This is a genomic window from Planococcus koreensis (assembly GCF_004761975.1).
GTDB lineage: Bacteria > Bacillota > Bacilli > Bacillales_A > Planococcaceae > Planococcus > Planococcus koreensis.
In genome coordinates this window covers 1-51,852 of sequence record NZ_RQII01000055.1, presented here as the reverse complement: position 1 = coordinate 51,852, position 51,852 = coordinate 1, and the positions used below count along the sequence as shown (strand labels likewise).

Annotated in this window: 50 protein-coding genes and 1 other annotated feature; of the genes, 40 read left to right on the top strand and 10 right to left on the bottom strand. The window is 48.3% G+C overall.

The features are described 5' to 3' along the window. From ribH to EGV91_RS13325, 9 genes are all read left to right on the top strand, one after another. A partial coding sequence (ribH, locus tag EGV91_RS13360; protein ID WP_135504521.1) for a 6,7-dimethyl-8-ribityllumazine synthase occupies positions 1–273 on the top strand: 273 nt, incomplete at its 5' end. Positions 274–498: 225 nt separating this feature from the next. Next, positions 499–690 (top strand): histidine phosphatase family protein, encoded by a 192-nt coding sequence (locus EGV91_RS17415; RefSeq protein ID WP_241666191.1) that lies wholly within the window; start codon positions 499–501, stop codon positions 688–690. Beyond that, complete coding sequence (locus EGV91_RS13355) at positions 624–1,037, top strand: histidine phosphatase family protein (protein WP_241666190.1); 414 nt, start codon at positions 624–626, stop codon at positions 1,035–1,037. Before EGV91_RS17415 ends, EGV91_RS13355 begins: the two co-directional genes overlap by 67 nt. 69 nt (positions 1,038–1,106) lie before the next feature. Further along, positions 1,107–2,930, top strand: a complete 1,824-nt coding sequence (locus EGV91_RS13350; protein WP_135504520.1) for an LTA synthase family protein — start codon at positions 1,107–1,109, stop codon at positions 2,928–2,930. 67 nt (positions 2,931–2,997) lie between these two features. Further along, positions 2,998–4,011 (top strand): GTPase, encoded by a 1,014-nt coding sequence (locus EGV91_RS13345; protein ID WP_135504518.1) that lies wholly within the window; start codon positions 2,998–3,000, stop codon positions 4,009–4,011. A 99-nt stretch (positions 4,012–4,110) separates the two neighbouring features. Then, positions 4,111–4,791, top strand: coding sequence for a response regulator transcription factor (locus EGV91_RS13340; protein ID WP_135504516.1), 681 nt, complete (start codon positions 4,111–4,113; stop codon positions 4,789–4,791). Further along, positions 4,781–6,181 (top strand): sensor histidine kinase, encoded by a 1,401-nt coding sequence (locus tag EGV91_RS13335; protein WP_135504526.1) that lies wholly within the window; start codon positions 4,781–4,783, stop codon positions 6,179–6,181. The genes EGV91_RS13340 and EGV91_RS13335 overlap by 11 nt, the downstream gene beginning before the upstream one ends. A gap of 112 nt (positions 6,182–6,293) precedes the next feature. Then, positions 6,294–7,169 carry a peptidylprolyl isomerase gene (locus EGV91_RS13330; RefSeq protein WP_135504514.1) on the top strand — a complete coding sequence of 292 codons (876 nt, stop codon included), beginning with the start codon at positions 6,294–6,296 and terminating at the stop codon, positions 7,167–7,169. A gap of 1 nt (position 7,170) precedes the next feature. Beyond that, positions 7,171–8,358 carry a S1C family serine protease gene (locus tag EGV91_RS13325; RefSeq protein ID WP_135504512.1) on the top strand — a complete coding sequence of 396 codons (1,188 nt, stop codon included), beginning with the start codon at positions 7,171–7,173 and terminating at the stop codon, positions 8,356–8,358. 64 nt (positions 8,359–8,422) lie between these two features. Here the strand turns inward: EGV91_RS13325 and EGV91_RS13320 are convergent, their stop codons facing one another. The 3 genes from EGV91_RS13320 to EGV91_RS13310 form a co-directional block, all read right to left on the bottom strand. Then, on the bottom strand, positions 8,423–8,653 hold the full coding sequence (locus EGV91_RS13320; protein ID WP_135504511.1) for a hypothetical protein: 231 nt from the start codon (positions 8,651–8,653) through the stop codon (positions 8,423–8,425). A gap of 138 nt (positions 8,654–8,791) precedes the next feature. After that, the gene (locus EGV91_RS13315; RefSeq protein WP_135504509.1) at positions 8,792–8,998 is read right to left on the bottom strand and encodes a hypothetical protein; all 207 of its coding nucleotides are present in this window, start codon (positions 8,996–8,998) and stop codon (positions 8,792–8,794) included. Positions 8,999–9,053: 55 nt separating this feature from the next. After that, positions 9,054–9,758 carry a type 1 glutamine amidotransferase domain-containing protein gene (locus EGV91_RS13310; protein ID WP_135504507.1) on the bottom strand — a complete coding sequence of 235 codons (705 nt, stop codon included), beginning with the start codon at positions 9,756–9,758 and terminating at the stop codon, positions 9,054–9,056. A gap of 226 nt (positions 9,759–9,984) precedes the next feature. Between EGV91_RS13310 and EGV91_RS13305 the strand changes: the two genes are divergently transcribed. Next, positions 9,985–10,221, top strand: a complete 237-nt coding sequence (locus EGV91_RS13305) for a hypothetical protein (RefSeq protein WP_135504505.1) — start codon at positions 9,985–9,987, stop codon at positions 10,219–10,221. Positions 10,222–10,320: 99 nt separating this feature from the next. Beyond that, positions 10,321–11,028, top strand: a complete 708-nt coding sequence (locus EGV91_RS13300; RefSeq protein ID WP_158290618.1) for a YqjF family protein — start codon at positions 10,321–10,323, stop codon at positions 11,026–11,028. 30 nt (positions 11,029–11,058) lie between these two features. On the opposite strand, the gene EGV91_RS13295 is transcribed toward EGV91_RS13300, so the two are convergent. The 3 genes from EGV91_RS13295 to EGV91_RS13285 all read right to left on the bottom strand — a co-directional run bounded on the left by EGV91_RS13295 (position 11,059) and on the right by EGV91_RS13285 (position 15,024). Next, positions 11,059–11,934: an SDR family oxidoreductase gene (locus tag EGV91_RS13295; protein WP_135504502.1), complete on the bottom strand. Its 876-nt coding sequence runs from the start codon at positions 11,932–11,934 to the stop codon at positions 11,059–11,061. Positions 11,935–12,023: 89 nt separating this feature from the next. Then, the gene (locus tag EGV91_RS13290) at positions 12,024–14,609 is read right to left on the bottom strand and encodes a YfhO family protein (protein ID WP_135504500.1); all 2,586 of its coding nucleotides are present in this window, start codon (positions 14,607–14,609) and stop codon (positions 12,024–12,026) included. A gap of 19 nt (positions 14,610–14,628) precedes the next feature. Next, entirely contained in the window at positions 14,629–15,024 is a 396-nt protein-coding gene (locus tag EGV91_RS13285; RefSeq protein WP_135504498.1) for a GtrA family protein, read from the bottom strand. Positions 15,025–15,561: 537 nt separating this feature from the next. Here EGV91_RS13285 and EGV91_RS13280 point away from each other — a divergent pair. The 12 genes from EGV91_RS13280 (at position 15,562) to EGV91_RS13225 (ending at position 29,002) form a co-directional block, all read left to right on the top strand. Continuing rightward, entirely contained in the window at positions 15,562–16,179 is a 618-nt protein-coding gene (locus tag EGV91_RS13280) for a TerD family protein (RefSeq protein ID WP_135504497.1), read from the top strand. Between the two features lie 14 nt (positions 16,180–16,193). After that, positions 16,194–16,823, top strand: coding sequence for a TerD family protein (locus EGV91_RS13275; RefSeq protein WP_158290617.1), 630 nt, complete (start codon positions 16,194–16,196; stop codon positions 16,821–16,823). A 56-nt stretch (positions 16,824–16,879) separates the two neighbouring features. Next, entirely contained in the window at positions 16,880–18,025 is a 1,146-nt protein-coding gene (locus EGV91_RS13270) for an HpcH/HpaI aldolase/citrate lyase family protein (RefSeq protein WP_135504495.1), read from the top strand. Continuing rightward, the gene (locus EGV91_RS13265; RefSeq protein ID WP_135504493.1) at positions 17,958–19,331 is read left to right on the top strand and encodes a phosphoribosyltransferase domain-containing protein; all 1,374 of its coding nucleotides are present in this window, start codon (positions 17,958–17,960) and stop codon (positions 19,329–19,331) included. Before EGV91_RS13270 ends, EGV91_RS13265 begins: the two co-directional genes overlap by 68 nt. Then, entirely contained in the window at positions 19,331–20,440 is a 1,110-nt protein-coding gene (locus EGV91_RS13260; RefSeq protein WP_135504492.1) for a cysteine protease StiP family protein, read from the top strand. Before EGV91_RS13265 ends, EGV91_RS13260 begins: the two co-directional genes overlap by 1 nt. Beyond that, positions 20,437–21,252 (top strand): hypothetical protein, encoded by an 816-nt coding sequence (locus EGV91_RS13255; RefSeq protein WP_135504490.1) that lies wholly within the window; start codon positions 20,437–20,439, stop codon positions 21,250–21,252. Before EGV91_RS13260 ends, EGV91_RS13255 begins: the two co-directional genes overlap by 4 nt. Positions 21,253–21,270: 18 nt before the next feature. Beyond that, complete coding sequence (locus EGV91_RS13250; protein ID WP_135504489.1) at positions 21,271–22,884, top strand: YceG family protein; 1,614 nt, start codon at positions 21,271–21,273, stop codon at positions 22,882–22,884. Between the two features lie 21 nt (positions 22,885–22,905). Next, the gene (locus tag EGV91_RS13245) at positions 22,906–23,988 is read left to right on the top strand and encodes a toxic anion resistance protein (protein WP_135504487.1); all 1,083 of its coding nucleotides are present in this window, start codon (positions 22,906–22,908) and stop codon (positions 23,986–23,988) included. 18 nt (positions 23,989–24,006) lie between these two features. Next, the gene (locus EGV91_RS13240; RefSeq protein ID WP_135504485.1) at positions 24,007–24,585 is read left to right on the top strand and encodes a TerD family protein; all 579 of its coding nucleotides are present in this window, start codon (positions 24,007–24,009) and stop codon (positions 24,583–24,585) included. A 211-nt stretch (positions 24,586–24,796) separates the two neighbouring features. After that, a complete protein-coding gene (locus EGV91_RS13235; protein ID WP_241666189.1) occupies positions 24,797–25,963 on the top strand; it encodes a M20 metallopeptidase family protein in 1,167 nt (388 codons plus the stop codon). 171 nt (positions 25,964–26,134) lie between these two features. Next, positions 26,135–27,664: an AbgT family transporter gene (locus tag EGV91_RS13230; RefSeq protein ID WP_135504482.1), complete on the top strand. Its 1,530-nt coding sequence runs from the start codon at positions 26,135–26,137 to the stop codon at positions 27,662–27,664. A 42-nt stretch (positions 27,665–27,706) separates the two neighbouring features. Continuing rightward, positions 27,707–29,002, top strand: a complete 1,296-nt coding sequence (locus EGV91_RS13225; protein WP_135504481.1) for an amidohydrolase — start codon at positions 27,707–27,709, stop codon at positions 29,000–29,002. Positions 29,003–29,063: 61 nt separating this feature from the next. Here the strand turns inward: EGV91_RS13225 and EGV91_RS13220 are convergent, their stop codons facing one another. Together EGV91_RS13220 and EGV91_RS13215 are read right to left on the bottom strand one after the other, a co-directional pair. Continuing rightward, a complete protein-coding gene (locus tag EGV91_RS13220) occupies positions 29,064–30,326 on the bottom strand; it encodes a TRAP transporter large permease (RefSeq protein ID WP_135504479.1) in 1,263 nt (420 codons plus the stop codon). After that, on the bottom strand, positions 30,314–30,811 hold the full coding sequence (locus tag EGV91_RS13215; RefSeq protein ID WP_135504477.1) for a TRAP transporter small permease: 498 nt from the start codon (positions 30,809–30,811) through the stop codon (positions 30,314–30,316). Before EGV91_RS13215 ends, EGV91_RS13220 begins: the two co-directional genes overlap by 13 nt. Before the next feature lie 583 nt (positions 30,812–31,394). Here EGV91_RS13215 and EGV91_RS13210 point away from each other — a divergent pair. From EGV91_RS13210 to EGV91_RS13140, 15 genes are all read left to right on the top strand, one after another. After that, on the top strand, positions 31,395–32,423 hold the full coding sequence (locus EGV91_RS13210) for a DctP family TRAP transporter solute-binding subunit (RefSeq protein WP_135504475.1): 1,029 nt from the start codon (positions 31,395–31,397) through the stop codon (positions 32,421–32,423). Between the two features lie 108 nt (positions 32,424–32,531). Further along, positions 32,532–32,912, top strand: a complete 381-nt coding sequence (gene pcaC / locus EGV91_RS13205) for a 4-carboxymuconolactone decarboxylase (protein ID WP_206662877.1) — start codon at positions 32,532–32,534, stop codon at positions 32,910–32,912. 616 nt (positions 32,913–33,528) lie between these two features. Beyond that, positions 33,529–34,455, top strand: coding sequence for a hydroxymethylglutaryl-CoA lyase (locus EGV91_RS13200; protein WP_135504471.1), 927 nt, complete (start codon positions 33,529–33,531; stop codon positions 34,453–34,455). A gap of 24 nt (positions 34,456–34,479) precedes the next feature. After that, positions 34,480–35,277: an enoyl-CoA hydratase/isomerase family protein gene (locus EGV91_RS13195; protein ID WP_241666188.1), complete on the top strand. Its 798-nt coding sequence runs from the start codon at positions 34,480–34,482 to the stop codon at positions 35,275–35,277. 5 nt (positions 35,278–35,282) lie between these two features. Next, on the top strand, positions 35,283–36,650 hold the full coding sequence (locus EGV91_RS13190) for an MmgE/PrpD family protein (protein WP_135504469.1): 1,368 nt from the start codon (positions 35,283–35,285) through the stop codon (positions 36,648–36,650). A gap of 17 nt (positions 36,651–36,667) precedes the next feature. Beyond that, entirely contained in the window at positions 36,668–37,168 is a 501-nt protein-coding gene (locus tag EGV91_RS13185; protein WP_135504467.1) for a PaaI family thioesterase, read from the top strand. Positions 37,169–37,188: 20 nt separating this feature from the next. Beyond that, positions 37,189–38,031: a fumarate hydratase gene (locus EGV91_RS13180; protein ID WP_135504465.1), complete on the top strand. Its 843-nt coding sequence runs from the start codon at positions 37,189–37,191 to the stop codon at positions 38,029–38,031. Between the two features lie 12 nt (positions 38,032–38,043). Next, entirely contained in the window at positions 38,044–38,598 is a 555-nt protein-coding gene (locus tag EGV91_RS13175) for a Fe-S-containing hydro-lyase (protein WP_135504463.1), read from the top strand. 13 nt (positions 38,599–38,611) lie between these two features. After that, entirely contained in the window at positions 38,612–39,502 is an 891-nt protein-coding gene (locus EGV91_RS13170; RefSeq protein WP_158290616.1) for an NAD(P)-dependent oxidoreductase, read from the top strand. A gap of 136 nt (positions 39,503–39,638) precedes the next feature. Then, the gene (locus EGV91_RS13165) at positions 39,639–40,304 is read left to right on the top strand and encodes a GntR family transcriptional regulator (protein ID WP_135504459.1); all 666 of its coding nucleotides are present in this window, start codon (positions 39,639–39,641) and stop codon (positions 40,302–40,304) included. A gap of 51 nt (positions 40,305–40,355) precedes the next feature. Further along, positions 40,356–41,420, top strand: coding sequence for a tartrate dehydrogenase (locus tag EGV91_RS13160; RefSeq protein ID WP_135504457.1), 1,065 nt, complete (start codon positions 40,356–40,358; stop codon positions 41,418–41,420). Between the two features lie 236 nt (positions 41,421–41,656). Beyond that, positions 41,657–42,349, top strand: coding sequence for a class I SAM-dependent methyltransferase (locus EGV91_RS13155; protein ID WP_241666187.1), 693 nt, complete (start codon positions 41,657–41,659; stop codon positions 42,347–42,349). 28 nt (positions 42,350–42,377) lie between these two features. Further along, a complete protein-coding gene (locus EGV91_RS13150) occupies positions 42,378–43,799 on the top strand; it encodes an SLC13 family permease (RefSeq protein ID WP_135504455.1) in 1,422 nt (473 codons plus the stop codon). Between the two features lie 37 nt (positions 43,800–43,836). Next, the gene (locus tag EGV91_RS13145; protein ID WP_135504453.1) at positions 43,837–45,018 is read left to right on the top strand and encodes a CaiB/BaiF CoA transferase family protein; all 1,182 of its coding nucleotides are present in this window, start codon (positions 43,837–43,839) and stop codon (positions 45,016–45,018) included. Between the two features lie 24 nt (positions 45,019–45,042). Beyond that, positions 45,043–46,218, top strand: a complete 1,176-nt coding sequence (locus EGV91_RS13140; RefSeq protein WP_135504451.1) for an acyl-CoA dehydrogenase family protein — start codon at positions 45,043–45,045, stop codon at positions 46,216–46,218. 64 nt (positions 46,219–46,282) lie between these two features. Here EGV91_RS13140 and EGV91_RS13135 read toward each other — a convergent pair whose 3' ends face one another. Then, positions 46,283–47,716, bottom strand: a complete 1,434-nt coding sequence (locus EGV91_RS13135; RefSeq protein ID WP_135504449.1) for a M20 family metallopeptidase — start codon at positions 47,714–47,716, stop codon at positions 46,283–46,285. Positions 47,717–47,951: 235 nt separating this feature from the next. Then, positions 47,952–48,177 (top strand) — a binding site (T-box leader). A gap of 95 nt (positions 48,178–48,272) precedes the next feature. Here EGV91_RS13135 and EGV91_RS13125 point away from each other — a divergent pair. Both EGV91_RS13125 and serA read left to right on the top strand, forming a co-directional pair. Next, complete coding sequence (locus EGV91_RS13125; RefSeq protein WP_135504445.1) at positions 48,273–49,436, top strand: pyridoxal-phosphate-dependent aminotransferase family protein; 1,164 nt, start codon at positions 48,273–48,275, stop codon at positions 49,434–49,436. Beyond that, positions 49,433–51,019: a phosphoglycerate dehydrogenase gene (serA, locus tag EGV91_RS13120; protein WP_135504443.1), complete on the top strand. Its 1,587-nt coding sequence runs from the start codon at positions 49,433–49,435 to the stop codon at positions 51,017–51,019. The genes EGV91_RS13125 and serA overlap by 4 nt, the downstream gene beginning before the upstream one ends. Positions 51,020–51,109: 90 nt before the next feature. Here serA and EGV91_RS13115 read toward each other — a convergent pair. Beyond that, the coding region (locus EGV91_RS13115; RefSeq protein WP_135504442.1) for an HAD family hydrolase at positions 51,110–51,852 on the bottom strand (743 nt) is incomplete at its 5' end.

Below are 51,852 nucleotides of genomic sequence, written 5' to 3'. Positions count from 1 at the left end.
AAAAAAATGGCGGTCAGCGGCAACTACGACGCAGTCATCACACTCGGCACCGTGATCCGAGGGGCGACACCGCATTTCGATTACGTCTGCAGTGAAGTCGCAAAAGGCGTCTCGCGGGCTAGCGACCAATCGGATATTCCGGTCATATTTGGCGTCTTGACAACAGATTCGATCGAACAGGCGATTGAGCGTGCAGGGACGAAAGCTGGCAATAAAGGCTGGGAGTCTGCTGCTGGAGCCATTGAAATGGCGAATTTGATGAAAAAACTATAATCGTTTACTCCAGGCCAATTGCCTGGAGTTTTTTTTGCTTAAAAATCGGATAAAAAGGGAATAACATAAGAACCTAGATATGAGCGGAAACTGGCATCCATGCCTTCCATCGCTTTGGCGAAAAATGGCGGTTCAACCGGAAGGCGAAAAAAGACGAATCTCCCAAAAAGCCTTATAATGAAATGAATATGGCAGAATTTGTGAAGGCGCTAAGGGGGATTTTAGATGAAGGGTTCGGAGAAAACGTTTTACCTGATTCGGCATTGCCAGGCGGAAGGACAGCATCCGCAGGCAGAATTGACGGTGGAAGGGCGCGCGCAGGCAGACAGGCTTGCCCGTTTTTTGCTCAAGTGGAAATTTCTTATATCGTTTCGAGCCCTTATGTGCGGGCAATCGAATCAATTGAACCAACTCTAAAACAGAAGGGGCTTGAGTTGAATACCGACATCCGCCTATCGGAGCGTGTTTTGGGCCTCGGCAATCTGCCTGACTGGCTCGACCATCTGGAGCGGTCATTCAATAATATGGAATTGAAATTGGCGGGCGGCGAATCCGGGAGTGAAGCAGCTGAGCGGGGAATTGCGGCAGTATCTGCGGTGCCGCATCAAAGTATTGTCGTGACGTATGGCAATCTTTTGGCCTTATTGCTCAATCATTGGGATCCGGGCTTTGGGTTTGCTGAGTGGCGGAATTTATCGAATCCTGATATTTTTAAAATTACGCACGACGGGCAATCCGCCATCGTGGAAAGGGTCTGGAACTGAGGCTGTCGAGTGCAACGGAGTGGCAACATTCCGTCAGCGCAGCCGTCTTTAAAGAGGAGGTGGATTACGATGAGAACAAAAGCTATGCCTTATATTGCAATTTTCCTGTTATTATTTCTTAAAGTTATGGCGTTCCGCATCGTAATCTTCGATGCGAAATCCATATTCCATATCGCGTTCGTCGAATTTCCAGTTTGGGCGTTTCTGCTGGCTGTTGCGCTGCTGTTATTCAAGAAACGGGTTTGGCTCACTGCCGGCATTTTCAATCTGCTGGTCTCAGGGGTCTTTTTTGCCGTCGTATTGTACAGCCGCTATTATTCCACAATCCCTTCCTATTATGATTTGCGGCAGACCACCCAGTCGGGCACGGTCGGCACGACCATTTTGCTATTGATCAATCCACTGGATTTTCTTTTCTTCCTGGACGCCGTAATATTAATCGTATTGGCGCGCCGCTGGGGCAAGCTGCCAAAACTCAATTCATTGAAATATGCAGCAGCTGGGCTTGCTGCAATCAGTGTTTTTACAACCGTCTACGCTATCAAGCAACCAATCATTGATATCTCCTTTTTTGCGAAAGAAAATGGCTATGCCCAATCCCAGCTTGTCCAGATGTATAACCACCTTAACGAAAAAGCCCACGCTTCCGGCACTGAAACAAAGTTATCGGCAAAAGAGCTGGAAGCGTTAAAAGGCAATGAATATGTGCCAGTAAACAATCACGCTTCGTTCGGGTTGGCTGAAGGCCGCCACCTGTTCATGATCCAAGTGGAATCGATGCAAAATTTCACTGTCAATAAATCGATCAATGGCCAGGAGATAACACCCAATCTCAATAAACTCATTGAAGAAAGCGCCTATTTCTCGAATGTCTTCCAGCAAATTGGTGCCGGCACAACTTCGGACGCCGAATGGATGGGCAATACCGGTCTTTATGCGGAAGGGATGGCGCCTACCGTCAATGACTTGAACGGCAAGGAAGTGCCTTCGCTTTCACGGACCCTGAAAAAAGAAGGCTATGGTTCTGCTACTTATCACGCAGATGATGTGACATTTTGGAACCGCGACGTGCTGTATCCGGCACTCGGATTCGATGAAGTATTCACAGTCGAAGAGATTCCGGACAAAGACCAAGTGGGCTACGGCCCTTCGGATGAAGTGCTGATGGATTTTGCGCTCGACGAACTGCCGCGGCAGCTGGATACTTATGAACGGGTCTACTCGAATATTGTTATGATGACAAGCCATACACCATTCATCTTGCCGGCAGAAATGCAGCATCTGGAGCTGCCGGCGGAATATGAAGGGACACACGTCGGCCATTATCTCCAATCGATCCGCTACGCTGATGAGCAGATTGGCAAGTTCGTAGAAGAACTGAAAGATCAGGGACTTTATGATGAATCGTTGATTGTCATTTACGGCGACCATTCCGGCATCCATGGATCGCCGCTGTCAGAAGAAGATGCGCTGCTGCTGAAAGATTTCCTTGGCCATCCGTATACGATGAAAGAACGCCTGACAGTGCCGCTTGTGATGGCAGGAGACGGTTTGTTCGAAGGAGAAGAATTCAGCCGTCTTGGCGGACAAGTGGATATTATGCCGACTACGCTCGCCTTGCTCGGTGTGGAGCATGCAACTCCGATGATGGGCCATAATCTGTTCGAGTATGAAAAAAACCTGCTGGCGATGCGTTATTACATGCCGGGCGGATCATTCGTCCAGTCTGAACAATTGTACAAAGCGCCGGGAGCGAAATTGCCAGATGAATTGCGGGATATGAAAACCATGGAAAAACGCGCGAAAAACAGTGCGACTAAAAAGCATATCCGCAATGCGCAGGAAATTTTGAAATATGGCGATGCCTTGCTGAAACCATACATCGACAAGTAACGGTATGCGTAAATCGCATCATTGCTTATACTATTCATAAAGAAGATTTATCAAGGGGGATTAGACGATGGCAAAGAGTTTTGAAGAAGAAGTAAGCCGTGTGATGGATTCAATGTTTGAAAACGAGATGAAAAAAGTCAACGACATGCTTGAGCAGGAGCTGCTGATTTCGTTGATTGGCGAAGTCAATGCCGGCAAATCTTCGACGGTCAATAAAATCATCGGCAAAGATATTGCAAGCACCAATCCAATGCCAGGGGAAACCGTGAGCGTCGACCCGTATAATTTGGAAGGCTTGGAGAATATCAAGTTCATGGATACACCTGGGTTGAACGACCCGAATGACGAAAATCCTAAAAAGACCTTGGAATTTGTCCAGCAATCGGATGTCGTGCTGTTTTTCCTGAATGCAGCAGGGACTGTTTTTTCGGAAAGCGAGAAGGAAAAGTTTGCGGGAATTGAAAAGCATAACAAGGACATCCTGATCGTCTTGAACAAAATAGACGCGGCAGAAGACATTCCGTCCATCATCGAATTTGTCAAAAACCATACGGGCGGCAAATATAAGGTGATTCCAATTTCATCGAAAACAGGAGAGAATCTGGAAACTTTGAAGAAGGAAATCCTTTTTTTGCTCGAAAAGAAAGGTAAAGACCTGCTCTTCGCTAAAAGCATGAAAGAGAAATCAGCCGCTGCGAACCGCTGGATCATCGGTGCTGGCGTTTCGGCCGGCGTCATCGGAGCTTCCCCGATTCCCGGTTCGGACATCATTCCGCTGACCTCGCTGCAAGTCGGCTTGATCATCAAGCTTTCGAAGCTGTACGATAAACCGCTCAGCAAAAAAGCGGCGAAAGACATGATTGTCATCACGGCGACCCAGACAATTGGCCATACACTTTACCGCCAGGCATTGAAATTCATCCCGGGCGCCGGGTCTGTTATCGGCGGCACCGTAGCATCCGCAATGACCCTGGCATTGGGTTATGGCGTAAGATATGCCTACGAGAACAATATTGCCATCGATTACGACATGATCGGCGATTTGTTCGAGAAATACAAAGCGCGCGAGAAAAAGGCGTAGACGCAAAAACCGCTCTTTTACATAGGGCGGTTTTTCTATGTACTTGCGTCTTTTGCCCGCCTGCTTTACTTTAAAAGAAACAGATGCCGGAGGTACAGGATGAAAATATTAGTGGTGGAAGACAATCCGAGCGTTAGTTCCATGTTGGAATTGTTTTTTCAAAAAGAAGCGATTGCCGGTGATTTTGCAGCGGACGGCCTGGAAGGGTTCGCAAAATACAGACAAGGCGATTATGATTTATTGATATTGGACTGGATGCTGCCAGGGATGGACGGAATTGCGTTATGCCGGAAAATCCGGGAACTCGGAGATTCGGTGCCAATCATCATGCTGACAGCCAAAGACAGTGAATCGGACCAAGTCATCGGGTTCGAGATGGGCGCAGATGATTACGTGACAAAACCTTTCAGCCCGCTGACGCTTATGGCGCGCATCAAAGCGGTCATGCGGCGTTCACAAAAAGCGGAAGCGCCGAAAGAAACAGTCCGCACGGAGCATTTTGCGGTCAATAAAGAAACGCGGGAAGTGCAGAAAGACGGGGAACCGGTACAGAATTTGACGCCGAAAGAGTTCGAACTGCTGCTGTTCTTCATGCAGCACCCAAAACAGGTATTCAGCCGCGAACAGCTTCTGGAGCAAGTGTGGGGCTACCAATATTACGGAGACGAACGGACCGTTGATGTGCACATTAAGCGTCTGCGCAAAAAAATAGCAGGCGGGGAACAATTTTTCCATACCGTCTGGGGAGTTGGCTATAAATTTGAAGAATATGCGGATTAATTATTTTTACCAATTGATTGCGAGCCATTTGAGCATCCTGCTCATTGCATTCTTTATATTGAGTTTATTGTTCGTCAATTACGTGGAAGATTTTGCTTACGAAGACAAGGCGGCAGAACTGGAAAGCTATGGCGTCAAGATTTTGCAGGAGCTGGAAGCGCCGCGGCCGGGCACCAATCTTCAGTCCTACGTGTCCATTCTGGAAGCTCAAAACATTAATTTTATCGTCTTCGACCAGCAAAGCCGCATTTTGTACCCGGTTTCCGGGGCATTTCCGCCTGTTGAATTGACGACGGAGGAATGGGACGTCATTGAGCGTGGAGAAACACTTGTCGTCAACCGGGATGTTGAACGATTTGAGAATACCGTAACTTTTGTGGCGATGCCATATGCCGACAATGGCCAATTGGCCGGCGGAGTGCTCCTTGCCTCGCCTGTCAGCGGCACGAGCGAAATGATTGCCGAACTCAATAAGTCGCTGTTAACGACAATACTCATCGCATTGGCAGTGGCATTGCTGCTCAGTCTGCTATTGTCGAAACTGCATGTCAGCCGTTTGAAACGCATGCAGGAAGCTGCGGGAATGATCAGCGAAGGAAATTACGCAGTCAATTTGCCGGAATCCGATTTTGATGAATTCGGCGATTTGTCGAAGGATTTCAACCAGATGGCCAAAAGGCTGCAGCAGTCGAATGAAGAAATTGAAGGATTGGAAAACAGAAGGCGCCAGTTCATGGCGGACGTCTCGCACGAAATGCGTACGCCGTTGACGACCATTGCCGGTGTCATTGAAGGGCTGCGCAATAATATGATTGCGGAAGAGCAGCGTGAAAAAGGCATCCGGTTGGTCAGCGATGAAACGAAACGCCTCATCCGCCTCGTCAATGAAAACCTGGATTATGAAAAAATCCGTTCAAACCAAGTGACGCTAACGAAAGAAGAGATTGAGGCAGAAGAATTGCTTGAAATTATTCAGGAGCAGCTGGAGATGCAAGCGGCTGAAAAAGGAAATCGCATCGAAATAGCCTCAGAACCCGGACAGGTGATTTACGGAGACATGGACCGGCTGATCCAGGTTTTGACGAACATTGTGAAAAACAGCATTCAGTTTACAGCGGATGGGCTGATTTCCTTGCGGGCATACAGCGAGCCGGGCGGTATGGCGATCGAAGTGAAAGACACGGGCGAAGGGATTGATGTCCAAGAAATCGATTTGATTTGGCGCCGCTTCTACAAAGCGGATTTATCGCGCGGGAGCGGCCAATTCGGTCTTGGTCTATCGATCGTTAAGCAATTGGTGACATTGCACGGCGGGGACATCCGTGTGCAAAGCGAGAAAGGCAAAGGTACGATTTTCCTGATCCAACTGCCGCATAAAGAGACAGTTTGAGCCAGTCGGCCAAACTGTCTTTTTATTTCCCTAATTGTTACAGCTTTGGTCATAGTTTATTCATAATTGCTTGTTACGATGTTAGTAATCAGATAGAAAGAGGGCTTGCGAAATGAAAAAAGCGATATACATTGCAATTGGAGTAATAGCTGCATCAGCGATATTCTTGCTGATGAGTTTTGGACAAAACAATGGAGTGGCAAGTGTTAATGGCAAAGAAATCAGCAAAGATGAGCTGTACGCTCAAATGCTGAAAACAAACGGAACTGAAACGCTCGATTTGATGATTTCAGAGGAAATTGTCCGGCAGGAAGCTGAAAAAGAGGATATCACGGTTTCAGACGAAGAAATTGAGGCTGAAATTGCGGTCTACGAAGAGCAATACGGCGGTGCTGAGGAACTGGATTCGGCGTTAGCCGCAAGCGGAATGACAGTTGAATCCCTAAAGGAAGAAGTCCAGACCTATGTGAAGATCGAGAAACTGATCGGCCCAGGCATTGAAATTACGGATGAGCAAATTCAAACTTATTTTGATGAAAACAAGGAGTCACTGGGGCAAAGCGAACAAGTGGAAGCGAGCCACATCCTGACCGCGACAAAAGAAGAGGCGGAAGAAGTGCAAGCCAAGCTTGCTGAAGGCGGAGACTTCGCCGAATTGGCAAAAGAGTATTCGACGGATACAGCAAGTGCAGAGAATGGCGGAGAGCTTGGGGCATTCGGAGCTGGTGAAATGGCCCCTGCTTTCGAGGAAGCGGCATTTGCCATGAAAGTGGACGACATCAGCAAGCCGGTCGAAACGGAATTCGGTTTCCACATTATCAAAGTGACCGGCAAGACAGAAGCTGCTGCAGCTACACTTGAAAACAGCAAAGAAGAAATTAAAGAGCTATTGTTCGAAGAGCAATTGAACAGTGAATACACAACGTGGCTTTCTAAAAAACAGGCGTCTTATGACATTGAAAACACACTGTCAGAAGGAGGAAATTAATATGGGTTATTACAATTCAAGTGAACCGAAGAAAAAACGGACAGGTTACTTTGCTTCCAGCTTTATGGGATTGATTGCAGGAGCGCTTCTGATGGGCGTCGTTCTGCCGGAATTCACGGATGTTGATCCGGCCGCAGACAACGGCGCAACCATTGCTGAAACAGCAAGCGGCGTACAAGGAAGCACGAATATCGTCACTACTGATATTACAGAGACGGTTGAAAAAACTTCAGGAGCTGTCGTAGGAGTAACGAATTTGCAGACCGCACAGCAAAGTCCGTTCATGCCGACAGCCGAGTCGGGCGCACAGGAGGCTGGAGCGGGATCAGGCGTAATTTATAAAAAAACCGGGGATTGGGCATATGTCGTCACCAATAACCACGTCGTCGAAGGTGCGGAAAAAGTGAAGGTGACACTTGCTGACGAAACGGAACTGGATGCGGAAGTGCTGGGCACGGACGTGTGGACGGACCTTGCTGTGCTGAAAGTGCCTTCTGAACAAATTACGACTGTCATCGAGTTCGGTGACTCGTCTGTCCTTAAGGCAGGCGAGCCGGCAATCGCTATCGGCAATCCGCTGGGCCTTCAATTTTCGGGATCGGTGACGACGGGCGTCATTTCTGGAACCGAACGGCTCGTGCCAATCGATATCAATGAAGATGGAACAGAGGATTGGCAGGCAGAAGTCCTCCAGACAGACGCAGCCATCAATCCCGGCAATAGCGGTGGTGCGTTGATCAATAGCCAAGGCCAGCTGATCGGCATCAATTCAATGAAAATAGCACAGGATGCGGTCGAAGGCATCGGCCTTGCCATTCCGATCAATTCAGCCATCCCGGTAATCGAGGATTTGGAATCGAAAGGATCGGTGGAACGTCCGTCAATGGGCGTCAGCATTCTGGATCTGTCCGAAGTTCCGCCGCAAGCACGGCAAAGCGAGCTGAAACTTCCTGAAAACGTGAAAGGCGGAATTGTGGTCAATGAAGTCTCGCCAAGTTCTGGAGCGGACAAAGCAGGGCTCCAGCAATTCGATGTCATCGTCGAGATGGACGGCAAGCCTGTAACGTCGATCCAGGAACTTCGCCAGCATCTATACAATGAAACAGAAGTAGGGGATAGATTGAAAGTGAAAGCATACCGCAACGGCGAATTGATGGATTTTGAACTCGAATTGAACGAAAGCCTTTAGCACAAAAAGAGGATGCGCATTTGCATCCTCTTTTTTGTGCATATCTCTTATTCCGCCGCTTTCATCAATCCATTAATCCCCACATATTCGAAGTGATTCCGAAATAGATCAATGCCAATATGGCGATTGAAAAAATAACTACGCCGACTTGTATCGCTTTGTAATTCTTGATTTTCGGCTCTTCCAGGCCTTCCATGTGGTGCATATGGTGATGATGCGGCGGTGGTTCGACCGGCTCGGCAGTGTCTGGGGTGGTTGGCAATTCCTCTTTTTCCAAAGGTTCCTGCTGATTCATATTGCACGCCTCCCTGCGCCACTCTTGTTGATATAATATTAACAGAAAAATCAAATAATTAATAGTATAAAGATTGCTTTTCAACATTGGGAGACTGCTGAAGTCCAAGCAAATAAAAAACTGATTGCTTGGAAGCAATCAGCCGAAAAGTCCCCACATATCGGAACTTATACCAGTAATAATAAGGATCAATACCAATATGACAAAAATGACGATACCAATTTGAATGGGTTTATAGCCCTTGGTCTTCGGTTCTTCGAGCCCTTCTTTTTGTGCGGGGGGTCCTTGCATTTCCGACTTCTTGGCTCTTGCGTATTCTTCTTCTTTTGGATCCTTTTCTGTCATGTGAATTTCCTCCTCTTTTTATAGCAGATTGATTGAAAAACATCAATAATACAGTTCACTTAAAGAATTTTTCTTCTTCCTTTTTTTCAAGGCTTGTCAATTTCTCTGCCAATTCTTTGCCGAACAGCGGAGAAGACTGTGGATCACGTCCGGTTAAAATCTGATCGCTGCCCCATACGGCGTATTGCTCTTTATCAGAAGCCGGTTCATAGTTCGCGATTTTCTTCATTTCATCTTCAAGGCTGAATGGCAGCAGGCCAACTACTTCTTCAGGTTCGAATTTATTTGGATAGCCTGTCACCTTCAAGCCCTCTAAAATTCCACGGCCATCTTTGGTCTTGGTATAGACGAGCGGTGCGGGTCCGTGGCAAACAGCAGAAACGATTCCGCCCGTTTCATAGACAACGTTGATGACGGCATGCAAATCCGGGTCATGCGCTAAGTCGAACATGGCGCCGTGTCCGCCGACAATCATAATGGCATCGTAATCGCTCGCTTTGACGTCAACAATCGGTGTCGTTTTGTCTGCAATGCCGGAGTCGTATAATTCCTTGTATTTGCCTTCAGGGTCATATTCTTTGCTCAAGCTCATCGGGTCAACAACTGGCTTTCCGCCTTTTGGAGAAGCAAGGCCGACTGTATGCCCTTCTTTTTCCAGCGCTAATACTGGAGCGAACAATTCTTCCGCCCACCATCCAGTTACGTAATTATTTTCTTCATCTGCATATCCGCCAGATAGAACGGCTAAAACTTTTGCCATCGTTTATACCTCCTCAGAGTCTTTATATCTATTAGTCTATTTACCCTTTCAGCCTCTCCTGAAACGTTTTAACAAACGCATTAATGGGAGTGTCAAAGAACTTCCGAATAAGGTTTGTTACTTTCGTAGGAAAGAGTTCTACGGATTAACAAAATCTGTTTCACCTCCTATAGTGTGGGTATTCAGATAATAAGAAAGAAGCACTGGAGAGAAAGGGGAATATAAAATGGCTGATGAAAACAAAGAGCGCGACGAAGAAAAGTATACAAAAGAGGAAAAACGGCAAAAACCTCGTTTTAACGCTGGCGGCAACGACTCGGATTACGACGGAGGGCATCCAGGCGGATATGAAGAGGAACAATCGGATGCTGAAGCTGAAGGAAGCGGATCGTTCAATGAAGGCGGCAACGATTCCGATTACGATGGTGGGCATCCAGGCGAAAAATTTCCATCGAAAAAATAACAGCTGCCTGTAGTTAATCAGCAAGAGCGTTTTGAAGGATACTTGCCCCGAAGCTCTTTGATAAAGAGGCTCATTTGAATGTCCAAAGGGGATAGGAAGATGGACAGAAGAAAATGGATCATGTCGCAGCAATTGCAGGATGTGCTGTTTTTGCATTGGGCGGTTCCCGCAGATTGGCTTTGCGGAATGCTGCCTCCTGAATTGGAATTGGATCTGTACGGTGGAAAAGCATGGATAAGCGCTGTGCTGTTCAAGGCACGCGATACGCATATTCGGGGCATGCCTGCGGTGCCGGGAATGCGGACATTTTTGCAGCTTAACGTCAGGACGTATGTCCGGTACGACAATCGGCGCGGCGTCTACTTTTTTTCAATGGATGCAAACAGTCTGGCAGCTGTTCAGACAGCGTCTCTCGGCAGCTTTTTGCCATACCGACAGGCGCGCATCGAAATGGTTAAGCAAGGAACGCGGATCAGGTTCAAGAGCAGGCATAGTGAAGCGCATGGAATTGAAGAAATTGAACTGGTTTACGAACCCCAAGCAGCCATTATTGAACCTGCCCCTTTAGAGATTTGGCTGACAGAGCGCTACAGCCTATGGACTAAACCTGGAAACAGGCTTTACCGCCTGGATATCGGGCATCTACCTTGGCGCCTTCAATATGTTAAAGGAGAAATTACAGAAAATTCTCTTGCTGGTTTTCTGCCCGAACAATTGCATCGACTGCGTCCGGTAACCCATTACAGCTCTTCGATGGAAGTGTTGTTTTATCCGCCGACCATCGAAAAAAACGTAAAAAACCGCTGAAGCCGAAGCTTTAGCGGTTTTCTTTATTGTTTAGGATGTGATAAAGTCGCCACCGTTGACATGGATTGCCTGGCCGGTCACATAAGTTGAATCTTTTGATGCGAAATAGACATAGGCCGGTGCCACTTCTGAAGGCTGTCCGCGGCGTTCCATCGCTGTTTCGCCGCCGTGCTTGCCGACTTTTTCAGCATCGAATGTTGCCGGGATAAGCGGAGTCCAAATCGGCCCTGGTGCCACGGAGTTGACGCGAATGCCTTTGTCTGCAAGGTTTTGGGAAAGCGAGCGTGTAAAGGCGGTGATTGCACCTTTTGTCGATGAATAATCGATGAGTGACGATGAGCCGCGGTAAGCAGTAACCGATGACGTATTGATGATCGAATCGCCTTTTTGCATATGCGGTACCGCTGCTTGGCTCAAGTAAAACATACTGAATATATTCGTTTCGAATGTTTCCATTAATTGATCGGGCGTAATTGCCAGGAAGTCATCCTGCGGAAATTGCTTGCCTGCATTGTTGACTAGAATGTTCAGTCCGCCAAATTCAGCGATGACGTCATCAACGAGCTTTTGGCAATTTTCAGAGTCACCGATGTCCGTTGCTGATTTGAACGCTTTAGCGCCATAAGATTCGATGGCTTTAACTGTATCCTCTGCGTCATCATGCTCATCCAAGTAAGCGATGGCGACATTTGCCCCTTCTTTTGCAAACGCTACTGCTACGGCACGGCCAATTCCGCTGTCGCCGCCGGTAATCAACGCTGTTTTGCCTTTGAGTTTGCCTGAGCCTTTGTAATCTTTATCATCGTAAATCGGTTCTGGAGACATTTCTCTTTCAGAGCCAGGCTGGTGCGACTGTTCCTGCGGTTCAATTTCTTTGTCGATTTTTTCGAATTTATCTTCTGCCATGATGGATTCCTCCTTGGTTCGGTTAGCTATAAAGTCAATATTCCCGCTGCGCCATCCGCTAAACGCTATAACGCGAAGCCATTCCAAAACTACGAACCGGACTGCCTTTTCCTGAAGAAGATATAAAATAGCCCGACAAGCGCTGACAAGAGGCTGACAGCTGAAGCAATGCCAAAATAAGGCGGCCTGTAAGTGAATTCAACTGCGTTCATACCCGTTTTAATGGGCACGGCGACAAATGCATAATTGGCTTTCAGCACCGTTGCAGGTTCACCGTTTACGGATGCTTTCCATCCGCGCTCATAAGGGATGTTAAGCAATAAATACTCATCCTGCTCAACGTTATCGTAATCGAGCGTGACTGTACTGCCGTCGATTTCGATATTTGCCGCATTTGAAGATTTTTGCGCCTGAGCTTCCAGCACTTCGTAAGCTTCCTCAAAAACCTGGAGTTCTGTCAGCCGGTAACTGCCTTGGGGCAGCCGGATTTGGATCGTGTCATCGGCCGGAATGCGGATGGTCAAGTCGTCGACATATGTCCGGTAGATGGAATCGTTCGCTTTGCGGCTTGTTTCATAGCCGTTCACTGTCAGGATGAATCCTTCACTCGCAGCTTCGTTCTCCAAATGGAATGATACGTAAAGGTCGCCTTCAGTAAATGCACCGTCTTTACGCGTCAAATCGATTCCGCCGGTTTCGCCTTGGACTTCCAATAAGCCATTATCGTATACGGCAGCTTGTTCCTGGATTTGATATTGCTGCGTGTGATCCGCCGTCGACAGCGGGGCAGGGCCGCCGTCGCCGTCCAGCACGATTCCGTTCAGCATGGCGTGTTCCCGAACGAGTGGAGAAGATGTTTCGAGCCCTGCTTCGGAATAAGAGTCAGAAGCGGAACGGGCGAAAGGCAGGTTATTGGTGTTTCGGTAGACGACAAAGTTTTCCGAAGCGGTCAGCTCTTCGAAGCCATAGGGAACATTCGGATCGCCTTTTTCCATGATGGTGTATTTGCCTTGCAGCAGGCTGTGAAGATTGGCGCGGTTGCCGAGTGACGCATAACGGCTGACACTTTCACGGCCCATATCGATTTCCAGATCATATAGGTAAAAATACAATAAATTTTTATTCAGAATGCTGGAATATGCGCTAAGCCCACGGAATTCCTGAACAATCGGTGTATTGTTGCGTACGTCTTCCATCCAGTCGATGCGGTATATCGGATCGCTTTCCTGCGCATGGATTTCTTCCAGCAAACTTCTGATCTCGAGAGAATCATAGCCCCCAGTAGTAAGCAGCTCTTCGTTCACATTTTTTATGCGGCCAGTTTCAAGAATCGTATCGGCCTGATAGAAATTTGCAAACACGACAGCGGAAGCTACTATATAGACGGCCAAGATTTTTTTCAGCAGCGGCCGCGGCCAGCGAATGGCCGCCGCGAGCAGCAGTATGGCTGCCGGCAGTGATAGTGAAACAAATACCGCTTGCCATGATCCAGCGTCAAAACCTTGGTCTATGCGAATAGCCAAGTTGTAGGCCAGCAGGGCAAAGGCGGAAGATGCAATGAGCTGGCGCATGGTGAGGCCGCCAATGCGTTCCAAGCCTGCCGCTACTGCGCCGCCGCTCACAAATGCCATGAAATATTCCCAACGGTATTGCGGAGCGGAGAAGCCGTTGAAAAGGCTTGCCGCAATCGGGCTGTAGTGAAGCAGCACACCGATTAATGCGAACAAAGCGAATAAGCGGAACAAGCGGCTCCGATAGAAAGCGGGAATCGTCCAAAATAGCAAAAAAATCGCTGGCAAAACAATGTAGCGGCTGGTGAACAGGATGTTATCCGTCAAATTCACCCACTCGATGGCTTGTTGGAAAGCTGGACGATGATTGTTCAGATAGGCATAGACCGCTGGCACAAAAGATATTGCACTGATGCCAAGCCCGAGAAGGCCAAAAACAAAAAAAGTGCCGATGGCTTTCCTTTTTGGAATTTCCGATTCAGTTAGCGGGAAAAAAAGGCGCACCGTTATGTATATGGCAGTGAGCATCATATTGATGTATGCAAAATAGAAGTTGTCGATCAGCGAAATGGCTATGGCAAATAGGAACCAGCCAGGTTTTTGCTCCCTGAAAACTTTTTCCACACCAAGAATCAGCAGCGGCAGCCATAAATAGGCGTCAGCAAAGAATTCCCAATACACTGTATGGCGAAAATACATGCCCGACAAGCCGTAAAGCGCAGCGCCAGTAAACGCGGAAAGCCTGGAAATGCCCATATAGGCGAACACTCTGGCAGTAATGAACAAAACGAAAGCCAATCGAATGATGCTGATAAAAACAGCGGCATTGGCCCAAAACAGCACATCTGTCGATTCGATGACGTGGAGACTTTCAAGAGCAAACACCACAGCGGCCGTAATCAGAAAAACGATCGATGTGGAAAAATAATAGGAGAGTTCACTGAACGTCCCTGCGCCAAGGCCGAAATCGAATGAATAGAAAAATTCGCCGCTGCTGTATTGTTCATACAAAAGCTTTTTGAACGGCATCATCTGGGAAGCACCGTCATCAATACCAATCATAAAATGGCCGCGCACCCATTGTGAAAGGAAAACCGCGTGTCCGGCAGCTGACAAAACAAGGCAGCTGAAGAACAAAAGGACATTCGGGTATTTCCACTGCATGTTATCACCAGCTTTCAGGTTATTTGGAACGTGGCGGCCCTTTCATGATTCTGCTCGAAACAAGAAACGTAATCGGCACTGTAAACAGAACGGCCGCGAATGGAGCGATGTTGCTGCTTAGATGCATGAATTCCACAAAAACATAAATGAGGACGGTGGAAACGGACATATTGACTACCTGTGTCAACGGGAAATAAAGATATTTTTTAAGCGTCGGCTTTACTTTGTACGTAACGTAAGAGTTTAAGAAGAACGAGACATTTAGAGAAATCAGAAAGCCGAGGACATGTGCCAGCAGATACGGCAGCCCAGCTCCTTTATGGAGCAGCAAATAGATGCTGTAATAAGTGAGGGTGTTGATGACTCCGACAACGACAAAGCGGTTGAATTCCGTATTCAAGCGCTTAAGGTGCATCGTACTCATCCACATTGCTGATAGCTAAAAGGAATTTCATCTGGCACTTTAATCTTTCTTCAAATGATTTGATACTGACTTCTTCGTTATAAGCTGGAACGACTATGGAGATCAATACCACATAAAGGGCTCCTTTCAGGTAAACGTTCGGTAAATTAGGTTGTCTGTAGTTGTTTACCCATCGCATTTTATTAATATGCAATTCTCTTGCTGCATAAACGAAACTTATTTGCCCGATGAACGTATAGAATAATACCGGCTGTTATTCCGGAGCTGCGGCGGTGGGGGCTTTTCAATCTTAGGAAAAATGCGGCACAAGACTTTTTGATGATTTTGTGCAGGAGCAGCTCATTTTGATGTCCCGAAGCGAGGGATAAAAAGGTGCTTCTTTAACTCATCCTATATATACAAGACGCAGAATTGGTAAAACGGTTCCAGCTGCAATTGGGATTGGAAACCCTTAATAATTGAAATTTTCCGGATTTACAAATAGACTTATAAAAGAGTACATAAAAATGAATGGAGAGTGCAAAAAGAATGGCTATTAACCTGGTAAAAGGTCAAAAGATCGATTTAACAAAAGGACGTTCCTCTCTATCAAGCATTATGGTCGGATTGGGCTGGGACCCTGTTGAAACGAAGAAAAGCGGCGGATTTTTGGGCGGCTTGCTTGGTGGAGGCGCAGGAGGCGGTTCAGAAGTGGACTGCGACGCTTCAGTTATCCTATTGGATGAGAACGGCAAACTGAAAGGCAAAGAAAACCTGATCTATTTCGGCAACAAGAAAAGCAAAGATGGCAGCGTTGTCCATTCAGGCGATAACTTGACAGGAGCTGGCGAAGGCGATGACGAAACGATCCAAATCGATTTGAAAAAGATTTCGCCATCAGTCCACCGTCTGGTCTTCGTTGTCAATATCTATAACGCAAAACAGAAGAAACAGGATTTCGGCATGATCCAGAACGCTTTTATCCGTTTAGTGGACAACCAATCCAAAGAAGAACTTATCCATTACAACCTCACTGAGAATTATGCAGGAAAAATGTCATTGATTCCTGGGGAACTTTATCGCCAAGGCTCAGAATGGAAATTTTCCGCTATCGGTGAAGGCACAGTGGATGCAGATATCGGCTCAATCGCAAACAAATACGCTTAAGGAGTGCATGCGCAATGGCAATCAATTTATCAAAAGGTCAAAAAGTAGATTTAACGAAATCAAATCCGGGTCTTACGAATGTAGTTGTCGGATTAGGCTGGGATACGAACAAATATGACGGAGGCCAAGACTTTGACTTGGATTCATCGGTATTTCTTTTAAACGCAGACGGCAAAGCAGCTTCTGAAGCTGACTTTATTTTCTACAACAACACGATTGGCGCCGCCGGTTCAGTAGAGCATACAGGCGACAACAAAACAGGTGAAGGCGACGGGGACGATGAGCAAGTCAAAGTTACCTTGTCGACAATTCCATCAACAATCGAACGCGTGACGTTCGCGATCACGATCCACGATGCGGAAAACCGCGGCCAAAACTTCGGCCAAGTAAGCAATTCTTACGTTCGCATCGTCAACGGCGATTCCAATGAAGAGCTGATCCGCTACGATCTTGGAGAAGACTTCTCAATTGAAACAGCGATTGTCGTTGGGGAACTTTACCGCCATGGTGCTGAATGGAAATTCAATGCAATCGGCAGCGGCTATCAGGGCGCCTTGGCTCACTCGTCAAAGACTTCGGCCTCGACAGCTGATTTGAAAGCAGAAAAGCAAGGAGGCTGTCTCCTTGCTTTTTTTATCCATTAATTCCGCTATTAATTTTAGGTGCTTGCTGTTGCGGCGGGGCCGGGAGGAAAGAAGTTATGAAACATTTTGGCGTATTGAACGATTCTGATTTAAAAACCTTTTTTAAATATACCCCGGCAGAATTCAACCGAGATGCAGAACGGGAAACATTGGGATTGGCTTTGGGAGCTGCGCTGTACACGCCTGGTTCGAGGCAGGATTTCGCCAATAAGATATTATCCGGACAATACAGCCGCGATGCGTTTGCTGGGTTGACGACGTTGATCGTTTGCCTGGAGGATGCTGTTGCAGACTCGCAGCTATTGGAGGCGGAAGAAAATGTCGTTCAGGAGCTGAAGAAGTTGGAAAAAGCGAAGGTGTTTCAGCTAGAGGCTGGACCGGCTCTTTTCCTGCGGATCCGCAATGTGCAGCAACTCGACAAGATGACGGCTTTATGCGGCACCTCCTTAAGCGTTTTGACCGGCATCGTCTTTCCGAAATGCGAACCGGAAAACCTTTTGGCATTCTTTCCAGCGCTTGACCGCGCCAGTGCGGCGGCAGGGCGCAATTTATACGCTCTCCCGCTTCTTGAAACGAAAGAAGTGCTATATTCCGAAACCCGCAGCCAAGCGCTGCAGGAAATCCATGAAATATTATTGGCGGAAGTGGACCGGGTTTTGACGGTCCGAGTCGGTGCCACCGATTTTTCGAGTTTGTACGGGTTGCGCCGTCCCGCAGATCGGACAATTTACGATGTCCACGTAATCAGGGACTGCTTAGCCGATGTACTGAACCGGTTCGGCAGAGCCGAAGACGGTTTTACCGTGTCAGGGCCTGTGTATGAACATTTCTCTGCCGACCGGCAAGGCTGGCTCGCAAGCATTCCAGAGAAGGTGCTATGGGAAGAAGTGCAATTGGATGCCCTTAACGGTTTCAAAGGCAAAACGTGCATCCACCCGTCCCAAATAATGATCGTAAATGCCGGTTATATCGTTTCGCTCGAAACTTATACAGATGCGGCATTGATTCTGTCTGAAAGCGATTCGCATAATGGCGTACTGCAAAGCCCGACCCGCAACAAAATGAACGAAGTAAAACCGCATTTGAGCTGGGCAAAGAAAATTGCTGCCCAGGCGGAAGTCTATGGGGTGCTGAATGAAAACTTTAAACCAATCGATGTCCTCAACCACATTCGAGCAAGTCAATTATCAAAACAATTATAAATTATGGGACTCTCTGGAATTATTGGTGAAAGTGAACCGATCTTTTCAGGGGCTGCCGGTGGAATCGCTTTTTTCGATGGCTCTTCGGGTCAATAAAAAGCGGCAATTCCTATTTGTCAGCAAGCTGATTGCCAAACACTTAGCGGTCAATCCAGCCGTTGCTTTGGGCACCGGTACTTTGCTGGCTTCTTTGCTGATGGAAAAAGAGAATCTCCCTGCCCCGCCGCAGACACAAAAGCTGGCGCACATGATCGGGAAGGGAGTTCCCGATCCGGCTTTGCTGAAAAAAGCATTGGAGTATCGGGTCGCTTTGCCGGAGAAAACGGTTTTTATCGGGATGGCGGAAACGGCTACCGGATTGGGCCATTCTGTTTTCCAGCATTTTGAAGATGCTTTTTATATCCATACAACACGAGAAAACATAAACGAGCTGGTTCCATCTTTTGTTTTCGAAGAAGAACATTCCCACGCGACTTCCCACAGAGTTTATGCTCCAAAAGGAATGCTCGAAGATGCGGAAGCCATCGTACTTATTGATGACGAGATCTCTACGGGCAATACCTTGATCAATCTCATAAAAGCCCTGGATGATCAATTCCCGGGCAAAAAATATACATCCTTGTCGATACTCGATTGGCGAAATGAAAAACAGCGGCAAAATGTCGGCCAGCTTGAAGTGGACCGAAACATCAGCATCGCAGTCCTTGCTTTAATGGATGGAGAATTCGAACTTCGGCACGGTTCATCGCCTGAAGACGGAGAGCTGGAGAATTTATCAGGAACGAGCGGCGCGCAATTGGAAGAAATCGCATTTGTAAAACCATTGCCGCATCAATCGGCTACGGGGCACAGATATATTCCGCTGACTGGCCGCTTCGGCTTGTCCAGCACTGCCCATCTCGAAATCGCCAGTTGGGCAAAACAGGCTACAGCGCTGGCCGGAGAGCTGACAGCAAATGAAAAGCCGCTGGTAATCGGAATCGGAGAGAATATGTATTTGCCGCTCCGCTTTGCTTTGGAACTGGACAGCCACGCACTTGTCCAAACAACTACGCGAAGCCCGATTTTTGCTTCTGATACCAAAGAATATCCGATCAAAGAAAAAGTGAAATTCAGCTTGCCTGATGCTGACGGGGTGAACCAGTTCCTCTATAACGTGCATAAGCTTGATATAACAACGATATATTTGCTGGCTGAGTCTGTCACATTAGAACAAGACTGGCAGCCGCTGATTTCTTATTTAGAGAAAAAAGCGCCTGTCAAATGGATTTCTCTGACGAACAAGAAAGCGGGGGACGGAGCCTGATGATTGAAGCAGGATTGGTCAAAACAAGCTATTCGAAGGAAGATATCACTTTTTTATTGAAAGATGTAACAGATGATTTTACCGAAAGTACACTTGAAGAACGTGAACAAGCGGTTCAAGCGGGAGCGCATTATGCAGAGCGTCTGCCGATTGAATACGTACCGTCCCAGGAATACACAAAACTGTATCATGCTACGGTCGAAAAAACCAAGTCATATTTGGGTTCTCTGGTGGGCCTTGTGGCGCGCCGCATCCATATGAATGCGGGGACAGATGATATTGTATTGGTTTCTCTTGCGCGCGCCGGCAGCCCGATCGGCATTTTAATCCGCCGATACGCTCAGCAGATTTTGGGCATGGATTGGCCGCATTACAGCGTGTCGATTCTGCGGGATAAAGGCATCGATGAAAAAGCGATGGAAGCTATCTGCGGAAAACATCCAGAAAGCCGCATTCAATTCGTTGACGGCTGGACTGGAAAAGGTGCCATCCAAAAAGAACTGACCAAATCAGTTGCGCTTTTGAACGAGAAAAATGGCTGGAGCCTGAAAGATGATATGGCGGTCTTGGCCGATCCCGGCGCATGTGCCGTGTTGTTTGGTACAAGGGAAGATTTCCTGATTCCAAGCGCTTGTTTGAACGCCACAGTGTCCGGGCTCGTGAGCCGAACCATTTTAAATGAAAAATACGTTGGCAAAGATGATTTTCACGGAGCGAAGTTCTATGCCGAACTGCTCCAGGATGACTTATCCAATGATTTCATCAATCAGGTAACTGCTGAATTCAAGGGAACAGCGGATGCGGTGGAAAAAGCCGCCGAAAGTTCTCCAGCAACAGCAGAGCGGACCTGGCAAGGCATGCGTGAAGTGGAAGAAATCGGCGATAAAATGTACAGTGAACGGGATTACCACTTGGTCAAACCAGGCGTCGGCGAAACGACGCGCGTCCTGTTGCGCCGCAGTCCATGGAAAGTGTATGTCCGGGAACTCGATAATCCGGATGTGCAGCATATCTTGATTTTGGCGAAAGAAAAAGGCATCGAAGTCGAAGAAGTGCCAACCTTATTTTATCAGGCAATCGGCTTGATCAGATCGGGGAAAGAATTATGACAATCCTTTTTGCGAGTGATCTGGATCAGACTTTGATTTATTCCCGCCGATCAATGGGGCTTGATGTCTCGGAGGCAGAGTTGCGTGAAGTGGAGCGTTTTGAAGGCAATCCGCAATCGTTTATGACCGAAAAAAGCCAGCAGGCGTTATGGGAACTGTCGGAATCTGCATTTTTCCTGCCGGTGACAACAAGGACGCAAGCGCAATACGAGCGTGTGACTGGCATTTTTAAGGATGGTGATGCGCCTCGTTTCGCGGTTGTTTCAAATGGCGCCGTCATCTTGGAAAATGGGCAGCCGATTAAGGAATGGTCTGAAAAGCTGCGCCAGCAATGCACCAGTGATAAAACGGTCATCGAAGAACTGATGCCGAAAATAGAGCAGCATTTTTCAGAAGATTGGGTACTGCGTGTGCGCCAGGCCGATAATTGGTTTGTTTACCTGATTGTCGACCGCGAACGGTTTCCGGAAGAGAAATTAGGCGAATTCACGAAGATTTTCCGTGAAATCGGTTGGGATATGTCTTTGCAGGGGCGCAAGCTTTACTTCATGCCAGTCAGCATTACGAAAGCAGGCGCTATGGAATATGTAAAAGAACGTGTCAACGCAAGCTTTGTTGCGGCGGCCGGAGATTCGTTATTGGACCATTGCCTTCTCGAAAGTGCGGATTTGGGGCTATTTGCTGCCCACGGGGAAGCAGTGAAGAGCAGCATTGCGATTTCATCCCATATCGAAGTCACTAGACAAAGCGGCATCAGAGCAGGGGAAGAAATTCTTGAACGCATCGCGAAAGTGGTCTTGCAATATAAATAAAGGATGAGGGGGATTCCCATGGTTCAACTGCATCCGGTCCGCGTGAGAACGTGGGATCCGGAAAAACTGGGTGAATGGCTGGCTAAACCGCTGGTTGCGCATCCGGAAACGAAAGTGGAAGGCGAAACCATAACGTATCCACAGCTGCTGGGGCAATTTCTTGGCATGCCGCTGGATACTGATGATTATTTCGCAGCTATTTATGATTTGCTGGAAGGAGCGGATGGTCGGCTGATCCGCCTTTCAGGCAACTTGAATAAGCAGATTTCAGGAGAGCGTCTGCGCAGCCTTCAGGATTTATTCGAAATGAATAATAAGGAAAAGGGGCTGTCCCCTAGCCGCATCGTAGCCTTCCTGGATGGCAAGGGTTTGCTTCCCCGATTGAAGGACGCGGGCTTGAATCGGCGGATCCGCCTCATCATGATTGACGTGTTGAAGGAATTCCAGGAGCAGTCTGGCGGCAGCACGACGATTTCTTCTTTCCGGCGCGTGGCAACCGATCTCGTGAAATGGACGTTCAACCATGTGGAGCCGGAGCTGGATAAATTGGTGCTTGAAAAAGGTTTGCCTGGATTTTTATGGTACGGGGAAACGACAGAAAGCGAAAAATGGTTTATGAAATTCGCCGCGAAATTCGGCTTCCATCTGATTGTCTACGACCCTGAAGGCAAGCAATGGCTGGAAGATGCTCTCGGTGAGAAAGATCTGCCGTCGCATAGTTTCCAGATAACAGCCGATGAGGTGCCGCCTTTTCCGCTGGAACGGCCGGAGAGAGTTGGGACTGTCGCCTTCCGGGCAACGCAGGAAGTGGACCGGCTATTGCATCACGATGATTCAGGACTGTACAAACCTTTCCAATTCAAATCCTATACAACAAAGTCAGTGCGCTTGAAAACGACGATTGATGAAGCTTTTATATTGGCAAAAGAACGGGCGATGGTTCGGCCCTCATTCGCAGTAGAACGTGGAAGCGTCATCATTCCCGTCGTCTTTGCAAAAGTGATGGGCATTGAAAAAGACCGCAAGCGTTTTTGGGACAATATCCATGGCCTGGACGACCGTGATGACACGCTGCTGGTCCGCAGCTTCCCATTCATCGAAGAGCGGAAAGGCAATCAGCAATTCCATTACCGTGCAGCGCTGGGAAAAGACGGCCGCTTGGATCCGGAAAAGATGAAGACCGCCAATTGGTGGAAATACGGGCGTCTGCCGACAGGTTTGCAGACGGCGTTATGCGAAGCCATCGCGCGCCACGTCGAAAAACCGATGCTTTCCCCGCAATCGGGAGAGTCTCTGGAAGACTTGAAGCTGTACCAGTTTTCGCAATCGATGTCGCTGCCAGATCCGGTCATCAAACTGATCCAACAATTCGACTATCCGCAATTCGTCCCGACGCTCTTGTTTTATAATGAAGAAAAAGACGGTGAATTGAGCCGTGCAGATGCCAATGCGATCGCCTTGATCCACACTTTCGGATTGGATGTAATCATCATCAATCCGCAAGCGCATCAAGACATCGAACGGTGGATCGATGCGGATTTGATCGACACGCATTGGCTGGACGACAGAAGCTACGACGAACCATATAGAGAACCGTCCGTGGTGAAAAAGATGTTCAGAAAATGGCTTTAACCATAAAAGGAGGGAAAGTTGATGAACACGATGCCGAATCATATGGAAGAACAAGAACTAGCAATGCAGAACGAAAACGAACTGAAAGTTCAGCTGAAGAAAGACCCGGAAGTCCTGCAATTGGCTGCAAAAATCAATCCGAAAAACCAAATTGAATTATTGGAGTTTGGACGCGAGCCGGCAAATGAAATTTCGGCATTTACGGGCAAAGTCTTGAACACGGTCCAAGCGAACAGCATGGAAGAGTCCAGTGAGCTGCTGAAGCAACTCGGCAAAATCATGGACAAATTCGACAAAAAAGATTTTGTGGAGAAAAAAGGTTTTCTAAGCAAAATGTTCAATAAAGGCAATAAAGTGATCGAACAATTATTCAGCAAGTATCAAACGATGGGAACGGAAATTGATAAAGTCTACGTTGAAATCACGAAATACGAATCCGAAATGAAGAAATCCACTACAACGTTGGAAGAATTGTATGACAAGAACTTCCAGTATTTTATGGAGCTGGAAAAATACATCGCGGCAGGCGATGTAAAAATCGATGAACTGAAGCAGCAATTGCCGGGCGTCCAAGCCAAAGCAGAAAGCGGCAACCAAATGGCGCTGATGGAATTGAATTCATTGCAGAACGCCATCGAATTGCTGGAACAGCGCGTCTATGATCTGGAGATGGCGAAGCAGGTTTCCTACCAGTCAGCACCGCAGATCCGTATGCTGCAGCGCGGCAATACGAAGCTTATCGGAAAGATCAACTCCGCTTTCGTCACGACAATCCCTATTTTCAAAACAGGCTTGATCAATGCGATTGCCGCGAAACGCCAAAGTTTGGTTGCTGAAGGCATGAATGAACTTGACCGCCGAACAAACGAAATGCTGCTGAAAAATGCCAATGATATCTCACGCCAAAGCGTCGATATCGCACGCATGTCAGGCCAGCCGAGCATCAAGATTGAAACGATTGAGCAGACATGGGAGACGATTATGCAAGGCATGAATGAGACCCGTGCAATTGAAGATGAAAACCGTAAAATGCGCGAACAAGGGCGTTTGCGCATCGAAGAATTACAGAAGAAATACGAAGATACCCAGCGCAAAGCTACTTAATCTGAGGAGGAATTCAATATGACATCGATCAATTTGACTAAAGGCCAGAAAATCGATTTAACAAAGACCAATCCAGGATTAACGAAAGTCCTTGTCGGGCTTGGATGGGACACCAATAAATACAGCGGCGGAGGAGACTTCGACTTGGATGCGTCCATTTTCCTTGCAGCGGAAAACGGCAAATCACGTGGACCTGAAGATTTCATCTTCTACAATAACCTGACAGGCGGCAACGGATCAGTCGTCCATACCGGCGATAACTTGACAGGCGAAGGCGACGGCGACGATGAGCAAGTGATTGTGGACTTGCCGAACGTGCCTGCCGATGTCCATAAAGTGGTGTTCACGGTCACAATTCATGACGCGGAAAGCCGCGGACAGAATTTTGGCCAAGTATCAAACGCTTTTATCCGTGTAATGAACGAAAACAGCAACCAGGAAATCCTGCGCTATGACCTTGGTGAAGACTTCTCGATTGAAACAGCTTTAGTTGTCGGTGAACTTTACCGCCACGGCGCAGAGTGGAAATTCAACGCGATCGGCAGCGGTTATCAAGGTGGACTTGCCGCTTTGGTCAGCGATTTCGGATTAAATTAATCAAAGAGTTTTAACTAAAGGCTGTCCCGTAGGTCATAACACATGGCTTCGGGACAGCCTTTTTCAATTGGGTCTTCGGTCGCAGAGATTCGGGTTCCGAAATATAGGGAAGATGATGCAATATTTTATGAATTGGCATTATTCAACATCGCTTTTTCAATTTATGCTATTCTCGAAAAGAGAGTAATGCGATAAGGAAAGGATGAGTTGGATGATGGATATCGAACAGATCAAGGGAATTCGACGGGCTTTGCACCAGAATCCGGAGCTTGGCGGGGAAGAATGGGAGACGTCTAAACGTATTCAGCAAGAGCTTGAAAAGGCAGGGATCCCATTCAAAACCGGATTTGCGAAAACCGGTGTGCTCGGCATCATTGAAGGAGGCGCAGCTGGCGGCACGGTGGCGCTGCGTGCAGATATTGATGCATTGCCGATTTCCGAGAAAACGGCTGTCGACTTTAAATCCAAGACGGCAGGGAAAATGCATGCCTGCGGACACGATGCCCACACAGCCATGCTGCTTGGCACTGCGTTCAAACTGAAAGAAATGCAAGACCAGCTGACGGGGCGCGTGCTGCTGGTGTTTCAGCCGAATGAGGAATCGACGCCAATCGGCGGGGCGCGTCCGATGATGGAAGACGGTGTATTTGATGAGTTTAAGCCGGATGTCATTTTCGGGCAGCATGTGTGGCCGGATTTGCCAGTCGGCCAGATCGGCATACGTGACAAAGAAATGATGGCGGCTTCCGACCGGCTGATTTTTACGATCAAAGGGGCGGGCGGACACGCAAGCATGCCGCATCAAGGCAAAGATGCCATCGTCATCGCCGCGGAATTCATTTCTTCATTGCAGTCGATTGTCAGCCGCAATGTCAATCCACTGGAATCAGCGGTCTTAACACTCGGCACAATCAGCGGCGGCTATCGCTATAATGTCATCGCAGACCGGGTGGAATTGAACGGCACCGTCAGAACGTATAGCAGCAAAGCCAAAGAAACGGTGAAACGGAGAATCGACAGCCTCGTAAAAGGTTTTGCAGAAGCGTTTGAAACGGAAATCGATTATGAATACATTGAAGGCTATGACGCGACGGTCAATACGCCGGAATGGGCAGAGCTGATCCGCGGCCGCGCTGTTGAAACGCTGGGGGCAGAAGCGGTGCCGGCAGTAGATCCTTCTATGGCAGGTGAAGACTTTTCGCGCTTTTTGGCAGAGTATCCGGGAGCTTTCTACTGGCTGGGCTGTGCACGAGAAGGCGAAGAAAAATCGAAGCCGCTCCATGATCCGGAATTTTACTTCAACGAAGATGCCCTGGAAATCGGCATCAATACGATGGTCGATGTGACGGTTAACGCCTTGGAAAAACTGAAAAAATGATGGGCAGCTGGGCTCTGGCCTTTGCCTTTGCTGCTTGCAGAACCAAGCGGAAAAGAATAATTGAAAACAATTTTTATGCAGTTAAATTTAGAAAATGTTGAATAATGGCAGAATTGATGTATATAATATTGTTTAATTGAATAAAAATTCTTTTACTTCGGGAGGCGCAATATGAAGAAAACAGAAAAAAAGGCTGAAAAGACGGGTATTTTTATCCGCTTCTTGAACGCAATCGAAAAAATCGGAAACAAGCTGCCAGACCCATTCATGATCTTCGTGTATTTGGCCGTGGCCGTTATGGTCAGCTCATTTATTTTCAGTTTGTTTGATGCATCTGTTGTGCACCCGGGGACAGGCGAAACGCTTGCCATCCAGAATTTATTGTCCTGGGCTGGATTGGAATACATAATCACGTCGATGCTGACGAACTTCACGGGCTTTGCACCGCTTGGCACGGTCCTTGCCGTGATGCTGGGAATCGGCTTGGCGGAAAAAGTCGGATTATTGGAAATTGCCATTCGTAAAACGATCTTGAAAGCGCCGGCAGCATTGGTTACCTACGCAATCGCTTTTGTGGGGATCATGGGAAATATTGCATCAGATGCTGCACAAATCTTGATTCCGCCTCTTGCCGCGATGGTCTTTTATAAAATCGGACGCCATCCGCTTGCAGGGCTTGCCGTTGGTTTTGCCAGTGCCGGCGCAGGCTTCACCGCAAATTTATTGATTGTCGGAACGGATGCATTGCTTTCGGGTATTTCGACGGAAGCTGCCGCTATTTTGGACGATCAACTTATAGTGACGCCAGCCGATAACTGGTATTTCAATATGGTTTCTGTTTTTGTTTTGACGATTGTAGCAGGTTTGATTACAGAAAAAGTCATCGAACCGAAACTTGGCAAATATGTAGGGGATACGGTCATTGACGTAAGTGCCGAAGAACATCCCAAAGCGAATAAAGGCTTGCGCAATGCGGGGCTTGCTGCATTGGCTTACCTCGCTGTAATCGCGTTGCTCATCTTTTTGCCAGGGTCATCGCTCCGAAACGAAGATGGCGGATTGATTCCTTCGCCATTTCTGACAGGGATTGTGCCGGTGATCTTAGGGCTTTTCGTGGTCCTGGGTGTAGCCTACGGGAAAACTGTTGGAGTCATTAAAAATTCAAAGGATGCCGTCGGGTTTATGGCTGATTCCATTAAAGACATGTCCGGCTTTATCGTCTTGATATTTGCGGCCTCCCAGTTTATCGCCTACTTTACGTGGTCGAATATCGGAACGTGGATTGCGGTCAATGGCGCAGAATTACTGACGCAAATCAATTTCACGGGAATTTACCTCATTATCGGATATATTCTCTTTACCTCGATGCTGAACTTCTTGATTTCTTCCGGTTCTGCCAAATGGGCGCTGGAAGCACCGGTTTTCATACCATTGTTCATGCAGCTGGGCTATCATCCGGCATTTACGCAAATGGCTTACCGCATCGGGGATTCATCCACGAATATTGTGACGCCGCTGAATCCGTATTTTATCGTTGTTCTTTCCTTCATGCGTGAATACGATAAAAAAGCGGGAATGGGGACATTGATTTCATTGATGATTCCATATACGCTGTCGTTCTTGGTTGTATGGATTATCATGTTCCTGATTTTCTTCTATGCCGGCTTCCAATACGGACCAGGCATTACACCATTTTTGTAAGCAAGACGAACTGTAGACAGATGAAAAGGAGTAGATTCCATTATGGAAAAACTGGTTGGCGACGATTTACAGGAAGGCATGATCAAGTGGCGCAGGGATTTGCATAAGCATGCGGAATCGGGCTTTTTGGAAATGCGTACAGCATCGCTTGTGGCACCGTATTTAGAGTCACTCGGCTATGAATTGAAGTGGGCCAAAGACGTTATGAAAGCTGAAGAGCGCATGGGGGTTCCGTCAGAAGAAATTCTGGATGCCCATTATAGCTGGGCTGAACAAAATGGAGCAGATCTCGACTGGCTGCCGAAGTTCAAAGGCGGGATGACGGGAATTGTGGCGACGCTGCAAACCGACAAGCCCGGCCCAGTGCTTGCGTATCGCTTTGATATGGACGCGCTCGATATCCAGGAAGACATGGCAGAAGGGCATATGCCGTTTGAAAACGGCTTTGCTTCATTAAATGCCTCGAAAATGCACGCTTGCGGGCACGACGGGCATACATCGATCGGCCTCGGGTTGGCAAAAGCGTTGATGGACAATAAAGAAAAGTTGGCTGGAACGATCAAATTGATTTTCCAGCCGGCTGAAGAAGGGACGCGGGGCGCGAAGTCGATGGTGGAAGCGGGTGTCGTCGACGATGTGGACTTCTTCATCGCAATGCATCTGGGGACCGGCGTGCCGACAGGCGAATTCATCGCGGGCAATTCCGGTTTCCTGGCTACAACGAAATTGGATGTCGCGTTTAAAGGCGTAGCTTCGCACGCTGGCGGCAAACCGGAAGAAGGGCGCAACGCATTGACCGCTGCATCTTCTGCAGTTCTTGCGCTATACGGCATTCCGCGCCATTCTGCAGGGGCTTCACGCATCAATGTCGGCGTATTGGCTGCAGGTTCCGGCCGCAACATCATTGCGCCGCTGGCTGAGATGAAATTGGAAACGCGCGGTGAAACATCAGAAATCAATGATTACATCCGATCCCAGGCACTGGCTGTCTTGAACGGGGCAGCTGCGATGTACGGTGTTGAAGTGGAAGTGGACATCGTCGGTGAAGCGAAAAGCAGCATGCCGAGCAGCAAGCTGGTCGAAGATCTGGCGGCGATCGCCGAAGAATCTCCTTACTTCACTAAAGTGACAGCCTGGTCGACCGATGCGGCCGGATCTGAAGACGCTACTTATTACATGGAACGTGTGAAAGAGCTCGGCGGTTCGGCGACTTATTGCATCGTCGGCAGTGATTTGGCGGCAGGCCACCACAACGAGCGCTTCGACTTCGATGAAGCATCGATGCCGGCCGCTGTGGATGTACTGCTGCGCTCAGCATGGAATCTGAACAATAAATAAGGCATAAGAAAAAGACAGGGCAGCGGGCCCTGTCTTTTCTTATGTCTTGTAACTGCCGCGGTCACGTCAGGAATAACGAAAGCTGCGGGAAGACGATGACGATGATCAAAACGATAACGAATATCGCGAAAAATGGCACAACGCCCCTGATGACTTCTTCCACTTTCTCGCCGGTTATCCCACTGACAACAAAGAGATTGAGCCCAACCGGAGGGGTTATCATCCCAAGTTCCATATTGACAACCATGATGATTGCGAAATGGATGACATCAATTTCCAATGCAGTGATGATCGGCAAGAGAATCGGCAATGTAATCAAGATGATTGCTGTCGGTTCCAGGAACATGCCTAGGACGAAGAACAGTAAACTGATAATCAGCAAGAATGTCCATTTGTTAAAACCGCTGTCGCTGACCCATTGCGCAAAGCTTTGTGGAATCTGTTCCGTAGTGAGGAAAGTTCCGAGCACAAGTGCAGCTGCGATGATAAGGAAAATCATAGCTGTGGTGTTGATGGATTCGGTCAGAATGTTGCGGAACTGTTTTAAATTCAATTCACGGTAAACGAATATTGAAATGATCAACGAGTATAGAACCGCCAAGAACGAAGCTTCAGTCGGTGTAACGACACCGGTGTAAATGCTTCCCAAAATAAGAACCGGCATGATCAGACCCCAAAACGATTTAAGTGTCGGGCCCCATCTTTCGTTTAATGGAACTTTCGGCAAACCGCCATAGCCTTTTTTATGGGCAACGATCACGGCATAAATGATGAGAGCTAAACCAAGCACTAGGCCTGGCAAAATACCAGCGGAAAATAATCTTCCGGTAGATTGCTCAGAAACCGATCCGTACAAAATCAATGGAATAGAAGGCGGGATCAAAATTCCCAATGTTCCCGCCGATGCGACCAATCCCATGGAATATTTTTTATCGTATCCTGCTTTGACCATCATCGGAATCATGATGGCGCCAATTGCCGCAGCAGTGGCTGGGCTGGAACCGGAAATCGCTGCAAATATCATACACGTCAACACGGTTACGACTGATAGGCCGCCTTTTGTATGGCCCACCCAAACGCGTATAGCGTCAATCAAATACTTTGAAATTCCGCCTTGCGCCATGATCAAACCAGCAAATACGAATCCGGGGATGGCCATCAGCGTCGTACTGTTGACACCGGTAAACATCCGCTGAATGACGGTGTTCAGAGAAAAATCAACGAGGTACAAGCCGATGATGCTCGACATCGCCAAACTGATGGCAATCGGCACCCGCAATAAAGCAAAGAAGAATAATAAGCCAATGACAATTACTGCTTCCATAGAATATCCTCCCCGTGGGTAACGTCTTCTTTCTTAACGAAAAATTTATAAGCCTTTTCACAGAATCGGATAAACAGCAAAGTTCCGGCAATCGGCATGATCAAGTAGTTGATCCAGATCGGAAAGTTGAGATCGATGGTTTTGATTTGCTGTTCGTACGCGGTCATCACCATGTCCAGGCCAGTCCAGATAACGAAAACACTGAACGAGATGCCGACCACAAGAGTGAAGATTTGTGAAATTTTTCTGAAGGTCGGGCCTGCTCTGTCATAGATGATATCGATGGCAATATGCTTGTCTTCTTTCAAGGCAGTGGAAAATCCGATGAAAATTGCCCAAACCAGCATCATGGTATAAATTTCTGTTGCCCAGCTTTGAGATGCTCCTATCACATAACGCATGAATACCGAATACAAACTGATTCCAATTCCAGCTAAAAATAAAACAGCTGAGAAAGCGCTTTCAATCCAATCTAAGATTTTCATTTATTTTCCTCCTTATCCCGTTCATGTATTTTGGATACGAGATGTTAAATCAAATCATAATATAAGCGTTTTAGAATAACAAGACCAAATAGTAAAATTATTTAAAATATTTAAACGAGGCTTTGAATTTTTATAAAAGATTATCCAGCAATCTGCGGATCAAGGAAATTCAAAAAATGGATTGGAGGTCCCGCATAAAGCCAACAGATTGATTAGAGTAGTTATATTCTATAAAGAGCATCTCAAAGGGCTTTGTGCTTAAACTTTAATCTTTCCCAAAGTGCGAAAAATCTCTGCTCCACACAAAATCCAGCTTTTAAGTGTGGCCGAAAATATATAAATAATGAATAGAATATACAAAAACAACTATTAGAAAATTAAAATTTTTCTTTACAATGTGAATTTGCTGTGATAATTTGGGGTTGAGTTGTATCCAATAATCAAGAATGAGGGGCCCGACTCTAAAACAGCAATAAAAGTTCAATGAAAAGGGAGGCGTTAACGGTAAAATGAAAACCCTTTCAAAAAACGGAATAGGCTGGGGAGCAACAAAGCAAAACAAACATACAAGGGGGAAAAGTACATGAAGAAGGTAACATTATTGTTGTTTTTATTGATGGTCGGCTTTGTTTTGGCAGCTTGCGGAAGCGAGGAGTCGGGCGGCGGGTCGGAAAGCGCGGATGGGGTTCAGGAAACGACGATTAAATTTTCTCACGTAGTAGCTGAAAACACACCGAAGCACCAGGGTGCATTGGCGATGAAAGAGTATATTGAAGCAGAATCAGATGGCAAGATCACAGTTGAAATCTACCCGAACAGTTCTTTGTTCGGTGACCAAGATGAATACCAAAACTTAGTATCAAATAACGTACAATTCATTGCTCCCGATTTATCTAAATTCGTAGGGAACAATCCTCAATTCAACGTTCCTTCATTGCCGTTCCTGTTTGACAACGATGATGAAGCCATCGCTTTCTGGGATGGGGAAAAAGGAACGGAAATTTTGGGAAGCCTTGAAGCAGATGGCGTGCTTGGTTTGAAAATGTGGCCGAATGGCGGAAAACATGTAACGAATAACGAACGCGCAATCACTTCTCCAGCGGATTTTAAAGGATTGAAATTCCGTACACAAGGCGGACAAGTTTTAGAAGCTGTCTATTCAACTCTTGGAGCTGGTTCTGAATCGATTCCATTCAGCGAACTTTACACTGCATTGGACCAAGGCGTAGTTGATGGACAGGAAAATACATTCAGCAACATCGAATCGAAGAAGTTTGATGAAGTACAAGAATTCATGACAATTATGAACCATACACGTGTTGACTATGCGATCTTCACAAACACTGAATTCTGGGAAGGCATGAACGAAGAAACAAAAGCGATTGTTGAAGCTGGCGTTGAGGAAGGCACGAAAGTGGCACGTGAAGAAGCCCTAACGTTGAACGAAAAAGCTTTGGAATTGATCAAAGAACGCGGTGAAATCGAAATCACTGAATTGACTCCTGAACAAGTTGAAGAATTCAAAACGGCTTTGGAGCCAATCTATGAAGAGTTTGAAGAGGAAATTGGCGCTGATGTATATGAAGCGGCAAGAGAAGCTGCGGGAGAATAATGGAATTCATGCCACTATGGCTGGAATTGAAAAAGTTGGCTGTATCCATAGCCAGCTTTTTCACTTTATTGAAACCTTTCAAAATAACTTCAAGACAGGAGAATGAATGTGGATAAAGCAAGATTTGAAAAAGGTCTGGAAATTCGAAAAAGCGTTCTTGGCGCTGAATACGTCGAGAATTCAATCAATAATGCGACGGATTTCAATATGCCGATGCAGGAATTGGTGACGGAATATTGCTGGGGTGAAGTTTGGGGACGGCCAGGACTGGAAAGAAAAACAAGAAGTATCATCAACTTGGCGATGATCACAGCGCTCAATCGACCACATGAATTGAAGCTGCATGTCAGAGGCGCAATCAATAACGGCCTGACACGCGATGAAATCAAAGAAGTATTCCTGCAAACAGCGATTTACTGCGGCGTACCCGCAGCCATTGACAGTTTCCGCTCCGCAAAAGAAGTTTTTGACGAAATGGACAAAGAATAAGCCATTAAATCGGCTAATGAAAGCTCCGCCCAACCCGCACTTGGCTTCAGCACGCAGCAAATCCAAGTGCAGCAAGGCGGGTAAAAATTTTTGCCATTATTTTGGATACAAAATACAACTATATAAGTTGAACTAAAGAAGTAACTTAATAAAAATCGCTCCGGTCGCTTTGGGAAGGGCGAAGATTATTGTCTCTGCATCGCTACGCTAGCTTCGAGACATGAAAGAGCGTTGCTCCTGCGCAAGCTCGTCGCAAAGGCGTTGCCGGAAGTATCCGACACCACCTTGGCTCTTGCCAAAAGCCGAGAAGAACACTCGTCTTCTAGCTTCGCCTAGCCCCTTGACGCGCCTGCGCTAAGATATTTCTCGATATGGAGCAAAATAGCGGAGACGCCTGTGAAACTCTGTCCCTGCATCGCTGCGCTAGCTTCGGGACAAAGACACGGGCCTCGCTAGCTTCGTCCCATGTCTTGCCCGCGGCAAGCGTAGCTGTTTTGCGGAATATTGATTATGACTATTCATTAGTTCAACTTATATAAAAGCTTTGATTAACGGGCTGTAGCCGAAATAAAGCGGAAATTTTGATGGGGCATCAATATTTTAAAGGAGGGGCGCTATGCATTTTCCGCAGCGTGTGCAGATAAACGAAGTCGTGTTACGGGATGGGCTTCAATTGGAGGCGAAAATCGCCAGTCTTGAGGAAAAGAAAGCGTTGTTTAACGGGTTGGTCCAAGCGGGTGTCGAAACGATTGAATTCGGTTCGTTCGTCCACCCGAAGGCGGTCCCGCAAATGGCGAATAGCGGGGAATTATACGACCAGATTGCCGGGGATTCAGCCGATCCAGTATTGATTGCATTAATTCCGAACTTGAAAGGCGCCGAATTAGCAAGTTCCAAAGGTGTGGAACGAGTGAATTTCGTTTTTTCTGCGAGCAATACCCATAACCTGCAAAATGTGAACAAGACGACAGAGCAATCACTGAAAGAGCTGGAAGTGATCCACACTTTCTGCCAAACGAATGGAATAATCATGAATGTGTCGATTGCGACTTCATTCGGCTGCCCTTTTGAAGGTGAGGTACCTTCAAGTAGAATCCACGAGCTGGTCCATAAACTCATCGATCTGAAAATTGATATCGTCACTTTGGCCGATACGACAGGCATGGCGAATCCGCGTCAAGTATCCGACTTGCTGGAGAGCTTGAAAAAAGTTCATCCGGAACAGAAGTTCAATCTGCATTTCCATAATACAAGGGGGATGGGATTGGCCAACATCCTCGCTGCCCTCGAAGCGGGTGCGGACAGTTTTGACACATCGCTCGGCGGTCTCGGCGGCTGTCCATTTGCGCCTGGCGCGACGGGAAATGTCTGCACGGAAGACACGGTCCACATGCTTCACAGTATGGGCATTGAAACAGGTATTTCGTTGGAAGGGTTGATTGAAACTTCCCGCATGCTTGAAAAAGTGGTTGGCCACAATACGCCGAGCTATATTTTGAAGGCGGGGCCTTCAGACAAGAAGTATCCGGTACCGAATAACTAAATGATGAGAATTTGGAGGATGAACATGATGGCAGATTGGCAAACAATCAACGTAAAAGAAGACCATGCTTCGGAAAATGTATATATCCTAGAGTTGAATCGGCCAGAGTCGATGAATTCCCTGAACACCAAAATGGGCAGTGAACTGATTGAGTGCCTCAAGAAACTACAGGAAAAGCCGGGTTTGCGTGTTCTTGTTTTAACTGCTGCCGGGGAAAAAAGCTTTTGTGCTGGAGCGGATTTAAAAGAGCGGAAGGGCATGACAAATGAGCAATGGAAGAAACAGCATGATATTTTTGAGGAAGCTTACGCTTGCCTGCGGAATTTTCCATACCCAGTCATAGCGGCTGTCAATGGCTTTGCGCTGGGCGGCGGCATGGAAATGCTGTTGAGCTGTGATTTGCGCTACGCTTCAGAGCATGCGCAGATGGGTCTTCCAGAAGTGAAGCTCGGCATCATTCCAGGAGTTGGCGGAACCCAATTGCTGCCGCGTGCAATTCCAGTCGGGCTGGCAAAGGAATTTCTTTTTAGAGGCAATAAGATTCCAGCTCACAAAGCGTTTGAAGCGGGCATTCTGAACGGTGTGGTGCCAAAAGAGGAATTGCTGGAAGCGACGCTGTCGATTGCCAAAGAAATAGCTGCAAATGCGCCGCTGTCGCTGAAAGCGTTGAAAAAAGCGGTTAATACTGGACTTGAAACCGATTTGAATACAGCGTTAGTGATCGAATTGGACCAATATTATAAATGCGCGAATTCAGCTGACCGCCAGGAAGGGATTTTGGCTTTTAATGAAAAACGGAAAGCAAACTGGCAAGGGAGATGACTTGAATGCAGGATGTGAAAAAAGGACAGGCACTTGAACTGAGCAAAAAGCTGGCGGCATACAGTACAGCGCTGACATACGATGAATTGCCTGCGGAAGTAGTGGAATTTACAAAGCTCTGCATATTGGATTATTTCGGGTCGGCGATTGCCGGTTCCGGAAAAGCACCCGTCCGAATGATTGCGGAACTAGCCGATGAAATGGGCGGGAAAGATCAGGCACGCCTGTTCACTGGCGGAAAATCATCGGTTTTGAATGCAGCTATGGTCAACGGTGCGGCTAGCCACATTGTGGAACTCGATGATATTCATAAAGGTTCGATTATCCATGCGGCCACTGTCGTCATCCCGGCGGCGCTGGCAATTGCGGAATGGAAGAGATTATCGGGGGAAGACTTGATCACCGCGGTAGTTGCAGGCTATGAAGTCTGTTTCCGGATTGGTGAAGCGGTATCGCCTTCGCATTATTATTACTGGCACAATACAGCGACTTGCGGAACATTCGGCTCAGCAATTGCCGCAGCAAAATTGCTGGGCTTGGATGAAGAGCAGACAATCGCGGCTCTTGGCAATGCCGGGACGCAAGCGGCAGGGCTTTGGGAATTTATCGAAGACGGCGCGATGTCGAAACAGCTCCATACGGCGAAAGCTTCGATGAACGGCGTACTCGCAGCTTTATTGGCCCAAAAAGGTTTTACCGGCCCCCGCAAGATTCTTGAAGGCGATCGCGGCTTTTTCAAAGCGATGAGCGAGGAATATGACGAAACGCGCATTACAGAAGGCTTGGGCCAACAATTCAAAATCATGGAGAATTCATTTAAAATTCATGCATCCTGCCGCCACACGCACCATGCAGTCGACATGCTCATCGACATTTTCAAGGAGCGCAAGCCGTCACTGGAAGAGATTGATTCGGTGAAGGTTGAATCCTATCAAGTGGCATTGAACATCACCGACGATGCAGATCCGCAAACCGAATATGCGGCAAAGTTCAGTCTTCAGTTCTGCTCGGCTTTGGCCCTATTAAAAGGCAGTGCCAGTTTGGCGGATTTCAATGAACAATCGCTGTGGGACGAAGAAGTGCGCGCGCTGATGAAAAAAGTGGAAGTTATTACGGAACCTGGCATCGATGCCAGCTACCCGAAAAAATGGGGAGCGGCAGTGGAAGTTGTGTTCAAAGGGGGCGATTCGGTCAAAATGGCAACCGAATATCCGAAAGGCGATCCGGAAAACGCGGTAACTGCACAAGAGTTGTACGATAAATTCATCGGCATGGCAAGTGATTTTCCAGCTGAAAAGAGAGAGCGAATCGCAAAGAAATTAGTGGATTTGGAAAAAGTACAGAACATCGAAGAGCTGATGGACAATTTGTAGGTGAAGAGGGCGAGCATATGGCTGACAACAATCGCGGACGGTTAGATGAACTGCAAAAAGAGCTGGCCGCGCTGGATCAAAAAGAATTGGATGAAGTGGCGTATGTGTTATCGCTATATGGCGAATCTTCGCGTGTCTCACGCCCGGACATTGTGCCGATGCATTTTCTCGGACGATTCCTCGGCATCGAGCAGCATTCTGATGGGACAGCGGAGATGAAACTTGGCGCGCAGAACGAAAATACGTATGGCGTCGCGCAAGGAGGAGCAGTATACACCTTGGCAGACGTCGCAATCGGCTTCAGCATCCTGAAAACTTTGGAAGAAGGTGAAAAAGTTTTCACGCTGGAGCTGAAAGTGAATTTTATTGAAAAAGGGAAGGGTGCACACCTGCTGGCAGTTCCAGTCATTTTGCGGCGTGGACGCAGTACCGTCGCGGCAGAATGTACGATTACAGACAACAATGGGACGCTTGTAGCGAAGGCGCTTGGGACATTTTATATTTCAGGAAGAAAGTGATCTTGGAAGGAGGGACCTGCATGAAGGAAATCCACTATAAAGACATCGTTGAGGAAGTGGCCGGAATGTGCCAGCGTGCCAATTACAATTTGGGTGATGACGTCTATTCGGCATTCAAAAAAGCGCTTTCCTCTGAGCGGTCGGAAACCGGCAAGGAAGTGCTTGCGCAATTGATTGAGAATGCCGATATTGCACAAGCCGAACAAGTGCCGATGTGCCAGGATACCGGTACAGCGGTTTTCATCGTGGAGCTTGGGCAAGACTGCCACGTGACGGGCGGACTTTTGGTCAATGCCATTAACGAAGGCGTCGCGAAAGGCTACGGAGAAGGCTATCTTCGAAATTCGATGATTTACAATCCGTTGAACCGGAAAAACACCGGCAATAATACACCGGCCATCGTCCATATTGAACTGGTGGAGGGCGATCAGATGGTATTGCATATGACGGCGAAAGGCGGAGGCGCTGAAAATATGAGCGCATTGAAAATGCTCAAACCTTCTGACGGCATTGAAGGGGTCAAGGAGTACATTCTTTCAGTTGTTAAAGTGGCGGGGCCGAATGCCTGCCCGCCGCTGATCGTCGGCATCGGAATCGGCGGCAACTTTGAACGCTGCGCCTATCTGGCGAAGAAATCACTGTTCCGGCCAATCGGCATACGCCATCCAGACCCTGACGTAGCGGCACTCGAAGAAGAGTTGATTGCTTCGATAAACCGTTTAGGAATCGGACCTCAAGGCATGGGGGGCAGTACGACAGCACTCGATGTAAAAGTAGAAGCGGAGTCATGCCATATTGCCGCATTGCCGGTTGCAGTCAATCTGAACTGCCATGCCAGCCGCCACCAGACGGCTGTGCTTTAAGGAGGAAGGCGAATGGTCCAGAAGAAAGTTACGCTGCCATTAACAGAAGAAGATATCGAATCATTGAAAGCGGGTGATCGCGTGCTGCTGTCAGGAATCGTCTATACGGCGCGTGATGCGGCCCATAAAAGGATGGCAGAACAAGAGCGGCAAGGGATCCCTTTGCCGTTCGAAGTCAGCGGCCAAGTGATTTATTACACCGGCCCGACGCCGGCAAAGCCCGGAGAAGTGATCGGTTCTGCGGGGCCGACAACGAGCGGCCGGATGGATTTGTATACGCCGGCATTGCTCGAAAAAGGGCTTAAGGGAATGATCGGCAAAGGCTACCGCAGCGATGAAGTGAAAGAGGCGATCAAGAAAAACCGAGCCGTCTATTTCGGGGCCGTCGGTGGAGCAGCAGCGCTCATTTCCCGATCAATCAAATCGGTTGAAGTGATCGCTTACGATGATTTAGGGCCAGAAGCGATCCGCAAGATGGCGATAGTAGACTTCCCGGTATTTGTCATCAACGATGCGCATGGCGGAGACATTTACCAAGAAGGCGTCGAGAAATACAGAGAGCAATAGAGGAGGACGGATAATGGTGAGAGCAGGGATTATCGGACTCGGCAATATGGGGGGCCGGATGGTTAAACGTTTGCTTGAAGGAGGTGCTGAAGTCGGCATTTACGATGTGAACCAGGAAGCCATTGAAGCGATGGTCAAATTGGGAGCAGAAAAAGCGGAAAGCCCGGCCGACTTGGCACGGAAATTTCAATACATCATCACTGTCCTGCCGAATGTTTACATCGTCCAAGAGACGCTGCAAGGCAATAATGGTTTGATGGATGGCATGAACGGGGAAAGCTTGCTCATCGAAATGACGACATCAATCCCTTCCGTAACGAAAGAGTTGAGTGCAGCGATGAAGGCGAAAGGATTGCGCATGATTGACGCACCGGTTTCAGGCGGCGTCAAAAAAGCGGAGAATGGCACCTTATCAATCATGGTCGGCGGAGAAGAATCGGATTATAAGGAAGCCCTTCCGTTGTTGGAAATGCTCGGGGAAAACATCAATCATGTCGGGGCTGCCGGTGCGGGGCATACCATCAAAGCGCTGAATAATATGATTTCTGCGACTACGCTTGCAGCGACCGGGGAAGCGATGGCGCTCGGTGTCAAGCTGGGGCTGGATCCGGCAAAAATGCTTGATGTCATCAACACCAGCACAGGCAAAAGTTTTTCCAGTGATTTCAAATTCCCCAATCAGGTATTGACAAGAAATTTCGAAGTCGGCTTCACACTGGACCTGATGGTCAAGGATTTAAAGATTGCCATGAGCATGGCTGAGCAGGAAAGTGTGCCGATGTTCATTTCGGGTGCTTCGTTTCAGCTATGGAAAAAAGCCTGGACCGAGGGCCGTGGAAGCGAAGACCATACGGCTATCATCAAAAGCATCGAAGAAATGTTCAATGTAGAGATAAAAGGATGACTGAATCCCTTCGTGCCCAACACCGTGGATTAGTGTTAAAATTACTTCATCATTCTTAATTTGAAGGCGTTGTTGGCATACCAGCAATGCTATGCCACAGCCGATTTAGAAGAGAACAGTATTTGAGGGGTGCCACATGGAGAAATTCAGATTAACGGAACAAGACAGGGCTACATTGCAATTCAAGGTTACGACAAAGCTGCGTGAGCTAATTTTAAAAGGCGAATTCAAAATGGGTGAGCGCTTGATGCAAGAAGAGTGGGCGAAAAAGCTTGGCGTCAGCCGGATGCCTCTCCGCGAAGCTTTGCGCCAGCTGGAAGTGGAAGGCCTTGTCAGAATTGAGCCGAGAAGAGGCGCGATTGTAACGCCTGTTTCGATTGAAGATATTGAGGAAATCTATCAGCTCCGTGCTTTGCTGGAAGGCGAAGCAGTGGTTAAGGCGCTGCCTTTCCTGGGCGAGGAAGAGATTAACGAGCTGGAAAACATATATGGGCGCATGCTGATGCTGAAAGCGGATGAGCACGATATGGAAGAATTCATGGCTTTGAATTCCGATTTTCACCGCATCATCCGTGAAGGGTGTCCGTGGAGACGAATCCAAGGGTTTATCGAAACGCTGTGGAAAGGCATTCCGCCATATACGCCGAGCTTGCTGGCAGACCATTTGTCGGAATCGCATAAAGAGCACGGCCAAATGCTTCAAGCCATCAAAGATAAAGATGCTGAAAAGCTGCGGCAAGTGACCGTGCAGCATATTCTGCGCACAAAAGGCAATTTGATCCAGATGATCAGCGACAAATAATTGTTCGATCCAGAATGTTGAAATAGCGCTTAGGGAAAAGGGGGAAATTTCATGAAGAAATTGGCTATTGCCGTAATACCAGGAGACGGAATCGGGAAAGAAGTCGTGCCGGAAGCATTGCGTGTCCTTGATGCTGTGGCAGAAATTCATGGCGGCCTTGAATTCGATTACAGCCATTATCCGTGGAGCTGCGAATATTATATTGAGCATGGAGAAATGATGCCGAAAGACGGGCTGGAGCAAATCAGCCAAAGCGACGCAATTTTTCTTGGGGCGGTTGGGGATCCAAGCCTCGTACCGGACCACGTCTCTCTTGCGGGGCTGCTGCTGAAAATCCGTCGGGAATTCCAGCAAGTCATCAACGTCCGGCCAGCGAAAATGCTGGAAGGCATGGTTTCACCGCTGAGCCGGCCCGAAAATTTCGATATTATGATTGTCCGTGAAAACAGCGAGGGCGAATACAGCAGCATTGGCGGCCGGGTCCATAGCGGCGAAGATGAAGTTGTTGTCCAAAATGCCGTCTTTACTAAAAAAGGCGTTTCCCGTGTCATGCAATACGGTTTTGAAATTGCGCAACAAAGAGGCGGCAGTTTGACCAGTGCGACCAAATCGAATGGCATTGCCCATTCGATGCCATTTTGGGACGAAGTATTTAACGAATTATCCGCGAACTATCCTGATGTTAAAACGAATAGCGAGCACATCGATGCGCTCTCCGCATTTTTCGTCACGAAGCCACAAACACTGGATGTGGTGGTGGCAAGCAATTTATTCGGTGATATCCTCAGCGATATTGGAGCGGCAATCATGGGCAGCATCGGCATCGCGCCAGCTGGCAACATCAACTTGAACGGGAAATTTCCGTCTATGTTCGAACCGGTGCATGGCTCGGCTCCGGATATTTACGGAAAAGGCATCGCGAATCCGATCGGACAAATCTGGACGGCGAAAATGATGCTCGACCACCTCGGTGAACCGGAAATGGGTGCCCTGGTGTTGCTGGCTATTGAAGAAACGCTGCAGCAAGGCATTAAAACAGGCGATATCGGAGGCAATTCGAATACGAAAGAAGTGACCGATGCTGTCATAGCAGCGCTTAAAAGAAAGTCCAACTAAAATCAGCAGGAGATTCGGCAGTATTTATCATCGGAATTGATAGATGGGCAAGCCGAATTTCCTGTTATCTATATTTACAATAGTCGGAATTTTTAGTAGTATTAGCTTTATACTTATATTGTATCCAATATCCACAGAACTTGTTAAAATTCCATTGTAAAGAAAGCGCTCTCATTAGATTTGGTTTTGCTGTCAAGAATTGCAATTGAAAGAAAGTGGGAAACGAGGTGGAAAAGATGTCCGATAAAATGGCGTTCGATTCCGATATAGCACAGGAATATGATAAAGGCGTGAGGCGGACATTGCCGACGTATGACCAGTTATTGCGGTTATCGCATACGTTTCTGAGGTCCAAATTGGAGGCGGAAGCGGCTGTTCTAATAGTAGGCGGTGGAGGCGGCAATGAACTGAAAACGTTCGGACCGCCAAACCCCGAATGGTGTTTTACTGCAGTGGATCCGTCAAAGGCGATGCTTGAAGCCGCGCGCATGAAAGCGCAGCAGAACGATATGGAGGAACGGACAATCCTGATCCACGGAACGGTCGAAGATGTTCCGGAAGAAAAGCTTTTTGATGCGGCGACTTGTCTGCTGGTCCTTCATTTCGTAGCAGAAGTAGAAGATAAGCTTATGCTGCTGAAAAAACTGAGATCACATTTGAAACATGGCGCGCCTCTTGTGCTGGCCAGCAAATACGGTGACCCGCAAGACGAGGAGTTCCAGGAGCAGGTGGCATTATGGAAAAATTATTGGCTAGATATGACCAATTTATCAGAGGAGAAAGTCGAGAACTTGATGAAAAGCACATTGGTGGAAGCCTCGATTCCGGAAGAAAAGCTGCGGGATTTACTGATGGAAGCCGGATTCCAAAAAATCACGAAGTTCTTTAAAACCAACCATTTCGGCGGCTGGATTTGCTATGCCGGTTGAACAGCAGCAAGGAAAGGCGTGAAGTGCCATGAAAAGATTCGCCATGAACGATTATAAGGCGTTTGCATCTTTCACATTTTCCGGCGCTGTCTTTTTGCTGTTATTTTTCGGCTTGCCGGATGCATTTTCACACGACGCAAAAGTGATGACGGCAATCATCGTCTCGGGCATCATTTTGTGGGCGTTTGAACCCGTGCCGATCGGCTTGACCGCTTTGATCATCCTGCTCGCCATGCTCATATTAAAAGCGGCGGACTCAGCGGTTGTCTTCAGCGGATTCGCTTCACCCGCAACTTATTTGATCGTGGCGGGCATGATGCTTGCAACGGCAGTCAATGAAACCGCGTTAATCAGAAGGATGACCTATTGGATTTTAAAAAGATGGGGCAGCAGCCCGGAAGGATTGCTTGGCAGCATCATCATCATCCAGCAACTCCAGGCATTTTTCATTCCTTCGACTGCAGTTCGGTCGGCTCTCATCCTGCCGGTGTCTTCGATGATCATCGAAACGACACAGGCAGGGGCAGGAAGCAATTTGCGGAAGATGATCATGCTCGGTGTAGCGTTCGGCGGCATCATCAGCGGCACGTCCGTCATGACCGCCGCCATCGGCAACATTCTCACGGTTGAACTGCTGGACCGCTTTGCAGGAATTAAAATTACGTATTTCCAATGGTTTTATTATACCTTCCCATTATGGATCATCCTGATTCCAGCAATATGGCTGATGTTGCTGAAAACTTTTCCGCTGCCTCCGGAACAACGCTCTTTTCCGGCAATCCGCGAAGAGATGGGCGATAAACTGAAAGAGCTTGGCCCAGTTACGCCGGGCGAAATCCGCGGTATGCTGATTCTTTTGTTCATCGTCATGTTATGGCTGACCGAACCGATTCACGGCATGCACCCGAGCCTGCCCGCTTTGATCGGGGTGGTGCTGATGGCATTGCCAAAAATCGGTGTCGCGGACTGGGAAACCGTCGTCAAGATCAATTACAATACCGTGCTGCTGATCAGCGTCACGCTGTCGATGGGCTATGCATTTGCCGACTCGGGCGCAGCCGGTACAATCAGCGATTATTTAAGCGTCGGATGGTTTACCGGCTTGCTGCAGAATCCACTGATGGCAGTGGTGACCGTTATTTTATTGTCCCAGCTATTCCATAAACTGATTTCCAATGTCGCGACCGCTGTCGTGGTTCTGGTGCCGATTCTGATCAGCGTGGCGCAGAACGCAGGCATCGATCCAATGGCAATCGGATTCACGACCGGGCTTACATGCCTTTTCGGTTTTGTGCTCATTGTCGAGTCGATGCCGAATCTATTGGCGCACAGCACCGGAATGATCAAACAGAAAGATTTTTTGAAGCCTGGCTTATACGCAACAGCGATATCCATCGCCGCTACCATTCTAGTCGCCGCAACTTGGTGGCAATGGATCGGCTTGGTATAGCGTCAACTAGAACCGAAATTCAAAAGGAGGGAAAGTCATGTTGCCTTTACAGGGAATTACAGTGGTTTCACTCGAACAAGCCGTGGCCGCGCCGTTTGCGACGCGCCAGCTGGCGGACTTGGGTGCGCGTGTCATTAAAGTGGAAAGGCCGGGGCCGGGGGATTTTGCCCGCGGCTACGACAAGACGGTCAAAGGGTTATCAAGCCATTTCGTCTGGACAAACCGTTCGAAAGAATCGATTACGCTCGACTTGAAGCACGAAGAAGCGAAGAATGTATTGGATAAACTATTGTCGGAAGCCGATGTCTTTATCCAGAATCTTGCGCCGGGAGCGGTGGACCGCCTCGGCTTCAGCGCACAGGAACTGCAAAAGAAATACCCGAAGCTCATCATCTGCTCCATTTCGGGCTACGGGACTTTCGGGCCTTATACCAATAAAAAAGCTTACGATTTGCTGATTCAATGCGAAGCGGGGCTCGTGTCGGTAACCGGAACGGAAGAAACGCCTTCAAAAGCGGGGATTTCCATCGCGGATATTGCTGCAGGCATGTATACGTACACGGGCGTGTTGACAGCGATCATTTCTCGCTACAAAACAGGGAAAGGCGCCATTATCGAAGTATCGATGCTCGAAGCGCTGGCTGAATGGATGGGCTATCCGCTGTATTATTCTGCTTACGGAAAATCGGAGCCTAAGCGGACAGGAGCGAGCCACGCCACCATTTATCCATACGGCCCATTCAAAGCGGGAGACGAAAAAATGGTGTTTCTCGGCATCCAGAACGAGCGCGAATGGGTGCAGTTCTGCAAAGAAGTCTTGAACAAGGCCGAAATCGCAGTGGACGAACGCTTCAATAACAATTCCAACCGCGTCGCGAACAAAGATGCGCTGCGGGCGATCATCGAATCGGTCTTCCAACACATGGACTCGGATGCTATTATCGGGTCGCTGGAAGGAGCGAAAATTGCCAATGCCCGCTTGAATACCGTTACCGAATTGGTGGACCATCCGCAATTGCAGGCGCGCGGCCGCTGGCGGGAAGTGGATTCGCCAGTGGGTATGCTGAAAGCTTTGCTGCCGCCAGTGACATCAGATGAATTTGACACGGTCATGAACCCGGTGCCGGCGGTCGGAGAACACACCGCGGCTATATTAGAAGAATTCGGTTTTGACTATGAAGAAATGCGTCCTTTTACAGAGGCAGATCAAAAGAATTGAAAATGGGAAGGGATGGGGAAGAAGATGGCGGGTTTAAGTGTGCAGGAACGGGAGCATTTGCGTGGGGAAGTCCGGAATCTATGTTCGGCATTTCCGAATGAGTATTGGAGAAAGTTAGATTTGGAACGGGAGTATCCGTATGAATTTGTCGACGCACTGACGAAAAGCGGTTATCTTTCGGCGCTGATTCCAGAACAATACGGCGGCAAAGGCTACGGTATGACGGAAGCGACGATCGTACTGGAAGAAATCAATCGGTCGGGCGGCCACGCAGCAGGCTGCCACGCGCAAATGTATACGATGGGTGCATTGCTGAAGCACGGCAGCGAAGAACAAAAAAGCAAGTACCTGCCGGGCATTGCAGACGGCAGCATCCGCTTCCAGGCGTTCTCTGTGACAGAGGAAGCGGCAGGTTCCAATACGACAGCGATTCAGACATTTGCCGAGAAGACCGATGGCGGCTATATCGTCAATGGCCATAAAAACTGGACAAGCCGTGTCCTGCAATCGGATTTGCTGATGCTTCTGGCTCGCACAACGCCTTCTGAAGAGTTGGGCGACAAGAAAACCGAAGGCTTGAGTTTGTTCCTTGTCGATTTGCGGGAAATCCGCGAACAACAGCCTGAGACGTTTGTGACAGAACCGGTCCGCGCCATGTTCAATTACGCGACGAACCAGGTTTGGTACAAGAACATGAAGATTCCTGCAGATTCCTTGATCGGTGAAGAAGGAAAAGGCTTCCGCTACGTCCTCGACGGCATGAATGCCGAACGTACGCTATTGGCGGCTGAAGCGATTGGCGATGGCTATTTCTTCATCGATAAAGCTACTGAATACGCCAATAGCCGAGTGGTATTCGACCGCAAAATCGGTATGAATCAAGGCATCCAATTCCCGATTGCCAAAGCCTACGCCGCCATCAAAGCTGCAGACCTGATGCGCTATGAAGCAGCACGCAAATACGACGAAGGCGAAAAGTACGGCGAACAGGCGAACTTGGCGAAATACTTATCGAGTGAAGCGAGCTGGCAGGCAGCTAACGTCTGCGTGGATACGTTCGGCGGCTATGGTTTTGTCGATCAATACGACGTAGAGCGCAAATTCCGCGAAACGCGGATGTATCAAGTGGCGCCGGTCAGCAATAATATGGTGCTGGCGTTCCTCGGGCAGAACGTGCTCGGAATGCCGCGCTCTTATTAACAATTACACAAAAGCGCCCGGCCATTTGTTGGCGGGCGCTTTTAATTTGCACATTGCTGTGTGATTATTTGGTTGCAGATGGCTTGACGCTTTGTGGAATCGGATTGGTGTAAGGCTCTTTTGACCGTTTTTGATGATGTTCTGCTTTGGCCTCTTCAAGTGCTGAGCCGTTTTCGAAAAGGTGGATGGCAGCCTCCGCCATCGTACGCGCTGCAAGCAATGTGCCGCTGTGGGCGAACGTGCTGAGGCCTTGCGTGACCATCTGCCATGTATGCAACGGTGTGCCGAGTGCACTGGTTGCAGCAGTCAATTGAGCGGTCGGCACCACCCAGCTGACGTCCGAGACATCGGTGGAGCCAGGCATCGTTTTGTCGGAAGGCTCGTAGCTGGAAATGATGTCCGACAGGAACTTCCCTTCAAATTCGCTTCCATCGCCGCTATACCCGAAGCTTTCCATGCCGCCGACGAAATTTTTCTTTTCACCTTCAGACAAACTGTCCCAGATGCCTTCCGCGAACGTTTTTTCTTCTGCTGTCGGGTGGATGGGACCGGCTGTCTGCAGCTTATCAAAAAGAATGCTTTCAAGAACGCGGTTCGGTTCATAATTGGAGCAGGCTTTGTCAAACACGATGGACATCTCGGTTTCTGTCATCAACGCTGCCCCTTCCGCGATTTTGCATACACGCTTGTAGATGTCATCCACTTGCGCAACTTTCGGTGCACGGAGCAAGTACAGGACTTCCGCTTCCGATTGCACGACGTTCGGGGAAATGCCGCCGCTATTGGTGATGGCGTAATGCATCCGTGCTTCTGGAATGACATGTTCACGCAAGTAATTGACGCCGACGTTCATCAGTTCAACGGCATCCAACGCACTGCGCCCGAGATGCGGCGAGTTCGCGGCATGGGAAGCGATGCCTTTAAAGCGGAAATAAACCTGATAGTTTGCCAGGCTCGATAAGCTCATGATGGTGTTGACATAAGAAGGGTGCCAAGTGAACGCCGCATCGAGGCCGTCAAAAACGCCTTCGCGCACCATGAACGTTTTGCCCGAACCACCTTCTTCAGCAGGGCATCCATAGAACACGACAGTCCCTTTAATATCATTTTCCTCAAAATAAGATTTAACGGCGTAAGTGGCAGCAAGCGATCCGGTGCCAAGGAGGTTATGTCCGCAGCCATGGCCATTGCCGCCCGATTCCAGCGGTTCCTGGGAAACGCTGTGTGCTTTTTGGCTGAGCCCCGCCAATGCGTCAAATTCACCGAGAAAGCCGATAACCGGTTTTCCTTTGCCGAACGATGCGGAAAAAGCGGTTTCGATTCCGCCAATGCCGCGTTGCACTGTAAATCCTTCTTTCTCGAATTCATCCGCCAAATAACGGGAAGATTCGAATTCCAAATAACGGGTTTCGGGATGCTGCCAGATGAATTTGCTGATTTCCTCAAAACGGTTCCGGTTTAAAGCCAGGTAGTCCTCAATTGAAAATGCATGGGCCATCACATACGCCTCCTTCTGAATTATCTTTCAAGTATAACAAATTCAGTCCGAGAAACTTCAGCTGGCTGTAAAATGCTGCGTTCCCCCTATCTAAAGAAAAAATTTTATTCATCGATTGGAGCCTTAAGGCACAAAGGATTGCCTGAAATGAAAACGGTTCCAAAGAAAGCTGAAAATTTAATATATATTGACAACTTAAATCAATTTGTTATGATGAATTCAATTAAAGATTCAAATAACTATTTTGATGGAGACAAGCAGACGGCAGAGGAATCTCAAGAGAGCTGATGGGTGGTGCAAATCAGCGGTTCCGGCAGTAGGCAGCACTCCTGAATAGATGGGCTGAACTCCAGTAGGCCCTTCCGGCTCGTGTCCGTTACGCATGTGAACCAATGAGGCTGTTCCACGGTGGAGCAGCGAATTAGGGTGGTACCGCGAATTGAAGGCTCTTCGCCCCTTACATTTTTATGTAGGGGGTGGAGAGCCTTTTTTTAGGTCCAGCTCCGGATGCTGATGTTCCGTATACCGTTTTGAATACGAAAGGGGAATGACCATAATGCTGACAGATCAACAAATTTTAAGAATCCCAGGGCCATCGCCAATACCGCCGAGTGTTGCCCGTGCCATGAGCCAACCGATGATCGGCCACCGCGGCCAGAGCACTTCCGATATGATTGCGGATATCCGACCGAAATTGAAGAAAGTTTTCGGCACGCAGCAGGAAGTCATGATTTTGACCGGAAGCGGTACGGCCGGCCTTGAAACGGCAGTCGTCAATGCGGTTGCACCCGGCGAAGAAGTCGCGGTCATCGTGACCGGCGCGTTCGGCGACCGTTTTGTGAAAATCTGTAAAGCTTATGGACTGACAACGCATATATTCGAAGTGGGATGGGGCACTGCGGCAAATCCACAAAAAGTGAAAGAATTCTTGAAAGAAAAACCTCTTGTAACGGCAGTGTTTTCGACGTTCTGCGAAACATCAACAGGTGTTTTGAATCCTATAAAAGAATTGGCAGCAGCAATCAAGGAAGTATCCGATGCCTTGGTCATTGTAGACGGGGTTTCCTGTGTAGCCGGCACCGCGACAGAAATGGATGAATGGGGAATCGATATCGTCGTTACCGGTTCCCAGAAGGCATTTATGCTGCCGGCCGGTTTGGCCTTTATCGCTGCCAGCGAGCGGGCGTGGGAAAAAGTGAACGCCAATCCGCAGCCGCGCTTCTACCTCGATTTGGCGAAGCACCGGGACAATATCCTTAAAGATACAACGCCCTTCACACCGGCATTATCGATTTTATTCGGCTTGCAGCAGGTGCTTGAGCTGCTGGAAGAAGAAGGGCTCGAAAACGTCTATGCCCGCCATACGCTGATGATGAACATGACGCGCGCGGCATTTAAAGCGCTGGGCGTGCCGCTTTTGACAACGGACGCGGACGCTTCTCCGACCGTGACGGCAGTCAAGCCGGAAGATTTCGATCCGGAAACGTTCCGCAAAGTGATGAAAACCGAATTCAATCTTGAACTTGCAGGCGGACAGCAAGAGCTGGCAAAGAAAATTTTCCGCATCGGCCATATGGGTTATTGTTCGCCCGCAGATATGCTGCAGGCCATTGCGACGATGGAAATCGGCATCGTCAAAGCAGGGAAGAACATTGAACTGGGCACCGGCGTGCGTGCAGCACAACAAATTTTCTTGGATGAAGGGAAGTCTGCGCAATGAATTATAATATCTTGATCAGTGATCCGTTAAGTGAAGATGGCATATACCCGCTGCGCCAAGCAGACGGCTTTGATATTACGATCGAGACCAATATGACGCCTGAGCAATTGGGGGAGCGCATCGGTGATTTTGACGCGTTGCTTGTCAGAAGCCAGACCCAAGTGACCCGCGCCATCATCGAAAAGGCGAAGCACTTGAAAATCATCGGCCGTGCCGGTGTCGGCGTTGATAACATCGACCTCGAAGCTGCGACGGAACACGGCATCATCGTCGTCAATGCGCCAGACGGCAACACCAACTCAGCAGCTGAGCATACGATGGCGATGCTGATGTCGATGGCCCGGAAAATTCCGCAGGCGTATTATGCGCTGCGCAACCATAATTGGGACCGAAAATCGTTTGTCGGCGTCGAATTGAAAAACAAGACGCTTGGCGTCATCGGACTCGGGCGCATTGGAGCGGAAGTGGCTGCACGCGCCAAAGGGCAGCGGATGAACGTCATCGCGTACGATCCGTTCCTGACACCTGAAAAAGCGGATAAGATGGGCGTCGATTTCGGCTCGGTCGAAGACGTGGTGAGAGCTGCGGATTTCATCACCGTCCATACGCCTTTATTGAAAGAAACGCGGCATCTCATCAATGCGAAAGCTTTCGATATGATGAAGCCCGGCGTGCAGATCGTCAATTGCGCCCGTGGCGGCATCATCGATGAAAATGCTTTGTATGACGCCATTAAAGCAGGGAAGGTAGCGGGAGCGGCGCTTGATGTCTTTGAACAAGAGCCGATGGTCGATTTCCGGCTGCTCGACTTGCCGGAAGTGGTGGCAACTCCGCATCTTGGCGCAAGCACGATAGAAGCGCAGGAAATTGTCGCTGTTGATGTCAGCAATGATGTCATCCGCTACTTTACAGAAGGCACCGTGCGCAATTCGGTCAACCTGCCTTCTGTGCCGAAGGAAATCATGGCGCAGATCGAACCGTATTTTGATTTGCTGGAACGCTTGGGCATTTTCTTGGCGGATTTGGCAGACGGTACCGCCCAGGAAGTGAATATCCAGTATTCAGGTGAGTTGGCAAACGTCGAAGTCGGGCCGCTGACGCGCAATATGCTGAAAGGCCTTCTGAAACGCTATTTGGGCGAAATCGTTAATGACGTCAATGCCATGTATTTTGCCAATTTAAAAGGCGTTACTGTAAATGAAAGCAAATCGACTGCGGCGAAAGGCTTCACGAACTTGATCACCGTGGAAGTCAAGACGGCCAACGGAACGCGGAAAGCAGCTGGAACGCTATTGAATGGCCAAGGCGCACGTATCGTCAAAGTTGATGATTTTCTTGTTGATGTTGTGCCAAAAGGCAACCTGCTCTTTATCCGCCACAATGACCGCCCGGGCGTTATCGGCCGCGTCGGAACATTGCTGGGACAGGAAAATGTCAACATTGCGACGATGCAAGTGGGGCGTTCGAATGCTGGCGGAGATGCAATCATGATGCTGTCGATCGACAAACCGGCTGAGCAAAGCAGCCTCGACCAGTTGACGGAATTGGCGGAAATCGAAAAGGTGACCGCAATCAATTTATAGTATTTTAAAGGACAGTCGAGTATAGAGCTGGCATCATAAGAAAAAGAGGCACATCGGAAATAATACCGATGTGCCTCTTTGCCGCGATTTTTATAGGTGTTCCTGTTCCAGCAATTGCAGCAATTCCTCCAGGTGCGCGATTTCATAGGTAGGTTTAATGGTGTCATGGGGAGCTTTTCCTTCACGGTTGACCCAAACAGAACGGATGCCTGCCCCTTCTGCACCGATGATATCAGTCATCAGGTTATCACCAACCATCAGCACATCTTCTTTTGCATAGCCGAATTTTGCCAACGCATATTCGAAGATGCCAGGATCCGGTTTGCCTTTGCCGAAATCGCCGGAAATGACGATATGGGCAAAATAAGGCACGATTTCAGGCGTAATTTCAAGTTTGATATTCTGCAGGCCAGGAGAACCATTCGTTAGCAGCAGAAGGTCATATCGTCCCTTCAGCCCTTCCAGTACTCTCATCGTTTCATCGTATAGGACGGGATGTTGTTTGCGTGCTTCCGGAAAATGGTCCGCCAGCTGCTGCCCAAGAGCGGGGTCGTCGATGCCGATGCGCTTCAATCCGCCGGTCCAGGCGGAACGCCGGTACTCCGGAACGATTTTCTTCATTTCCTGGAAATCGGTGCCTGCATCATCGAAAGTTCCCCATAGACCTTCGAATGGGTTGATGCCGATCATTTTCGTGAAGTTATATGTCGGGTAGGAAGCATACAATTCACTCGCTTCTGCGCGAACCGCACTTTCAAGGCCGGTGCAATCCGACCCGCTGAGGGACTCTGCCATTTCACAGGTTTTCTGGAACGCCAGCTCTACGCTTTTTT

Bases quoted from the DNA above. Each gene is read 5' to 3' on its own strand.
- EGV91_RS13275 (WP_158290617.1), top strand. From the start codon at position 16,194: ATGGCAATCAATTTATCAAAAGGTCAAAAAGTAGATTTAACGAAATCA.
- EGV91_RS13200 (WP_135504471.1), top strand. From the start codon at position 33,529: ATGCATTTTCCGCAGCGTGTGCAGATAAACGAAGTCGTGTTACGGGAT.
- serA (WP_135504443.1), top strand. From the start codon at position 49,433: ATGAATTATAATATCTTGATCAGTGATCCGTTAAGTGAAGATGGCATA.
- EGV91_RS13135 (WP_135504449.1), bottom strand. From the start codon at position 47,716: ATGGCCCATGCATTTTCAATTGAGGACTACCTGGCTTTAAACCGGAAC.
- EGV91_RS13180 (WP_135504465.1), top strand. From the start codon at position 37,189: ATGAAGGAAATCCACTATAAAGACATCGTTGAGGAAGTGGCCGGAATG.
- EGV91_RS13215 (WP_135504477.1), bottom strand. From the start codon at position 30,811: ATGAAAATCTTAGATTGGATTGAAAGCGCTTTCTCAGCTGTTTTATTT.
- EGV91_RS13305 (WP_135504505.1), top strand. From the start codon at position 9,985: ATGGCTGATGAAAACAAAGAGCGCGACGAAGAAAAGTATACAAAAGAG.
- EGV91_RS13220 (WP_135504479.1), bottom strand. From the start codon at position 30,326: ATGGAAGCAGTAATTGTCATTGGCTTATTATTCTTCTTTGCTTTATTG.
- EGV91_RS13235 (WP_241666189.1), top strand. From the start codon at position 24,797: ATGATGGATATCGAACAGATCAAGGGAATTCGACGGGCTTTGCACCAG.
- EGV91_RS13325 (WP_135504512.1), top strand. From the start codon at position 7,171: ATGGGTTATTACAATTCAAGTGAACCGAAGAAAAAACGGACAGGTTAC.
- EGV91_RS13320 (WP_135504511.1), bottom strand. From the start codon at position 8,653: ATGAATCAGCAGGAACCTTTGGAAAAAGAGGAATTGCCAACCACCCCA.
- EGV91_RS13250 (WP_135504489.1), top strand. From the start codon at position 21,271: ATGGTTCAACTGCATCCGGTCCGCGTGAGAACGTGGGATCCGGAAAAA.
- EGV91_RS13340 (WP_135504516.1), top strand. From the start codon at position 4,111: ATGAAAATATTAGTGGTGGAAGACAATCCGAGCGTTAGTTCCATGTTG.
- EGV91_RS13190 (WP_135504469.1), top strand. From the start codon at position 35,283: ATGCAGGATGTGAAAAAAGGACAGGCACTTGAACTGAGCAAAAAGCTG.
- EGV91_RS13285 (WP_135504498.1), bottom strand. From the start codon at position 15,024: ATGCACCTTAAGCGCTTGAATACGGAATTCAACCGCTTTGTCGTTGTC.
- EGV91_RS13245 (WP_135504487.1), top strand. From the start codon at position 22,906: ATGAACACGATGCCGAATCATATGGAAGAACAAGAACTAGCAATGCAG.
- EGV91_RS13265 (WP_135504493.1), top strand. From the start codon at position 17,958: ATGAAAACTTTAAACCAATCGATGTCCTCAACCACATTCGAGCAAGTC.
- EGV91_RS13270 (WP_135504495.1), top strand. From the start codon at position 16,880: ATGAAACATTTTGGCGTATTGAACGATTCTGATTTAAAAACCTTTTTT.
- EGV91_RS13345 (WP_135504518.1), top strand. From the start codon at position 2,998: ATGGCAAAGAGTTTTGAAGAAGAAGTAAGCCGTGTGATGGATTCAATG.
- EGV91_RS13170 (WP_158290616.1), top strand. From the start codon at position 38,612: ATGGTGAGAGCAGGGATTATCGGACTCGGCAATATGGGGGGCCGGATG.
- EGV91_RS13225 (WP_135504481.1), top strand. From the start codon at position 27,707: ATGGAAAAACTGGTTGGCGACGATTTACAGGAAGGCATGATCAAGTGG.
- EGV91_RS13150 (WP_135504455.1), top strand. From the start codon at position 42,378: ATGAAAAGATTCGCCATGAACGATTATAAGGCGTTTGCATCTTTCACA.
- EGV91_RS13210 (WP_135504475.1), top strand. From the start codon at position 31,395: ATGAAGAAGGTAACATTATTGTTGTTTTTATTGATGGTCGGCTTTGTT.
- EGV91_RS13125 (WP_135504445.1), top strand. From the start codon at position 48,273: ATGCTGACAGATCAACAAATTTTAAGAATCCCAGGGCCATCGCCAATA.
- EGV91_RS13230 (WP_135504482.1), top strand. From the start codon at position 26,135: ATGAAGAAAACAGAAAAAAAGGCTGAAAAGACGGGTATTTTTATCCGC.
- EGV91_RS13185 (WP_135504467.1), top strand. From the start codon at position 36,668: ATGGCTGACAACAATCGCGGACGGTTAGATGAACTGCAAAAAGAGCTG.
- EGV91_RS13260 (WP_135504492.1), top strand. From the start codon at position 19,331: ATGATTGAAGCAGGATTGGTCAAAACAAGCTATTCGAAGGAAGATATC.
- EGV91_RS13330 (WP_135504514.1), top strand. From the start codon at position 6,294: ATGAAAAAAGCGATATACATTGCAATTGGAGTAATAGCTGCATCAGCG.
- EGV91_RS13335 (WP_135504526.1), top strand. From the start codon at position 4,781: ATGCGGATTAATTATTTTTACCAATTGATTGCGAGCCATTTGAGCATC.
- EGV91_RS13310 (WP_135504507.1), bottom strand. From the start codon at position 9,758: ATGGCAAAAGTTTTAGCCGTTCTATCTGGCGGATATGCAGATGAAGAA.
- EGV91_RS13165 (WP_135504459.1), top strand. From the start codon at position 39,639: ATGGAGAAATTCAGATTAACGGAACAAGACAGGGCTACATTGCAATTC.
- EGV91_RS13195 (WP_241666188.1), top strand. From the start codon at position 34,480: ATGATGGCAGATTGGCAAACAATCAACGTAAAAGAAGACCATGCTTCG.
- EGV91_RS13140 (WP_135504451.1), top strand. From the start codon at position 45,043: ATGGCGGGTTTAAGTGTGCAGGAACGGGAGCATTTGCGTGGGGAAGTC.
- EGV91_RS13315 (WP_135504509.1), bottom strand. From the start codon at position 8,998: ATGACAGAAAAGGATCCAAAAGAAGAAGAATACGCAAGAGCCAAGAAG.
- EGV91_RS13175 (WP_135504463.1), top strand. From the start codon at position 38,044: ATGGTCCAGAAGAAAGTTACGCTGCCATTAACAGAAGAAGATATCGAA.
- EGV91_RS13145 (WP_135504453.1), top strand. From the start codon at position 43,837: ATGTTGCCTTTACAGGGAATTACAGTGGTTTCACTCGAACAAGCCGTG.
- EGV91_RS13160 (WP_135504457.1), top strand. From the start codon at position 40,356: ATGAAGAAATTGGCTATTGCCGTAATACCAGGAGACGGAATCGGGAAA.
- EGV91_RS13350 (WP_135504520.1), top strand. From the start codon at position 1,107: ATGAGAACAAAAGCTATGCCTTATATTGCAATTTTCCTGTTATTATTT.
- EGV91_RS13155 (WP_241666187.1), top strand. From the start codon at position 41,657: ATGTCCGATAAAATGGCGTTCGATTCCGATATAGCACAGGAATATGAT.
- EGV91_RS13290 (WP_135504500.1), bottom strand. From the start codon at position 14,609: ATGCAGTGGAAATACCCGAATGTCCTTTTGTTCTTCAGCTGCCTTGTT.
- EGV91_RS13280 (WP_135504497.1), top strand. From the start codon at position 15,562: ATGGCTATTAACCTGGTAAAAGGTCAAAAGATCGATTTAACAAAAGGA.
- EGV91_RS13300 (WP_158290618.1), top strand. From the start codon at position 10,321: ATGGACAGAAGAAAATGGATCATGTCGCAGCAATTGCAGGATGTGCTG.
- EGV91_RS17415 (WP_241666191.1), top strand. From the start codon at position 499: ATGAAGGGTTCGGAGAAAACGTTTTACCTGATTCGGCATTGCCAGGCG.
- EGV91_RS13295 (WP_135504502.1), bottom strand. From the start codon at position 11,934: ATGGCAGAAGATAAATTCGAAAAAATCGACAAAGAAATTGAACCGCAG.
- EGV91_RS13255 (WP_135504490.1), top strand. From the start codon at position 20,437: ATGACAATCCTTTTTGCGAGTGATCTGGATCAGACTTTGATTTATTCC.
- EGV91_RS13240 (WP_135504485.1), top strand. From the start codon at position 24,007: ATGACATCGATCAATTTGACTAAAGGCCAGAAAATCGATTTAACAAAG.